The organism is Streptomyces sp. NPDC002577 (assembly GCF_053594815.1).
This window is the reverse complement of record NZ_JBSFWK010000015.1, coordinates 55,990-110,319: the sequence shown is the minus strand read 5'-3', so window position 1 is coordinate 110,319 and position 54,330 is coordinate 55,990. Positions and strand designations below refer to the sequence as shown.

Sequence of the window (54,330 nt, the reverse complement as noted above, 5' to 3'; positions counted from 1 at the left end):
CGGGACCGACGGCTACACCCGCGGCCCCGACATCGACGAGTTCGGCTCCGACGCCGAGCTGAGCGGCCGTCAGGCGACCGCCCTGCGCAAGCAGTCGATCAGCGGGCTGCCCCGCTCCCAGCGGCGTCAGCTGGAGAAGCAGATCGACAAGCAGCGCATCAAGGGGATGGCGATGCGCAGCTACCTCAGCACGGGCAACGCGAGCAACTCCACCCTCTACGCGAACAAGGCCTTCACGATCGACATCGTGCTGTCCCAGATGGAGGACAAGAAGGCCGTGCGCGACATCTCCACGTTCCAGAACGAGTTCCTCGACGCACTGAAGGTCTTCCGCAAGGGGCCGAAGATCAAGGGCCACGAGAACGCCCAGTGCTTCCTGCCGCCCAAGGAGGGGGACGACAAAATCGACATGATGGTCTGCTCCGCGTATCAGGGAGACGTGCTGGTCAGCGCCACCGCGTACGGCGTCAGGCCGCTGAACACCGCCGGTGTCGCGATGTTCCTGCGCGAGCAGCTCGACCGCATCGCCGAGCCGGGGGAGGCGGTATGACCGAGTACACCGAGCACACCGGGCACGCTGGGCACACCGAGTACAGCGAGCACCCCACGCCCGTCGGGGCACAGCCTGTGACGGCCGGGCAGCAGCAGGCGTACGTCCCGCCGATGCCCGGGGCATCGCCGGTGGTCCCGGCGCCGCCCGCGTTCGCGGCACCGGCACCGTCCATGGCCGGCGAACCCCTGTCACCCGCGGCCCCGCCCGCCGGGAAGGACCGCCGCGTCCTGCGTGCCGTCCTCCGCTGGACCGCGGCCGCCGTGGTCTTCGCGGCGGTGGGCACGTCGGCCGCGTACGGCATCACGCAGATGAAGCGCACCGATGTGCCGGGGCTCGCGACGGAGTCGGACGGGCGCTGGGACTACCCGGAGATCACCAGGCCCCCGCTGCCCTCCGGCAGTCCGGGCCCCTTCGCCGAGGCGAACAAGGCCGGCGCCCACTACGCGGACCTGCGTGCCCTGGTGCTGCCCGCCCCCGAGGGCGCGACGGCCGACAAGGCGCTGCGCGGCGAGGACGGCTGGCTGTCCAGGAAGACCTTCCTGGCGGAGTACGAGTCGAAGGACGACCGGGAGACCATCGGCCAGTTGCTGACCGACAACGGCCTGCGGCACATCGCCGCCCGCGGCTGGACCACCGAGGACGGCACGCACACCCGTGTCTACCTGCTGCAGTTCAACACCGCCGCCGTCGTGGACGAGCTTCCGCGCAAGCTCACCGGCTATGACGCCCCGCAGCAGGCGCTGCGCGGCGCTGCCGAAGTGCACGTGGACGAGGAGTTCCCGGACGAGGCACGTGTGGACGACGTCCGCAACTTCGCGTATGTCGAGGCCAAGCCGTACGGTCCCGAGCAGGTCCGCGAGTCGTACCTCACCGCGGGAGACACCTTCGCGCTGATCGTGCAGTCCCGGAAGGGCGGCGCGAGGGCCGTCCCCTTCCAGCAGACGGTCGTCCTGCAGAGCCAGCTCCTCGGCTGAGCCCGGTCCGCAGGGCCTCGCCGTGAGGCCCGCGCCCCACCCGACTAGAGTGGGGCCGGGCCCTGTCCTTCCCCGTGCTCGGCCTCGCCGAGCGGGGGACCGCATCCACCGCTCACCCGAGGAGCACCCCGTGCTTGAGGTTTTCTTCTCAACCCTGCTGGTTCTGGTCTGCGTCGGCGTTCTCGCGTTCGCCGGGCTGACCGTGAAGAAGCTGTACCAGGGTCAGCGCTGAGCCCCGTAACTCTCTCCGGAAACGTCTGAGCACTCATGATCGAGATCCCGTCCGACCTGCACAAGGACCTCGTCCCCCTGGCCTTCCTCCTCGGTGACTGGGCCGGCGCGGGCGTCACCGACTTCCCCGGTGCCGAGAAGGCCAACTTCGGCCAGGAAGTCACGTTCAGCCACGACGGGCGGGACTTCCTCGAGTACCGCTCGCACACCTGGGCGCTGGACACCGACGGCAACAAGGTCAAGCCGCTGGAGTCCGAGCACGGCTTCTGGCGCATCGACAAGGACCGCAAGATCGAGGTCGTGATGGTCCGCCAGGACGGCGTCGTCGAGGTCTGGTACGGCGAGCTGGCCGACAAGAAGCCGCAGATCGACCTCGCCACGGACGCCGTCGCGCGCACCGCCGCATCCGGCCCCTACAGCGGCGGCAAGCGGCTGTACGGCTATGTGAAGGGCGACCTCATGTGGGTCGGCGAGAAGCAGACCCCCGAGGTGCCGCTGCGCCCGTACATGTCGGCGCAGCTGAAGAAGGTCGTCACCCCCGAGGACGTCGAGCGCTGGGCCAAGGCCCTCCCCGACGACATGCCCGACGACGGGATCGCCTTCTTCAAGTAGTTCTAGACTTTCGGTTGTGGTGACCACCGACTGGAAGAGCGATCTGCGGCAGCGCGGCTACCGGCTGACGCCGCAGCGGCAGCTTGTCCTCGAAGCCGTCGACACCCTCGAGCACGCGACCCCCGACGACATCCTCTCCGAAGTGCGGAAGACGGCGTCGGGGGTCAACATTTCCACGGTGTACCGGACCCTGGAGCTCCTGGAGGAGCTCGGCCTGGTCAGCCACGCCCACCTCGGGCACGGAGCGCCGACGTACCACCTCGCCGACCGCCACCACCACATCCATCTGGTGTGCCGGGACTGCACGAACGTCATCGAGGCCGACGTCGCGATCGCGGCCGATTTCACCGCGAAGCTGCGGGACACCTTCGGGTTCGACACCGATATGAAGCATTTCGCGATCTTCGGGCGGTGCAGGGACTGCGGCTCGGCGGCCCGTACGGAGGCGGAGGGCCCGGCCGGGGCAGCCGAGAAATAAAAAAGACGACCACCGGGTCGTAGTGTGAGTGGATATGCAGCAACTATCGAAGCGCAGCCCTCTGCTCTCCCTGCCCGGCGCGGTGCCCGCCGAGGGCGTGGACGAAGGTGTAGCCGCCCACTACGGCGACCTGTTCCGTGAGCAGCGTGCCCTCGCCGACGGCGCCGGCTTTGTCGACCTCTCGCACCGCGGCGTCGTCACGGTCACCGGTGAGGACCGGCTGAGCTGGCTGCACCTGCTGCTCACCCAGCACGTCAGCGAGCTCCCGGTGGGCCGGGCGACCGAGGCCCTGATCCTCTCCGCGCACGGCCACATCGAGCACGCGCTGTACCTCGTCGACGACGGCGAGACGGTGTGGGCGCACGTCGAGCCCGGCACGCAGGACACGCTCATCGCGTACCTGGAGTCCATGAAGTTCTTCTACCGCGTCGAAGTCGCCGACCGGACCGACGAGTTCGCGGTGGTCCATCTGCCGGCCGGCTCGATCGCCGAGGTCCCGGACGGCGTCGTCGTACGCGAGACGGCGCACGGCCGCGACCTGTTCCTGCCACGCGAGGAACTGGAGTCGTACGCCCGGCGCAGCGGCCCGGCCATCGGCATCCTCGCGTACGAGGCCCTGCGCGTCGAGGCGCACCGGCCGCGGCTCGGCTTCGAGACCGATCACCGCACCATCCCGCACGAACTGGGCTGGATCGGCACCGCGGTCCACCTCCAGAAGGGCTGCTACCGCGGGCAGGAGACCGTCGCCCGGGTGCAGAACCTCGGAAAGCCGCCCCGCCGCCTCGTCTTCCTGCACCTGGACGGCAGCGAGGTGCATCTGCCGCCGCACGGCGCCGACATCCGCCTCGCCGACGACGGCCCGGACGGCCGGAAGATCGGCTTCGTCACGACCTCCGTGCGTCACCACGAGCTCGGCCCGATCGCGCTGGCGCTCGTGAAGCGCAATGTGCCGGTGGACGCGCGACTCATCGCCGACACGACGGCCGCGGCTCAGGAGGTCGTCGTCGAGCCCTGACCTCGGGTGGGAGGGCGATCCAGGTCAGATCTCCAGGAGCACCGTGAACGGGCCGTCGTTCGTCAGCGACACGCGCATCTTCGCGCCGAACCGGCCCGTCGCCACCGTCGCGCCCAGCGAGCGCAGCTGCGCCACGACCTCGTCCACGAGCGGCTCGGCGACATCGCCGGGAGCGGCGGCGTTCCAGGTGGGGCGGCGGCCCTTGCGGGCGTCCCCGTAGAGCGTGAACTGGCTGATGACCAGCAGCGGCGCGTCGATGTCGCTGCACGAGCGCTCGTCGGACAGCATGCGGATCGACCAGAGCTTGCGGGCGAGCTGGGCCGCCTTCTCCTTGGTGTCCTCGTGGGTGACTCCTACGAGGACGCACAGGCCCTCGCCGCTGATCTCGCCGACCGTCTCACCGTCCACGACGACGCTCGCGCCGTCCACCCTCTGCACCACTGCACGCATACGGACCATCATGCCGCGCGGCCCGCGGGACCCTCCTTTCGGGTTGTCATCCCCGCCCGGCCTCTGTTTGGCATGCCCCCGAAGCGCCCATCCGGGGCGGATCGGGCGCACTCGCCCCCACGGCGGCCACCTGGGGTGGCACGATGCTCACACGCAGTGAGACGTGTGAGGCCTGTCGAGCACCGCACGCGCTCACCTCGCCGGTCGAGGGGACGGTAGAGACGCATGAGCACACCTAGCACCGGGCAGCCGGCCGCGCCCGTGCCGATGACCCGTACGAGCCCGCCCGCCGACCACGGGGGGTACACGGGGCAGGTCCGCCACGGCGACGACGGGGGGAACAGCGGGGACGCGGGCATCGCCCATGCGCTCGCGGCGCTGGGCGGCGAAGGGGCGTTCCGCCCGCCGATGCAGCGCAGCGGCAGCCCTTCCGCTCCGGCGGCCGGGGGCGGCAGTGGCAGCAGGTGCCCCCAGTCCGAGGCCCCCGGCCCGCACGAGGCCCCACGTGCGCCCGAGCCCGCGGCCCAGGTCTTGCACGATCTGGCCGTGCTGCGGCTGCCCGAGCTGCGCGCGCTGCGCCGTGACGCACAGCGGCACGAGGCCGACCTCAGCTATGTGCGGAGGCTGCTGCAAGGGCGGATCGACATCCTGCGGGCGGAGCTGGCGCGCCGCGGGGGGACCGGTCGTGCGGGGGCCTGGGCCCGGGGCGGTGCTGGTGCCTCGGGTACGGGCAGCGGCCCGCCGGACGGTGCCGCCGATGCCGGACGGCCCGGCCTGGCGGACACCCCCGCGCCCGACTCGGAGGCCTCGCCCTCCGTCGTCGACCGGCTCGCGGAGATCCTCACCGACCAGCCCGCCCGCAACCGCTCCTCCGCCCGCCATGTGACACTCGGCACGCCCTACAGCGAGGAGTACCGGCAGCTGGCCGCCGACATGCTCGCCGAGGTCGCGCTCTCGGACCTGGTAGCCCGCACCGACCTGGAACTGCACAGCGCCATGAGCCGCCTCGTGCAGTACGAGCAGGAGGTGTCCCGGCGACGTCGGCAGTTCCAGCGCTCGACCGACGATTGCAGTGCCGAGATCGCCCGCAGGTACCGTGATGGCGAAGCACAAGTAGACGACCTGCTCGCGTGACATGGGGCCGCCGGTGATCCCGGCGGCCTTTGCCCGGCGGGTCCGCCCAGCCCCGGAAGGCCGTACCCCATGTCCTCCTCGCCCGCCGCCGGCCCGTCGTCCACGCCCGCCATAGCGCCGGTCCTCGCCGAAGTCGTACGGTCCGGCTTCGTCGAGGGCCACCATCGGGGCAACCTGGTACTGCTGGCGGCGGACGGCAGCGTGGAGCTGGCGCTGGGCGATGTGACGGCGCCCGTCTTCCCGCGCTCGTCCAACAAGCCGATGCAGGCCGCGGCCGTGCTGCGGGCCGGGCTCGACCTGTCGGGGGAGCGGCTGGCCCTGGCCGCCGCGAGCCACTCCGGCGAGGACTTCCACCGCGACCTCGTACAGAAGATGCTGGCCGAGCACGGGCTGACGGCCGGGCAGCTGCAGTGCCCCGCCGATCTGCCGCTGGATCCCGCGGAGGCCGAGACGTATCTGGCCGCGGGCCTCGTCCGGGACCCGGTCACGATGAACTGCTCCGGCAAGCACACGGCGATGCTCGCGGCGTGCGGGCTGAACGAGTGGTCCGCGGACACGTATCTGGAGCCTGAGCATCCGCTGCAGCGGCTTGTGCTGTCGGTCGTGGAGGAGGCGGCGGGGGAGCCCGTCGCCGCGGTCGGTACGGACGGGTGCGGGGCGCCGCTGATGGCGATCAGCCTCGTCGGTCTCGCGCGCGCCTTCCGCCACTTCGTGCTGGCGCCCGAAGGGTCCGCGGAGCGGCGGGTGGCGGACGCGATGCGGGCCCACCCCGAGTACGTCGCCGGTACGCGGCGGCCCGACACCTGGCTGATGCGCGAGGTGCCGGGGGTCCTGTCGAAGATGGGCGCCGAGGCCGTCCAGGCCGTCGCCCTGCCCGACGGGCGTGCGCTGGCGTTCAAGGTCGAGGACGGCGCGACGCGGGCGCTGGGGCCGGTGCTGGCCCGTGCGCTGGCCCTGACGGGCGTGGACGCCCCGGTGCTCGAACGCATCGGGCACGCGCCGCTGTGGGGTGGGGGGCGCGAGGTGGGGGCGGTCCGCGCGGCTTTCTGACTCCTGCGGGCAGTCGGCGGTTCGCCCACTGCCCGTGGGTCGGGCCGGGTGCGCGTACGCGGCTTCCGGCGGGTGCCATGGAACGTGGGGGCGCCCAAATTCGGGCGACAGGCACGGGGCCCACCCCTAGCGTGGCTGTATGAGCCGTCCCGTAGACGTCCGCGCCGTCACCGAAGACGACATCCCCGACTGGATCCGCGCCCTCAACACCGGCTTCCTCCGGCCCCCGGCCGTGAGCGACAGGGAGATCGAGGACCGCAGCTCGTACATCATCCCGTCCCGCACCCAGGGCGCCTTCGACGCCGGCCGTTGCGTGGCCACCTTCCGCTCGTTCCCCCAGCAGCTCACCGCCGTGGGCGGCGCCACGGTCCAGGCCGACGCCATATCGAACGTCTCCGTCACCCCCACCCACCGCCGCCGCGGCCTCCTCAGCCGCATGATGGCCGCGGACCTGGCGGCCGCGAAGGAGCGCGGCGACACCGTCGCCACGCTGATCGCCGCCGAGTACCCCATCTACGGCCGGTACGGCTTCGGCCCCGCCACCCGCACCGCCGAGTGGACCGTCGACGTACCGCGCACGGGACTCGACCCGCGCTGGTCGGGCCCGGACGACGGCGGCCGTATCGACCTCGTGGACGGCGAGGACGTACGCAAGCTGGGACCCGACCTCCACGAGCGTTTCCGCCGGGCACAGCCGGGCGCGGTCGACCGTGACGAGCGCTGGTGGAAGGCCAACACGGGGGCCATCGTCCTGGACCGAGTCCCCTGGACGGAGCCGTTCCACGCCGTGTACCGCTCGGCGGCCGGAGAGGTGGAGGGCCTGCTCACGTACCGGTCGGACGACCACTGGGGCGACGGCAAGCAGCCGCTGAACACGGCCAAGGTCCGCGACATGATCGCGGTGTCGCCGGCGGCCGAACGCGCCCTGTGGAGTTACGCCTGCTCGATCGACTGGATCACGAAGGTCAGGACCGGCTACCGCGCCCCGGACGACCTGCTGCCCGACTTCCTGCCCGACCCGCGCGCCGCGGCGATCACCACCCAGGCGGACTGGCTGTGGGTGCGGATCCTCGACGTCGTACGGGCCCTGGAGACGCGTACGTACGCGTCTTCGGCGAGCATCGTGCTGGAGATCGCCGACGGCGACGGGCTTGCGGGCGGGCGGTATCGGCTGGACGCGTCACCCGACGGGGCAGTGTGCGCACCGACCACGCAGAGCGCCGGACTCGCCATGGGAGTGGCCGAGTTGGCTTCGCTCTGGCTGGGGGACGAGTCGGCGGTGCGGCTGGCGGCCCTGGGCCGGGTGATGGAGGTGGCGGCAGGCGCCGCGGCCGCTGCCGACGCCCTGTTCCGTACGTCCAGGCGACCGTGGTGCCCGGACATCTTCTGACCGCTTTTCCTGCTGTTCACGTATGACCCGCACACCGTGGGCGGCGTGGGTGTGGTGGTGTGCGGGGGCTGAGGCGTGACCGGGCTCCCGGCTCCCCTCCGGAAGGAAGCCCGGTCAGCCGTACGGGGGCCCGGTCAGCCGGACTGGGCGAGCAGCATCACGAGGATCACCGCGCCGATGCTGCTGAACAGGGTGTTCTTGGCCTTCAGGCCGATGGTCAGCACGACGAAGGCGATGATGCCCATCGGCCCGTACTTCCACTGGACGAGCTGCTCGAATCCGATGGCGAGGGCGGCGAGGACGACGGCGACGAGTGGCATGACGGTCCCTCCTTGGGGACGGGGAGGCGGACCCCGCTAGGCCGGTTGCCAACCCTGCGAAAGCTTGACCATGTTCCTCAAGTTGGCCACCAACTCACTCGTACTTATCTCCGCGATGGCTAGGCTCATAACCACCTTCTCAATAACTCCCCAAAGATGGCGAGAAGTTGTAGTGTTTGGTTGTGAACCCGGAGCATGCCGCCGTCGACGGGCGGAAGAGGGCAGAGCGGCCGTCACCCAGGTCGTACCGCGAGGTGGCCGACGAACTGCGCGCCCGGATCAGGACCGGGCGGCTGCGGCCGGGGCAGCGCATGCCCACCCAGGCCGAGCTCGCGCTCGAGTTCGGCGTGGAGCGGGGCACCGTACGGCAGGCCCTGCGCATCCTGCAGTCCGAACATCTGCTCACCAATGTGACGAAGGGCAGCCCGGCCACTGTCGCCGAGCACATGGAGCACGCCTTCACCGGCCCGGAAGCGCCGCCGCAGCCGACCATGGTGGGGCTCGCCCCACGCATAGCCGCCGCCTTCTCCGCGCCGCACGTGGAGATCGACGCACTGTGCCTGACGGCCGTGTCGCTCACGCTCGCCATCGGCGAACCGCTCCGCCAGATCCATGAGGGCCACATGAAACCGGCCAAGGTGGATGTGCGGGTGCTGCTGCCGAGCCGGGACATCCGGCTGGCCTTCCCCGCGCCGGTGCACGCGGTCGGCGACAGCCGGCTGCACCGCCAGTGGCTGTCGCAGCGCAACGCCCAGGGCCAGGTGCTGCGGCACAATCTCCAGGCGCTGCGCTCGTCGCACGGCATCGACGTCAGCGTCTCGTTCCGCGCGCTGCCGTTCACCCCGCCGGTGAAGCTGTACCTGCTGAACAACACCGAGGCGCTGTTCGCGTACTACACCCTCACCAAGCGGGGTGTGGAGATCGACCACGAGTATCTGGAGACGTACGACGCGCAGGGGAGCCGGTCCATGCTCTTCCCCTTCGAACAGGGGGCCGGGATGCGGGACACGACCTTCGTGGAGCAGTCCCACGTGTGGTTCAACTCGCTGTGGAACACGATCAGTTCTGATCTGGTGCTGACGGCCTGAGCGGTGCTGCTCAGGGTGCCTGAGCCGTGCTCGTGGTGCCCTGAGCCCGGCTCGGGCAGGTGGGTCTCAGAGGGCGGGACCGGCGACCATCAGGGCCAGGACGACGGCCCCGATGGAGCTGCAGACCGGGTTCCTGGCCTTGACGCCGATGGACAGGAGCAGCAGTCCGACGATGCCCATCGGGCCGTACTTCCACTGGACGAGCTGCTCGAAGCCGATGACGAAGACGGCGGAGAGGAGGGCTATGACGGGCATGGTGGTTCCTCCTTCGGGGTGGGAGGAGCGGGTGGCCGGTGAACTTCCACCAGCTCGGCCAAGTTGGCAGCCAACTTCAATGAAGTTATCCCCAGTTGGTCGTAAGTAATAAACAACTCCCAAACAACTCCCACCAGATGGCATGGAGTTGTAGCTTTTGGTTGTGACCCAGGAGAACGTCGCAGTGAACGGCAGCAGAAAGCTCACGCCCAAGGACATCGCCGACACGCTGCGGGACCGCATCCGCACCGGCACCCTCAAGGCCGGAGACCGCCTGCCCACCCAGGCGGAGCTCGCGCTGGAGTTCGGCGTGGAGCGCGGAACCGTGCGTCAGGCCCTGAAGACCCTGCAGGACGACGGCCTGCTGGCCAACATCAGCAAGGGCAGCCCGCCGCGCATCGCCGCGCCGGCACCGGCGCGCCAGGGACCGCAGCCCACGATGGTGGCGCTCGCCCCGCGCCTGACGGCCGCCTTCGCCGCGCCCAAGGTGCGCATAGACGTCGTCTCCCTCACGGCGGAGACCCTGATGCTGGCGCTGGGCGAGCCGGTCCGCCTCATCCACGAGGGCCGTATCCGCCCGGACTCGATCGACGTCCGCATTCTGCTGCCGAGCCGGGACATCGATCTGGCCTTTCCCGTGTCGGTCGACAGCAGCGGCACCGAGGAGGACCCCGTCCACCAGCGCTGGCTGGCCCAGCGGAACGCCCAGGGCCACGTACTGCGCCACAATCTCCAGGCGCTGCGCTCATCGCACGGGATCGACGTACGCGTCACGTTCCGAGCACTGCCGTTCACGCCGCCGGTGAAGCTCTACGTGCTCAACGGAAGCGAGGCCCTGCTGTCGTACTACATGGTCACCAGGCGTGCAGAGGAGGTCGAGAGCGGAACGCTGGACATGTACGACGCCCTGGGCACCGAGTCGCTCCTCTTCTCCTTCGAGAAACGAGCCGGCAGCCGGGACACGGCGTTTGTGGACGAGTCGCAGAAGTGGTTCGACGCCCTCTGGGAAACCATCACCACGGACCTGACACTCTCCTAGTGACATCTGATACGACGCAGACAGAACTGGTGACACAAGAGACCGAGAACCTGCGTGAACTGATCACGCGAGCTCGCTTCGTGCTGTTCGACTTCGACGGGCCGATCTGCAGGCTGTTCGCCGGACACCGGGCGGAGCTGATCGCGGAAGGCCAGGTGCGGTGGCTCGAGGAACGCGGCCTGCACGGGCTGCTGACCGAGGTCGAGCGCCAGGTACCGGACCCGCACGAGGTGCTGCGCGCGGTCGACCGCAGACATGCGGGCAGTGACCTGGTCGCCGAGCTCGAAGAGAGGCTGACCCAGCAGGAGCTGCGGGCGGTCGGCTCCGCCCGGCCGACACCGTACGCGGACCCGCTCATACGCACCTGGACCGCCGTGGGCGCGCGGCTCGCCATCACGACCAACAACTCCCCTAAGGCAGTACACAGTTATCTCGTGACGCGCGGCCTCGAAGGCTGCTTCCATCCCCACATCTACGGCCGCACCCAGGACCTGCACCTGCTCAAACCCCACCCGCACTGCCTCAACCGGGCCCTGAACGCCCTGGGCGCCGATGCCGAGGCCGCCCTGATGATCGGCGACACACCCTCCGACTGTCAGGCGTCCGAGCGGGCCGGGGTCCCCTTCCTGGGCTACGCGCGCAACGCCCGCAAGGAGAAGCTCCTGCGAGCGTCCGGCGCGGAGCACGTCATCAACTCCCTGGAGCCCATCCTGAAGCTGCTCAGGAATCAGGCCTGAACCATCAGCAGGACGAACACCACGGCCCCGAGCGACACGCAGGACGAGTTACGCATCCGCATGCCCACGGCCAGCAGGCAGAGGCAGACCATGCCCATCGGGCCGTACTCCCACTGGACGAGCTGTTCGAAGCCGAGGACCAGTACGGTCGACAGCAGCTGGAAGAGAACCATGGGCCCCACCCCACTCCGCTTTCCGAGAAGCGATCAACCATCCGGCCAATTGGACTGGTTGACTTGGATTGGATTTCCCCTGCCTGGCTGATCCCTTAACCAACCGGCAAGCCGGACCTCGCATTTGACTGAAATCGGTTTGCTTGTCGGCCGGGAGAGGTACGGTCGCGGTGTGGGTGGCAACGGAGGACGGGCAGGTGACGGCGGCGGCCGGGCGTTCTTCCACGTCTCGGAGACGCTGCGCTCCCGCCTGGCCGACGGCACCTACCGGGTGGGGGGCATGCTGCCGACGCAGCGCGACCTTGCCGCCGAGTTCCGCGTCTCACGGGACACCGTCCAGCGGGTGCTCCGGGAGCTGGCCAGCGAGGGCTGGATCGAGTCCCGGCAGGGCAGCGGGTCCAGGGTGCTCAAGACCCAGCGGATCCACTCCTCCGTGGCGACGGACACGCGGAAAGGGCGTGTCGCACTGGGGCCGCTCATAGGCGAAGCGTTCGAGCGCCCCGAAGTCGACCTGGACGTCTATACCCTGACGTCCGAGTCACTCGACACACACATCCGGGTGCAGTCCGAGCGCATCCGTGCCGGCTCCATCGCCCCGCAGCGCATCAAACTCCGCATGCTGCTGCCCGACGAGTCGCTCACGCTCCCGTATCCGCGAGCGATGGGCGACGCAGAGGAGTCCCTGCTTCTGGCGAAGCGCCTGCAGGCCATCACCCGACGCCACACGGAGTCGCTGAGGAGCGTGTTGCGCGCTCTCCAGGCCGAGCGCTACGTACCGACCGTCGACATCGAGATCCGCCACGCGCCGCTGACCCCGGCCTTCAAGCTGTACCTGTTCAACGGAGTCGAGGCGCTGTACGGACCGTACGAGGTGATCGAGCGCCGGGTCATCCTGGACGACGGGCGTGAGGTCGATGCCCTCGACGTCCTCGGGGTCGGGGCCACGCTCCTGCATCACGTCCGCGACGAGGACGGGGATTCCCAGGGGTCCGTTTTCGTCGAGAGCATGCAGTCCTGGTTCGACTCCGTCTGGGATCAATTGGCTCACCGGTTGGCTCAATGACACGGAATCCGGCCAAACCGTCGAACGTGGCCACACCTCAGGGCGACGTATACCTCATTGAGACCAGGGAGCGCACCGGTCAAGTCGTGCGGAGCGAGCCCCACCGCTAGGGTGTGCAAACACCGTTGGGTGCATTCTCTTGCACCCCCTCGCGCGACTATTCAGGAGCGGCCAGTGGGCGCACCTCCTGTTCCCAGTCCCTCGGTCATCTGGGGATGCGCCACCGACGATGCCTACGACGACTTCGTGCGGCAGGCCAAACAGGCCGGGGCGATGAGTCGTGGGCATCACAACCGGAACTTCGTGCTGCCGCTGACGGAACGTATGGCGCGTCTGGTGGGACGGGAACCGGGCATGTCCGTGACGGTGCGGATCCCGGTGGCGGAGGCCCTGCCGGTGGTGGTCAGGACCTGGCAGCAGGAGTCGGAGATTCTCGGCGCCATCAAGGGCGTCCTTCCCCATGTACCGGAATGCCTCGCGGAACGGCCGGGGTCCGCTGTCCACAGCTATGTGCAGGGAGTGCCGCTCTCGAGCGTCTGCCAGAACGGCAAGCCCGTCGACCACCTGCTGATCAGGGCGCTGGCCGGGCTTCTGGCCCAGATGTCCCAGGTGCGCAGGGAGGCGCTGCCACGGCTGCCCGACTGCTGGCCCCGCAACGACAAGGACAGCCAGGCGTTCCTGCGTAATCTGGCCCTGTTGGTCGACCGTCAAGTCCGGCAGCCCAATTGGACTGCGTTCGGAGGGCTGTTCGCGGCACTGGGGATCCCCGACGACGCCATGACCCGTTTGGCGGAACGGGTGCCGGCCATGTCCCGCCGCCCCTACAGCCTGCTCCACACGGACCTGCACCGGGACAACGTGATCGTGTCCTATGGCGGGGACCCGCCCCTGATCTGCGTCGACTGGGAGCTCGCGACGTACGGCGATCCCCTGCACGACCTCGCGACGCACCTGGTCCGGATGCAGTACCCGGGATTCCAGTGGGGCGAGGTGATCGACGCATGGGCAGTGGCCATGGAAGGCACAAGACCGGCCGCGGTCAACGGGCTCGCCAAGGACCTGCGGCACTACATCGCCTTCGAACGAGCCCAGTCCGTCTATCCGGACATCATGCGCGCCGCGAAGTCCCTGGAGGACTCGTGCGACCAGAAGAACCTGGACGTCGCCTCCGCGGCAGTGCGCCGGGCTCTCGAGGCCGCCGCCGAGCCGCTCGGGCTCAGGCAGCTGCCTGAGGAGACGGAGATCGAGCGGGTCCTGCTCCGCTGGCAGGCGGCGCGGCGGGAACGACGCGATGGTGAACGGTCTGCCACGGGTATCGGCTGGGAGGTGGACAAGCGCGTCCCCGAACACCCGGACTTTCCCCGCACCGCCGTCCTCGACGCGCTCGTCGCCGAGGGCGCGGCTCCCGCGGACCGCGTGTTCAAGGGCACGGCGCACCTCAACTCCGTGGTCAGGGTGCCCGGTGTCGCATTCCCCGTCGTGGTGCGCCGCAAGCTGGCGGCACCCTCCCGCCGGGAGCGCAGTCGCAGCTTCCTCAGCGAGCACGCGGTACTGCGGGCCATCGAGGACTCGGGGGTCGCGGTGCGAGCCCCTCGGGTACTGGCCCTCGGCCTGAGCGAAGACCGGGCCTCCCGGCCGAAGGATCCCTTCGCCATCCACACGTATGTGGGGCCGCTCGGCAGCGACCGGCCGCCCAGCCATCCCGTGCACGGTCTGCTGCCCCACGAAGCGGACGAACTCGTGGACCAGCTCTGCGAGCTGACCAAGGTCGCGTACTCCTCGCTCGATCCCGCGGCGGAACTCCTGGACTTCTTCGGCTGGCTCACCCAGGAACTCGTCCGGCTCGTGCAGGAACTGCCCAAGGAGTCCCAGCAACTGGCCAGGGTTCTGGGACTGCCCGACGGGTTCCGGCTGAGGGAGATCCTGGGCCGCTACCACGTCACTCCACGGACCTCGGCACTCCTGCACGGTGATCTGAACCCGTGGAACCTGGTGCGCGGAGAGGGCCGGTCCGGACTCACCATCATCGACTGGGAGATGGCGGTGATCGGCGACCCCCTGTACGACCTGGTCCGGCACATGCATCTCACCCCGACCCGGCCCGAGATCCGCCAGCGCATGTTCGACCGCTGGCAGCGCGGGCTCCCCGACGAGTACACCAAGGGCTGGCGAGAGAACTGGCCCGTCTACCGGCGGATCGAGATCATCCGCTCCGCGTATGTCGACCTGGACCGGCTCGTCACCGGCGCGAGCCTCGACGCCCCCAACGTCCGCAGGGCCGTGGACTCGTACGGGATGACCTTGGCGGCCGCCACGGCATCGCTGGGGCTGCCGGTCAGATCGACGGCGAACCCCTTCCTCGCCCGTGCCCTCCCGCACGGGGAATCCGGCAGGCCGAGGCCTGCCGGATTCCCTACGGGCGGGTGAGGCGCCGCGGCTGACGCAGCACCGCGAACGCCACCACGAACGCCGCCACCAGGAGCCCCGTGCCGACCGTGAAGGCCAGGTGGTAGCCGCCGGTCAGTGCCTCGGCCTGGGTCCTGCCCTGTGCGAGCAGGCCCTCGCTGCGGGAGGCGGCCAGGGTGGAGAGGACCGCGACCCCCGTGGCCATGCCGATCTGCTGGGTCGTGTTGAACAGCCCGGAGGCGAGGCCGGCGTCGTCTTCGCCGGCGCCGGACATGCCCAGCGTGGTCAGTGCCGGGAGGGCGAGTCCGAAACCGGCGGCGAGCAGCATCACGGGGAGCAGGTCGGTGAGGTAGTGCGCGTGCACGGGCACGCGCACCAGCAGTCCGAGAAGCCCGATCAGCAGCACGAGTCCGGCGAGCAGGACATTGCGTTCCCCGAAACGGGCGTTCAGGCGGGCCGATACCCCGAGCGACACCGCGCCGATGACCGCTGCAGCGGGGAGCATGGCGAGGCCGGTCCTGGCGGCTCCGTACCCGAGCACCTTCTGGAGATAGAGGGCCACCAGGATCTGGAAGGAGAAGAGCGCCGCCACCATGAGGACCTGGACCAGGTTCGCCCCCGAGACGCTGCGGGACCGGAAGATCCGCAGCGGCATGAGCGGGGCCTTGGCGGTCGCCTGGCGTACGACGAAGGCGGCGAGGAGTACGAGGGCGAGGGCGCCGAAGCCGAGTGTGGGTGCGGAAGTCCAGCCGTACTCCTCCACCTTGACGATGGTGTAGATCCCGAGCATCAGCCCGGCGGTGACGAGGAGCGCGCCGACGGCATCGGCACCGGCCGCGAGGCCGAGTCCGCGGTCGGCGGGCAGGACGGGCACGGCGACCGCGAGGGCCGCGAGCCCGATCGGCAGATTGATGAAGAAGATCCAGTGCCAGTCGAGGGCGTCGGTGAGGACACCGCCGAGCACCTGGCCGACCGACGCACCGGCCGCCCCGGTGAAGCTGAAGACGGCGATCGCCCTCGCGCGCTCCTTGGGCTCGGTGAACAACGTGACGAGGATGCCCAGGCTGACGGCGGAGGCCATCGCGCTGCCGATGCCCTGCAGGAACCGTGCGGCGATCAGTACGGCGGGGGACGTCGCCACGCCCGCGAGGAGCGAAGCGCCGGTGAACACCGCCGTCCCGGCCAGGAACATGCGCTTGCGGCCTAACAGATCGCCGAGCCGGCCGGCGAGCAGGAGCAGGCTGCCGAACGCGATCAGGTAGGCGTTGACGACCCAGCTCAGGCCGGCGGGGGAGAAGCCGAGGTCGTGCTGGATGGCGGGCATCGCCACGGTCACGATGCTGCCGTCGAGGACGGTCATCAGCATTCCGGTGGCGATGACGCCGAGGGCGAGCGTCCGTGACCGGGCGGGCGGGGCGGAACTCGTGGACGCCTCCGGCCGGGGCCCCGCGGCGCGAGGAGTGGCGGGAGGGGGAGCGGAGGCGGCAGATGCTGCGGCCATGCGGTCTCTCCTGTTCGGTTGAGCCGACAGGAGAGACCGTAGCAGATAGTTTTGTTGCAGACTATCTACTTCGCATCTATGAGGTTCGGGTGCCCAGGTTCGGCAGTTCGGGTGCCCAGGTTCGGTATTCGGTTGTCGGGCTTCTGGAGGTGCGGGCCCTGCTGGCCGTTATCCGCGCTGGCGCGCCCGCCGGGACGGTCGCGGACTCTCGGCCGGCGTGGCCAGATGCCCGCCGGCCAGCTGCTCCAACGCCCGCAACAGGACCGCCCGGTCGCCTTCGGGGACGGCGTGCAGCGCCTTCTCGTGGACACGGTCCACGATCTTCTGGCTCTGCTCGGCGACTCGTGCCCCCTCCTCGGTGACCGCGATGATCCGCGCCCTCCGGTCCCGGCTGGAGGGTCGCCGCTCGGCGAGGCCGGCCTCCTCCAGCGCGTCCACCGTGACCACCATCGTGGTCTTGTCCATGTCCCCGATCTCAGCGATCTGTGCCTGGGTGCGCTCCTCCTCCAGGGCGTGGACCAGTACGCAGTGCATGCGCGCCGTCAGCCCGATCTCGGCGAGCGCCGCCGACATCTGGGTGCGCAGCACATGGCTCGTGTGGTCCAGCAGGTACGACAGGTCCGGCTCGGTGCGCTTGGGGGCCATGGCGGTCATGTCGGCCAGGGTAGCAATCCGGTCCGTAGCGGATTATTGGGAAGCGGACGTTCGGGTGCGCCGGTGACCCGGTTGCGGGGGTCTGGTGCCCGCTCGGCCGCGCCGGCATCGGTGCAGCGCACTTTTGCAAGCACGTGCTTGCAAAAGTTAGCGAGGTTGGGGCACCATCGAGGCATGGCATCACTCAACGTCGGCAATCTCGGCGAGTACCTGCGCGAGCAGCGGCGCACCGCGCAGCTGTCGTTGCGGCAGCTCGCGGAGGCGGCAGGCGTGTCCAATCCGTATCTGAGCCAGATCGAGCGCGGGCTGCGCAAGCCGAGCGCCGAGGTGCTTCAGCAGGTCGCGAAGGCGCTGCGGATCTCCGCCGAGACGCTGTACGTGCGGGCCGGGATCCTCGACGCCGAGCGGGACCGGGACGAGGTGGAGACGCGTGCGGTGATCCTCGCCGATCCGTCCCTCAACGAACGCCAGAAGCAGGTGCTCCTGCAGATCTACGAGTCCTTCCGCAAGGAGAACGGGACCGGGACCGACGTCGTTACGGATGCCGTCACGGACGTCGTCACAGATGCCATCAAGGACACCGTCGCAGACAGGCGCGGCGGGGCCGGCGAGCCCAGCGCGGCCAGTGGCAGCGATGCCGACCAGCACGACCAGCACGACCACAAACCCTCGAGCTGAAGTGATCCGGGAGGACCACAGTCATGGCCATCACCGACGACCTGCGCAAGACCCTGAAGGACCCGACGCCGCTGTACTTCGCCGCGGGCACCGCCGACCTGGCGTACCAGCAGGCCAAGAAGGTGCCGGCGCTCGTCGAGCAGCTGCGCGCCGAGGCCCCGGCCCGTATCGAGGCCGTGCGCAGCACCGACCCGAAGGCCGTCCAGGACAAGGCCGCCGCCCGCGCCAAGGAGGTGCAGGACAAGGCCGCCGCCCGTGCCAAGGAGGTGCAGGAGACCATTCAGACGAAGGTCACCGAGGTCCTCGGCGGCCTCGACACCGACCTCAAGAAGCTGGGTGAGTCCGCTCAGGACCTGGCCCTGCGCGGCGTCGGCGTGGCCGCCGAGTACGCGGTCAAGGCGCGTGAGACGTACGAGAAGGTCGCCGAGCACGGCGAGCAGGCCGTCAGGACCTGGCGCGGCGAGGCGGCCGAGGAGATCTCGGAGCTTGCCGTGACCGTCGAGCCGGAGCCGAAGTCGTCGGCCTCGTCGCCGAAGGCCGCCGAGACCGCCGCCCCGGCCAAGAAGACCACCGCCACCACGGCGAAGAAGGCCCCGGCCAAGAAGACGACCACCACGGCGAAGAAGACCACCCCGCCCGCCAAGTGACCGCGCTCACGGAAACGTCCGGAGAGTCCGCGGGAACGAGCCGGGCACTTGCCGAGTGTCCGGCTCGTTCCCCGGGTAGCGGGTACGGTGGCCGCATAGACACGAGCCGATAACCGGGTGGTGGACGCAGTGCTGATGCAGGGGTTCGCGGGTTTCATGTGGCTGCTGAGCGTGGCCCTGATCCTCTTCAGCGGCTTCGCTCTGATCGACGCCGCCATCCGGCGCGAGGACGCCTATCGCGCCGCCGACAAGCAGACCAAGCCGTTCTGGCTGATCATCCTGGGGATCGCCTTCGTGGTGAACGTGCTCTTCCCCATCCTGTCGTTCCTGCCGATCATCGGCCTCATCGCGACCATCGTGTACATGGTCGACGTGCGGCCCGCGGTCCGGTCGATCACGGGTGGCGGCGGCCGCCGCGGCTCCAGCAGCGACGGCCCGTACGGTCCCTACAACGGCGGCCGGTAACGGCCGGCAGCACGGCGCCCCGCAGCACGGCGGCCGGCAGCGGCCGGTGCCGATCGCTGCGGGCGCTTGCGGTGTGCCGGCCGGCCACTGCGGCCTAGCGCTCCCGGCCTCGTCCTCGGGCGCGGTCCCGGTCCCGGTTCAGAAGCAGGACCGCCACGTCGTCCGTCAGGTCCCCTCCGTTGAGGTCGCGGACCTCGTTGACGGCAGCCTCCAGCAGCTCCTCGCCCTGCAGGCCCGCGGCGAGCTGGCGGCGGACCATCTCGACCATGCCCTCCTGGCCCAGCCGTTGGTTGCCCTGGCCGATACGTCCCTCTATCAGGCCGTCCGTGTAGAGCATCAGGCTCCAGGCGGCGCCCAGTTCCACCTGCTGGCGCGGCCAGCGGGCGCGTTCGAGCAGGCCGAGCGCAGGGCCGTTGTTCTCGGGTGCCAGCAGTTCTGCGGTGTGGCCGTGCCGGGCGATCAGCGGAGACGGGTGTCCCGCCAGGCACAGTCCGGCGCGCCGCTCGTCGGGGGTGATGTCGACCGTGCACAGGGTCGCGAAGATCTCGTCGTCCGCGCGCTCGTGCTCCAGCACCTGCTGGAGCGTCGACAGCAGCTCGTCGCCGCACATTCCGGCCAGGGTCAGCGCCCGCCAGGCGATGCGCAGTTCGACGCCGAGCGCCGCGGCGTCGGGGCCGTGCCCGCAGACGTCGCCGATCATCGCGTGGACCGTGCCGTCCGGGGTGCGGACCGTGTCGTAGAAGTCGCCGCCGAGCAGGGCGCGCGAACGGCCGGGGCGATAGCTGGCGGCGAACCGCAGCGACGAGCCGTTCAGCAGCGGATTCGGCAGCAGCCCCCGCTCCAGGCGGGCGTTCTCCTGCGCCCGCAGCCGGGACTCGGTCAGCTTGCGCTGGGCCACGTCGGCCCGCTTGCGCTCCACCGCGTACCGGATGGCGCGGGTGAGGAGCTGCCCGTCCAGTTCGTCCCGGAACAGATAGTCCTGGGCGCCCACACGCACGGCTTCCGCGCCGCGTTCGGCGTCGCCGGACGCGGTGAGCGCGAGCACGGCGTGCCGGGGTGCGAGACGCAGTACGTGCCTGAGCGTCGCGAGCTCGTCGGTGTCCGGACCGGGTGCGGGCAGCGCGAGGTCGAGAAGGATGCAGTTGACGTCGTCCGTGAGCAGCCGCTCGGCCTCGGTGAGGTTGCGGGCGGTGCGGACGCGAACGGGTTTGCCTGCGGAGTCGAGCAGCTCGGGAAGGCTCAGCGAACCGGCCGGATCGTCCTCGATGACCAGGAGCATGATCCCCGTACTGCTGCCGGAGCCACCACTGTGGCCGGCGTCGTGACGACCGTCACTGCCGTGATCGCTGTCACCGTCGTCACGACCGTGGCCGTCGCCGGTACGCGGCGTCGCCGGTTCGGTTCGGGGGCGAGGCAGGCCGGGCGTGGGCTCCGCCTGCGCCTGACCACTCTCCACGGCCGGGACGCCTCTCTGCCGCGGTATGGGTACGGGCATGGTTCTGGATTCCTTCCCTCCCCCCGAGGGCACGGTGGAACGAAGACCTTCGCCCCCACCGACCGGGACCATAGCGGTAGCTCCCGCGGTAACGGAATGGCGAGCAGCAAACGGCCACTGTCATATGCCGCATTCACTAGCGCATTTGGACACGCCAAGTCGCACTGTTAATGACGAACATCACGCCGCGGAGGTTGAGCGGGCGTTCGAACGTGCCGCGGGTCACGTGCAGTACGTCACGTGCCGCGTATCACGCAAAGCCTCACTTATCGGGACGTACCACTCCGAGGATCGCCATCGAGCCGGCGCCCGCGATCGTCACCGTACGTCCCGGGCGCGGCGCGTGCACAATCGCGCCGTCGCCTATGTACATCCCGACGTGACTGGCGTCGTCGTGATAGATGATCAGGTCGCCCGGCCGCATGTCCTTGATGTCGATGTGCGGCAGCTGCTTCCACTGCTCCTGCGAGGTGCGCGGAATGCCGCGCCCGGCGGTCGCCCAGGCCTGTGAGGTCAGCCCCGAGCAGTCGTACGACTTCGGGCCCTCGGCACCCCATTCGTACGGCTTGCCTATCTGCGCTGTCGCGTACTGGACGGCCTTCTTGCCCTGGGCCGACGCCCTGCCGTCGATCTCCTTCAGGATTCCCGAGCTCAGCCAGGTGGCCTGGCTCTGATACTCGGCCTCCTGCTCCAGCTCCAGCAGCCGCTCGCGCTCCTTCTTCTCGAGCTTCGCCTCGAGCTTCTCGGCCTCGGCGATCCGGCTCTTGATCTTCTTCTTCGCCGCCGCCTTGGCCTTGCGGTTGGCCTCGAGCTGCTGCCACTGGGCCGATGCGTCCTTCGCGTAGGCCTGCAGGTCCTCCTGGGTCCTGGTCAGCTCGGCGAGCAGCCCCCTGGTCGCCTGCGCGCCCTGGCGCACCCGGCCGGCGCCGTCCAGGAACAGCCCCGGATCGTCGCTGAGCATCAGCTGGGCCCCGGGCGGCAGACCGCCGTTGCGGTACTGCTCCCTCGCGGCGGCGCCCACACGCTCCTTCAACTCGTCGAGCGTCTCCTGGCCCTTGACGATGCGGCGGGCCAGACCGACGATCTCGGCGGACTGCTCTTCGGTCTTCTCCTCGGCCGCGTTGTACTCGTCCGTCGCGACCGCCGCCTCGTGGTAGAGCCGGTCCAGTTCCTCGCGGACCTTTTCAAGGTCCTTGTCGCCGGCGGCAGTCGACGTCGGCACCGGCGTGGGGGTGGGAGACGGCTTCGCCGGATTCGCGTACGAACTCGCGTACGCCGCTCCCGGGGCCGTCAGTACGGTCACCGCGCAGACCAGGGCCACGGCAGCCGTGGTCAAGCCCGCCTTTCCGGTCTTCCCGATCACGTCTCAGCCCCCCAGCTGATTTACCGTCAGTAACCTGCGGACGCCTCCGGGATGGTGCCACGCCCGTGCTCAATACGACAGAGCCGGACGGGAATTCCGATCCGCCCACCGCCTCGTGTGACGAACGGCCCCTGGAGATCGTTCCCGGCCGCCGACGGCAAGGTGTCCTGCGCGCCGGTCAGGACGAGGCACGCGGCGCCAACGCCTCCCAGCGGACCGTCACTTCGCCCTGCCGCCACCGCGAGACCCCGTCCAGCACCGGCCAGTCCGCCGCGAGGTCGCGTACCGCCCTGATCCACCGCTGGCGCGCGCCGTACGACGCGTAGGGCGCCGCGGCCGCCCACGCCCGGTCGAAGTCGCGCAGGAACGCATGCACCGGCTCACCGGGGACGTTCCGGTGGATCAGCGCCTTCGGCAGCCGCTCGGCGAGGTCGGACGGGCGGTCCAGGGAGCCGAGGCGGGTCGCGAAGGTCACCGTGCGCGGCCCCGACGTGCCGAGCGCGACCCACACGTGCCGCCGGCCGATCTCGTCGCACGTGCCCTCGACCAGCAGCCCGCCCGCGAATCCGCTCGCGGGATCCGGGGGCGCGAGCCGCGCGCAGAGCCGCTCCCAGACGGCGGCGACCTGGTCCTCGTCGTACTGGCGCAGCACGTTCGCCGCGCGGATGAGGACGGGGCGCTCCGGCAGCGGGATCTCGAAGCCGCCGTGACGGAAGCGCAGCCCCTCGCGTTCGTACGGCTTCGCGGCCTCCACCCGTGCCGGTTCGATCTCGATGCCGACCACGCGCGCGTGGGGCGCGACAGTGCGCAGTCGCTGCAGCAGCTCGACCGCGGTCCAGGGCGCGGCGCCGTAGCCGAGGTCGACGGCGACGGCGTCGGCCGTCCGCCGCAGCTGACGGCCGTGGGCGGCGGCGATCCAGCGGTCCATGCGGCGCAGCCGGTTCGGATTGGTGGTCCCGCGTGTCACCGTTCCCACGGGCCTCAACCAGGGGGTGGCCCGCACCTCGGTTGAGGGCGGTGGCGGGAGACGGGCGGGCGGCGTGCGGGAAGCCATGCGTACGAGGGTATGGGGCGGAGGCCCTCCCGCCGACACACGATGCCGAAGCCGCTTCCGCCCGCGTGACCTGCGCCGATGGCATTCCACGGCCGCCCGGGCGCAGCACGTGCGTGTGACCCGTCTCACCGGCGCTCGGGCCGCACCCGAGCCCGCGAAGAAGGTCACGTTCGAGCGGCCACGGGGTCGCGTTCGAGCCGCCACGACTCACTTTCGGCAATGAGGAATGGGATGAGGCCCCTCCGGTGTTGCGGCTCTTGGAGGCCGTAGCACGTCCTCCGCATAGTTGTGCCCGCATTTGCCCGTTTGTCGAGCTGCCTCGCCCGCAGCAAGGAGGACCGCCACGTGAGCCAGTACGTGACCAGGTTCGGGCGCCGCTCCCCGGCGGCTCCCTCCCGGCTCCGGCTGCCCGGCACACATCGGCGCCCGCGGCGGGTCGCCATGCTCAGCGTGCACACCTCCCCGCTGCACCAGCCCGGCACGGGCGACGCCGGCGGCATGAACGTCTACATCGTGGAGCTCGCCAGGCGGCTGGCCGCGATCAACATCGAGGTGGAGATCTTCACGCGCGCCACGACGGGCGGGCTCCCGCCCACCGTCGAGCTGGCGCCCGGCGTCCTCGTACGGCACGTGGACGCGGGTCCCTACGAGGGCCTCGCCAAGGAGGAGCTGCCGGCGCAGCTGTGCGCCTTCACCCACGGCGTGATGCAGGCCTGGGCCGGACACCGCCCCGGCTACTACGACCTCGTGCACTCGCACTACTGGCTCAGCGGCCACGTGGGCTGGCTGGCCGCCGAGCGCTGGGGTGTCCCGCTGGTGCACGCCATGCACACCATGGCGAAGGTCAAGAACGCCTCGCTCGCCGAGGGCGACACCCCGGAACCGGCCGCCCGCGTGATCGGCGAGACCCAGGTCGTACGCGCCGCGGACCGCCTGATCGCGAACACGGCGGGGGAGGCCGAGGAGCTCGTACGCCACTACGAAGCGGATCTCGGCAAGGTCGCCGTCGTCCACCCGGGCGTGAACCTCGACGTCTTCCGGCCGGCCGACGGACGCGCCGCCGCCCGTGCGCGCCTCGGCCTGCCGCAGGACGCCCTGATCCCGCTCTTCGCGGGCCGCATACAGCCCCTCAAGGCGCCCGACGTGCTGCTGCGCGCCGTCGCCGTGCTGCTCGACGAGCGGCCCGAACTGCGCTCGCGGATCGTCGTGCCGGTGGTGGGCGGTCCCAGCGGCACCGGGCTCGCCAAGCCCGAGCGGCTGCAGAAGCTCGCCGCGCGGCTGGGCATCGCGGACGTCGTGCGCTTCCGGCCGCCGGTCGTCCAGGACCAGCTCGCGGACTGGTTCCGGGCCGCGTCGCTGCTCGTCATGCCGTCCCACAGCGAATCGTTCGGCCTCGTGGCGATCGAGGCCGAGGCGACCGGCACGCCCGTCCTCGCCGCCGCGGTCGGCGGGCTGCCGGTGGCCGTACGCGACGGGGTGACCGGATACCTCGTGGACGGCCACGAACCGGCCGCCTACGCGCGCGTGCTGCGCGACTTCGCCGACGAACCGGGGCTCTCGGCCCGGATGGGCGCGGCAGCGGCCCGGCACGCCGAGTCCTTCGGCTGGGACGTGGCGGCGTCGGCCACGGCGGACGTCTACACCGCTGCGCTGTACGACCACCGCCGTCGCGTACGCTCGCTCCATGGCTGACGTACGGCAGGCGGCGCAGGTCATCGAGTCCGCGCTCAAGGACGCAGAGCTCGAGTGGGAAAGCCCCGAACCCGGTTCGTACGTGGCCAAACTGCCCGGTACGCGCAAATTGTCGACGACTGTCTCGCTGCTCGTCGGCAGGCACTCGCTCTCGCTGAACGCGTTCGTGATCCGGCATCCCGACGAGAACGAGGCCGGGGTGCACCGCTGGCTCCTCGAGCGCAACCTCAAGCTCTACGGCGTGAGTTACGCCGTCGACCCGCTCGGCGACATCTACCTCACCGGCAAGCTGCCGCTGGCCGCCGTCACGCCCGAGGAGGTGGACCGGCTCCTCGGCTCGGTCCTGGAGGCCGCCGACGGCAGCTTCAACACGCTCCTGGAGCTCGGTTTCGCGTCGGCGATCCGCAAGGAGTACGCGTGGCGGGTGTCGCGCGGCGAGTCGACTCGGAACCTCGACGCGTTCGCGCACCTGACGCAGCGTCCGGCGGACTGAGCCCGCGCCCGGGGGACTGAGCGCGTCTCCGTCCGGTGTTCAGGCGGCGCTGACCTCGGGCTTCTCCTGCGCTCCCGGCGCGTCCACCGCGGTCGGCCGGTCTTCGGCCGGCAGCCCCCGCATCAGCACCCAGTACCCGACCGCCGCCGCCGTGCCGATCACCGCGCAGGAGCCCCACAGCCACTCCGCACCGAACCGGTCGATCACGAAGCCGGACATCAGCGGGGCCACCAGGCCCGCCACCGACCAGGACAGCGTGTACATGCCCTGGTAGCGGCCGCGGCCGTGCACCGGGGACAGCCGGACCACAAGCCCGGTCTGCGTGGGCGCGTTGACGATCTCGGCCAGCGTCCACACGCACACCGTCAGGGCGAAGACGCCGACCGACCCCGCGAACGCGGTGAGCCCGAAGCCGTAGCCCGCGACGAGGGACGAGAGGACCAACAGACGCTGCGGGTCGCGATGTTCGATGAAGCGGGTGACCGGGATCTGCAGGGCGACGATCAGCACGCCGTTGGCCGCGATCGCCATGCCGTAGTCCGCCGGGGTGAACCCCGCCCCGCCCATCGCGACCGGAAGTCCCACCGAACCCTGCTGGAAGATCAGCGCGATGAGGAAGGACAGCCCCACGACGCCCATGAACCGGCCGTCGCGCAGCACCGTGCGGAGCCCCACCTCGGGCTCGTCCGCCTTCTGCGCGGCCGTCCGCTCCGGCCTCGACTCCGGCAGCTTGGCGAAGACGACGATCGCGCACACCAGCGTCATCCCGGCCTCGACCAGGAAGCCGGCGAGGTAGCTGAACTGCGCGATGAATCCGGCGCCCATCGACGAGACGGCGAACCCCAGGTTGATCGCCCAGTAGTTGAGCGAGAAGGCGCGCACCCGGTCCTCGGGCCGCACGATGTCCGCCATCATCGCCTGCACGGCGGGCCGTGAGGCGTTCGACGCCATGCCGACGAGGAAGGCGACGGCCGCGATCGCCACGGGATCGCGCATGAAACCGAGCAGCGCGACGCTGAGGGCCGTCGACGTCTGGGCGATGAGCAGGGTGGGCCGCCGCCCCAGCCGGTCCGTCATCACGCCCGCACCCAGCGAGGAGATCACACCGCCGAGCCCGTGCAGCGAGGCGACGAGCCCCGCGTACGAGGCGGAGTACCCGCGGTCGAGCGTGAGGTAGAGCGCCATGAAGGTGGCGACGAACGCCCCGAGCCGGTTGATCAGCGTGCTGGTCCACAGCCACCAGAAGGCGCGGGGAAGCCCGGCCACGCTGTCCCTCGCGGCCCGTCTCAGTGCGGCGAGTCCGGTGGCGGCTCCGGCGGCTGGCATGGGCGTCCCCCTGATGGTGATGTAAGTAGCAGCGGCGCTTGACGCAACTTACAAAGCAATGGCTCTCGATCGCCATCGAATTGACGGCAGCCGTCAATCGAGACACCGATCGAACAGGACAGCCGTGTCGATTACGCTCAGGGGCATGGCCGACGCACCGTACAAGCTGATCCTCCTCCGCCACGGCGAGAGCGAATGGAACGCGAAGAACCTGTTCACCGGCTGGGTGGACGTCAACCTCAACGAGAAGGGCGAGAAGGAGGCAGTCCGCGGCGGTGAGCTGATCAAGGACGCCGGCCTGCTGCCCGACGTGGTCCACACCTCGCTCCAGAAGCGCGCGATCCGCACCGCGCAGCTGGCGCTCGAGGCCGCCGACCGCCACTGGATCCCCGTCCACCGCAGCTGGCGCCTGAACGAGCGCCACTACGGCGCCCTGCAGGGCAAGGACAAGGCGGCGACCCTCGCCGAGTTCGGCGAGGAGCAGTTCATGCTGTGGCGCCGCTCCTACGACACCCCGCCGCCGCCGCTCGCTGACGACAACGAGTTCTCGCAGGCCGACGACGCGCGCTACGCCTCCATCCCGCCGGAGCTGCGCCCGCGCACCGAGTGCCTCAAGGACGTCGTCATCCGCATGCTGCCGTACTGGTACGACGGCATCGTCCCCGACCTCCTGGCCGGCCGCACGGTCCTGGTCGCCGCCCACGGCAACAGCCTCCGCGCCCTGGTCAAGCACCTCGACGGCATCTCCGACGCGGACATCGCGGGCCTGAACATCCCCACCGGCATCCCGCTCTCCTACGAGCTCGACGCCGACTTCAAGCCGCTCAACCCCGGCGGCACCTACCTCGACCCGGAGGCGGCGGCCGCCGCGATCGAGGCGGTCAAGAACCAGGGCAAGAAGAAGTAGGTTTGGTGATCATGCCCCCGACCTGCGCATACGGCGCGGTGCGGGGGCATTCTCACGGCCTGGGCCCACTGTGGGCCCTCAGTGCCCCGGGTCCTGCGGTCGGAGCGCGCGCCCGATGGCCTTCCGGGCGCGGTCCCGGCTGCTGGGCATGAGGTGCGCGTACACCTTGAGCGTCAGCCCCGGGTCGGAGTGCCCCAGGTACTCGCTGACGGCCTTGATGCTCTCTCACGGGATCGGGCAGAGGGCCATGCCTCCGCGAACTCCTACGCTCGCGCGGGAGCGCCCCGCGGCGCGTGGCTGCGGGGCGCCTTGCGGGGGTTTAGTCGATCTTCTCCCCGTCGTGCGTACCGCCCTTGCAGACGTTGTCCGTCAGATCGGCCGTTCCGCCGCCCTGCTTGCACTCAGAAGGGGTGACGTAGGATGGGGCACCCTGTGCGGTGGCGGCGCCTGTGAGGCCGAGTCCGGCGAGGGCTGCCGTGGCGATGACGGCGGCGAGGATTCGTCGAATGCGCATTCGGTTCCCCTTTCACGGATTGCCTCGATTGGGGCACTAGTCAGCTTGATCTTCACTCGTGTGGGTGGCACGTCATGTTGGGCCATTCGGGTGACAGTGCTGTCGGGTGCGGGGTCGGGTTAGTAGCGGAGGGTGGCCGGACGGCGCGTGTGCTGTGCGCGAGCCCGCGGGGCGCGCCGTTGTGTGCGCGGTGGTGGGTGGGCGCGCGTGTGCGCCGTTGATGCGCCTGCCCCGGTAGGCGTGCAATGGGCTAGGAGGCGACGTCCTGAGGCCGTACGCCCGTACGCACGTGCGCCTTCGAGGAGGGAGCCCCATGGCCGAGTCCCCCAAGACCGACTACACGCCCGAGCCGTCCGCCGAGATGCCCTCGGTGCCCGATCTGCCGAAGCTCGTGCTGATCGGCGCCTGTGGCTGCGGCGCGGGCTGCGGTTGCGGCTGCCAGTCCGGCGCGCCGTGCCGCTGCGGCGGGTGAGACGGCGACCGCGACACGACGGGTCGTACCACGGTCCTGGACCGGGGTGAGCCGACCGGCGTCTCCGGGCGGCCCGGAGACAGGGTGCAGACGCCGGCGCCCCACGGGACGTACTGAACGAGTACGCGTCCCGTGGGGCGCCGCCGTTTGTCCGGAGGGGGTCAGACGCCTTCCACCACACCGGTCTCCACCGGGCCCGTCGCGGCCTGGAGCTCGTCCGCGTGCTCGCCCGTCACCAGGTACACGACCCGCTTCGCGACCGACACGGCGTGGTCAGCGAAGCGCTCGTAGTAGCGGCCGAGCAGCGTCACGTCGACCGCCGTCTCGATGCCGTGCTTCCAGCGCTCGTCCATCAGGTGCTGGAAGAGCGTGCGGTGCAGCAGGTCCATCTCGTCGTCGTCCGTCTCCAGCTGCATCGCCAGGTCGACGTCCTTGGTGATGACGACCTCGGCGGCCTTCGCCATCAGGCGCTGCGCGAGCTGGCCCATCTCCAGGATGGTGGCGTGGATGTCGTTCGGGACCGCACGCTCCGGGAAGCGCAGACGGGCCAGCTTGGCGACGTGCTGGGCCAGGTCGCCCGAGCGCTCCAGGTCCGCGCTCATACGGAGCGAGGTGACGACGATCCGCAGGTCCGTCGCGACCGGCTGCTGACGGGCGAGCAGGGCTATGGCCCGGCCCTCCAGGTCGTGCTGCAGATCGTCGACCTTCTGGTCCGCGGCGATCACGCTCTCCGCCAGCTTCAGGTCGGCGTCGAGAATGGCCGTGGTGGCGCGCCCGATCGCCGACCCGACCAGGCGGGCCATCTCGACCAGGCCCTCGCCGATCGAGTCAAGTTCCTCGTGGTACGCGTCCCGCATGTGGGTGTCCCTCTCTCCGTCTTCGTCGGGGCTCCGGGGCTCCGGGGTCGGGGGCTGGTGAACCCCACGCTGCCACGTTCCGGGCTGTACGCGTCCGTTTCCGGCAGACCAAATGAACCATCCCTGTCTCCTCGGTGAACTCTGGGCGACGAGTGTTCGAGCTGTCGCTCCGATGGCTGTGGGCCGAGGTCGTGGCCCGCATAACCTGGAGACATGGACGTGAACGCGGCGGTTGCCGCAGCGGCAGCGATCGCCGGCGTGTGCACCGGTGTCATCGCCATGCTGGCGTTCCGCTGGAGCGAGCGCGAGCAGAAGCGTCCCACTCGCACCTCCCTGCACACCGATCCCGTACTGCCACCGGGCGTCGACACGGTGCTGTCCGTCCTCCGCTCGTCCGCCGTCGTCCTCGACGAGGCGGACAGCGTGGTCAAGGCCAGCTCCGCCGCGTACGCCCTCGGCCTGGTACGCGGCGGGAAGCTGGCCGTCGAGCCGATGCTGCAGATGGCCCGCGACACCCGGCGCGACGGCGAGATACGGCAGGTCGAGCTCGACCTGCCCCGGCGCGGCACCGGCCGCGGCGAGGCCCTCGCCGTCTCAGCCCGCGTGGCCCCGCTCGGCTCGCGCCTGGTGCTGCTGCTGGTCGAGGACCTCACCGAGGCCCGGCGCATCGAGGCGGTACGCCGTGACTTCGTCGCCAACGTCAGCCACGAGCTCAAGACCCCGACCGGCGCGCTCTCCCTGCTCTCCGAAGCCGTCATGGACGCGTCGGACGACCCGGAGGCGGTGGAACGGTTCGCCGGGCGCATGCAGGTGGAGGCCACCCGGCTGACCAACCTCGTGCAGGAGCTCATCGACCTCTCCCGGGTACAGAACGACGACCCGCTGGAGGACGCCGAACCCGTACGCGTCGACGTGCTCGTCGCCGAGGCCATGGACCGCTGCCGCCACCAGGCGGGCACCAAGCAGATCACCATGGCTTCGGGAGGCACCGCCGACGTATACGTGTGGGGCAACCGCAGTCAGCTCGCCGCGGCGCTCGGCAACCTCGTCGAGAACGCCGTGAACTACAGCCCGGCCCGTACCCGCGTGGGCATCGCCGCCCGCCGGGTGACCGCGCCCGGCGGGGACCTCATCGAGCTCTCCGTCACCGACCAGGGAATCGGCATCTCCGACAAGGACAAGGAGCGCATCTTCGAGCGCTTCTACCGCGTCGACCCGGCCCGCTCCCGTGCCACGGGCGGCACGGGCCTGGGCCTGGCCATCGTCAAGCACGTGGCCGCCTCGCACGGCGGGGAGGTCACGGTGTGGAGCTCCGAGGGACAGGGCTCCACGTTCACCCTGCGGCTTCCGGAGGCGGGCTCCGCCCGTGACCGCTCGAGCCACCGGCCCGGCCTCGACGACGAGGACGAGAACGGGCAGCCCGCCGAGACCGCCATCTCATCCCCGTACGCACACGAACCGCTTTCTGCCCCGGAGGTCCTTCCGTGACCCGAGTGCTCGTCGTCGAGGACGAGGAATCCTTCTCCGACGCCCTGTCGTACATGCTCCGCAAGGAGGGCTTCGAGGTCGCCATCGCGACCACCGGGCCCGATGGACTCGACGAGTTCGAGCGCAACGGCGCCGACCTCGTCCTGCTCGACCTGATGCTGCCGGGCCTGCCCGGCACGGAGGTCTGCCGCCAGCTGCGCGGCCGCTCCAACGTCCCGGTGATCATGGTGACCGCCAAGGACAGCGAGATCGACAAGGTGGTCGGGCTCGAGATAGGAGCCGACGACTACGTCACCAAGCCCTTCTCCTCGCGCGAGCTGGTCGCCCGTATCCGGGCCGTCCTGCGCCGCCGCGGAGAGCCCGAGGAGGTCACCCCGGCCGCCCTGGAGGCGGGCCCGGTCCGCATGGACGTCGACCGCCACGTGGTCACCGTCTCCGGCTCCAAGGTCGACCTCCCGCTCAAGGAGTTCGACCTGCTCGAGATGCTCCTGCGCAACGCGGGCCGCGTCCTTACGCGCATGCAGCTCATCGACCGCGTCTGGGGCGCCGACTACGTGGGCGACACCAAGACCCTTGACGTCCACGTCAAGCGCCTGCGCGCGAAGATCGAGCCGGACCCGGGGGCGCCGCGGTACCTGGTGACGGTGCGCGGTCTCGGCTACAAGTTCGAGCCGTAGGCCCCGGCTTCGTATATGTGACGCAATACGCGAGGGGCGCCCCGGAATCTTCCGGGGCGCCCCTCGCGTCGTACGTCAGTGGCCGGAGGACTGCGAGGCGCTCGACGACGCCTTGTCCGTGGCGCCGGAACCGGCCTCCGCACCCGAGCCCGCCTCGCCCGCGGCGGAGGCGCTCGCACCGGCCGCCGGGGAGGCCGACTTCGTCGCCGAGGCCGAGGGCGTCGGGATGTTGCTCGGGCCCCACCCGGTGAAGTAGTGCTCGGCGGGCACGACGAACGCCCGCAGCTTGACGTCGCCGGTCTCGCTGAAGGTGAAGGTCACCTGCTGTGCGTTGCCGTCCTGGACGGCCTCACGGCTGCTCGGTAGGACGGCGGAGGCGTTGCCCTTGCCGCCGAGGATGACGGAGCCGCCGGCCGGGATGGTGAGCGGCCCCGAGCCCTTGGCGGGCTTGATCTCGGCCTTCTTGCTGGTCCCGACGACCGTGATCGACTCAAGCGTCTGGGCCGTCGTGCCGTTGTTGAAGAGGGTGCCGGTGACCACGGCCGGGCCGGTCGACTGCAGATCCGGCTGCGTGATGATCGTGGCGTTCTGGACCTTGATGTCACCGACGGCGGTCGCGGCGTTGTCCGGCTTGACCCCCAGCGTCTGCGCGTTGTTGCCGGCGGCGCAGGCGGAGAGGGCGCCGATCGACAACACGACGGCAGCGGCGGTGAGGACACCGCGACGAAGGCTGGGGGTACCCCCGGACGGAGTGAGGGGGAGGCTCACGGCGCGGCAACTCCTTGGACGTGGCTGGTACGACGGTGCGGGCGGCCGTAAAGCCGCCCTAAGGGTTGGTCAGCGGGCTCAGATTACCGAGCCCCTCTCGCGCCGCCGCACCCGACCCGCCCTTACACCACCGGCAGGCTTTGCGACACCACAAGCCACGTCTGTCACTCGAGGCCTGTCACTCGACTCGCGTGAGCCACTCTGCCCTTCTCGGCCTCATCGCTCTCATACGGTTCAGCATTCACATAAGCGCAGTCGGTTAGCCCAGTCAGAGCCATCTGTACTGCCTGTACTGCCGACACCCGCTATGCGGATTTCCGGTAAGGAATGCATGGCGGTCCGGAGAATTGATCACCAGGCCGTGTGATCAATTCCGGATTCGAGTCGCACGTGGCCTCAGTCACCGAACGGAGTAGCGGAAGTCAACCTCTGAGAATCCGGCAAAACGGGACGTTCGGCCACTTGGGGAGGGCGCCGGACGCGTGTAACGTGCGCGTTTCACTCCGGCCGAACAGCGCCTCCGACCTGCGAATACCCGCCTCCGGTAGGGCTCCGCAGCACGTTCACGTTGTTGTTGTCAAGCCCCGAGATATGCCCTGACCTGCGAAAACGCCATTCAGAACCGGCGGTTCTCGTGTTACCCTGGATAGCCACGGAAGGGGTACCTGTCACATGACGTTCAAGGTTGGCGACACCGTGGTCTATCCCCATCACGGGGCCGCGCTGATCGAGGCCATCGAAACTCGCCAGATCAAAGGCGTGGACAAGACCTACTTGGTGCTGAAGGTCGCCCAGGGCGACCTGACGGTGCGTGTGCCAGCGGACAATGCGGAGTTCGTCGGCGTGCGTGATGTGGTCGGTCAGGACGGGCTGGACCGGGTCTTCGAGGTGCTGCGCGCGCCGTATGCCGAGGAGCCCACGAACTGGTCCCGTCGCTACAAGGCAAATCTCGAGAAGCTCGCCTCGGGCGATGTCATCAAGGTCGCCGAAGTGGTGCGCGACCTGTGGCGTCGCGAGCGTGAGCGTGGACTCTCCGCCGGTGAGAAGCGCATGCTCGCCAAGGCCCGGCAGATCCTGGTGAGTGAGCTCGCCCTCGCGGAGAACACGAACGAGGACAAGGCTGAGGCTCTGCTCGACGAGGTTCTCGCGTCCTGAGCGTCCTGGCGCACGTTGCTCCGACGCCCTGTCCGGCGCAGTGAAATGCCGCGGTGCCCGCTGACCCTGAAGGTCGCCGGGCGCTGCGGCATGTCTTCTTGGTTCTTCCGAATCCCGAGACCCGACGCGCATCGATTCGGCACTCGAACCGACAGCGGCTCCTACGGCTCGGGATGCGAGCCGTGCCGGGCCCGGGAAGCCGCCTCGACCAGATGTCACGGAAGGGTCCGGTCAAGGCGTCGTGCCCGGCACTCTCCCAGCCTTCGGCCGGGGGCACCCGCAGTGGCCATACCCAAGTCGGCCGAGCACACAAACCTGAACGGAACCGATGTCTGACGTTTCGCGGCCGCCCACGGGCGGTCAGTCCCGCACCCCCGGTCAGTCCCGCACCGCCGCCGTGATTCCCGCCGCCGGCCGCGGAGTGCGCCTCGGGCCCGGTGCCCCCAAGGCGCTGCGCGCCCTGGGCGGCACGCCCATGCTCATCCACGCCGTGCGCGCCATGGCCGCGTCGCGCGCCGTGTCGCTCGTCGTCGTCGTCGCCCCGCCCGACGGCGCCGCCGAGGTCAAGAGCCTGCTCGCCTCGCACGCGCTGCCGGACCGGACGGACTTCCTCGTCGTCACCGGCGGCGACACCCGCCAGGAGTCCGTGAAGCTCGGCCTCGACGCGCTGCCCCCCGGCATCGACATCGTGCTCGTGCACGACGCGGCCCGCCCGCTCGTGCCCGTGGACACGGTCGACGCGGTCATCGAAGCCGTACGAGGCGGAGCCCCCGCCGTCGTCCCCGCGCTGCCCCTCGCCGACACCGTCAAGCAGGTCGAGCCGCGTGAGAAGGGCGAGCCCGAACCTGTCGTGGCCACGCCCGACCGGGCCAGGCTGCGCGCCGTGCAGACCCCGCAGGGCTTCGACCTCGCCACCCTCGTACGCGCCCACGAGACCGTCGCGCTCAGCGGCGAGGGCGCGACCGACGATGCCGGCATGGTGGAACAGCTCGGTGAGCCCGTGGTGGTCGTGCCCGGACACGAGGAGGCCTTCAAGGTCACCCGTCCACTGGACCTGGTCCTCGCCGAGGCGGTCCTGGCGCGCAGGAGGGCCACCGATGGCTTCTGAGACCTCTGTTTACGCCGTTTCCGGGATTCCGCTGCCGCGGGTCGGCATCGGCACCGACGTGCACGCCTTCGAGAAGGGGCGTGAGCTGTGGTGCGCGGGGCTGCTCTGGGAGGAGCCGGACAGCCACGGGTACGGGCTCGCGGGGCACTCCGACGGCGACGTCGCCGCGCACGCCGCCTGCGACGCCCTGTTCTCCGCGGCGGGCGTCGGCGACCTCGGCGCCCACTTCGGTACGTCGCGGCCCGAGTGGGCCGGCGCCTCCGGGGTCACCCTGCTCGCCGAGGCCGCGCGGATCGTACGGGCCGAAGGGTTCGAGATCGGGAACATCGCCGTCCAGGTCATCGGCGTACGGCCGAAGATCGGCAAGCGGCGGGACGAGGCGCAGAAGGCTCTGAGCGAGGCGGCCGGGGCGCCCGTCGCCGTCTCCGGCACGACGACGGACGGGCTCGGGCTGACGGGTCGCGGCGAGGGGCTCGCGGCGATCGCCACGGCGCTGGTCTTCCGGCGGACCTGACGCCCCCCGGCGGTGGGTGGTTCGCCACCTGCCGGTGGGTGGGTCGGCCGCAGGGCGCCTGCGGGCCGGCGGCCGGTACGGCACGCCCTACCGTTGTGGGCAATCGTTCCGCGGGGCTGGGGGCACCTCCCAGCGGTAGCTGGGGGAGGGTGGGCACAACCCACGACGGCGGGTGCCGTTCATCGTGGTCCGGCCTCCCGCAGGGGCGACGCGTACGCCGGAGGGAGCAATGCCGGGCCGCGGCGGTGCGGAGGCGGAGTATCGGGTACTCGTACGAACCCGTACAGCCGTCAACCAACAGAGAGGCCACCATGCCCGTCGAACTGCCCGACAAACTCAAGGCGCTTCTCGACAGCCCGGTCTTCGTCGTCGTGGCCACCGTCCAGCCCGACGGCACTCCGCACGCGTCGCCGGTCTGGGTGAAGCGGGACGGCGACGACGTGCTGTTCTCCACCACCGTCGACCGGCGCAAGCCGAAGAACCTCCGGCACGACCCGCGCGTCAGCGTCGTCGTGGTTCCCCCCGACTCCCCGTACACCTACGCGGAGATCCGCGGCACCGCCGAGATGACCACCGAGGGCGGGCAGGAACTCATCGACGAACTGTCGATGAAGTACACGGGCAAGAAATACGCGGAGTTCAATCCGGCCGCCGCGCAGGACGCCGAGCGTCTCGTCGTACGGATCACCCCTCGCAAGATCGTCGGAAGCATCTGACAGCGCAGGTGGCGCCCGCTGTCGTCGAGAGATGTCACGAATCAGTGCCCCGTGGGGCCCATGTGTCGCGGGGCACTGGCCCGGGCCTACTACTCTGGAGCGGTGACTATTCGCCTGTACGACACCAGCGCCCGGCAGATCCGTGACTTCACCCCGCTCGTGCCGGGTTGTGTCTCGATCTACCTGTGTGGCCCTACCGTGCAGGCCGCCCCGCACATCGGGCATATCCGGTCCGGCCTCAACTTCGACATCCTGCGCCGCTGGTTCGCCTACCGCGGCTATGAGGTGACGTTCATCCGGAACGTCACCGACATCGACGACAAGATCATCCAGAAGGCGGCCGAACAGAACCGCCCCTGGTGGTCCATCGGCTACGACAACGAGCGCGCGTTCAACGACGGCTTCACCGCGCTCGGCTGCCTGCCGCCCACGTACGAGCCCCGCGCCACCGGCCATGTCACGGAGATGGTCGAGATGATGCGCGGCCTCATCGAGCGCGGCCACGCCTACGAGTCCGAGGGCAACGTCTACTTCGACGTGAAGTCCTTCCCGGGCTACCTGGAGCTGTCCAACCAGGAGCTCGAGAACCTCCAGCAGCCGGAGAGCGCGGGCGAGACCGGCAAGCGGGACGCGCGCGACTTCGCGCTGTGGAAGACCGCCAAGCCCGGCGAGCCGAGCTGGGAGACCCCGTGGGGCCGCGGCCGCCCCGGCTGGCACCTCGAGTGCTCCGTCATGGCCCACAAGTACCTGGGCACCGTCTTCGACATCCACGGCGGCGGCATCGACCTGATCTTCCCGCACCACGAGAACGAGATCGCCCAGGCCAAGGCGTACGGCGACGACTTCGCCAAGTACTGGGTGCACAACGCCTGGGTGACGATGAGCGGCGAGAAGATGTCGAAGTCGCTCGGCAACTCCGTGCTCGTCAGCGAGATGGTCAAGCGCTGGCGTCCCATCGTGCTCCGCTACTACCTGGGCACCCCGCACTACCGCTCGATGATCGAGTACAGCGAGGAGGCCCTGCTCGAGGCCGAGTCCGCGTTCGCGCGGATCGAGGGCTTCATGCAGCGCGTGGTGGAGAAGGCCGGAGGCACGGTCGAGCCCGCCGCCGAGGTGCCGCCCGCCTTCGCCCAGGCCATGGACGACGACCTCGGCGTCCCGCAGGCGCTCGCCGTCGTCCACACCACCGTCCGGCAGGGCAACAGCGCGCTGGCCGCCGACGACAAGGAAGGCGCCGTGGCCCGGCTCGCCGAGGTCCGCGCCATGCTCGGCGTCCTCGGCCTCGACCCGCTCGACCCCCACTGGGCCGGCGAGAGCGATCGCAGCGAGGATCTGCACGGCGTCGTCGACACCCTCGTGAGCCTCGTGCTCCAGCAGCGCGAGGCCGCCCGGGTCCGCAAGGACTGGCCCACCGCGGACGCCATCCGCGATCAGCTCAACCAGTCGGGCCTCGTCATCGAGGACAGCCCGCAGGGCCCGCGCTGGTCGCTCGGTCCGCGCTGACCAGGGCGAATGTGCCGTCCGGCCGAACGGGCGGCACACTTCGTAGACGTACACGCTGCGCACGCTCAAGGGCGTACGCACTCACGACACCGACTCAAAAGGCAGACAGGTAGATCATGGCCGCTCACAACCGTCGCATGTCCGGCAAGAAGGGCGCGCAGGTCGGCAGCGGTGGCCAGCGACGCCGCGGGCTCGAGGGCAAGGGCCCGACGCCGCCCGCCGAGATGCGCAAGGGGCACGCCAAGCAGCGTGCCGCGCAGGCGAAGTCCCGGCGCGCGTCAGGCCGCCAGGCGCCGCCGCGCGGCCGGGGCGGCAAGTCCCCGTCCGAGCTCGTCGTCGGCCGCAACCCCGTCGTCGAGGCGCTGCGCGAGGGCGTGCCCGCATCCACGCTCTACGTCCAGCAGTTCATCGACAACGACGAGCGGGTGCGCGAGGCGCTCCAGCTCGCGGCCGAGCGCGGCGGCATCAACCTCATGGAGGCCCCGCGCCCCGAGCTCGACCGCATGACGAACGGCCTCAACCACCAGGGCCTCGTCCTGCAGGTCCCGCCGTACGAGTACGCGCACCCCGAGGACCTCGCGAGCGCCGCGTACGACGAGGGCGAGGACCCGCTGATCGTCGCCCTCGACGGCGTGACCGACCCCCGCAACCTCGGTGCCGTCGTGCGGTCCGTCTCCGCGTTCGGCGGCCACGGCGTCGTCGTACCCGAGCGGCGGGCCGCCGGAATGACCGCCGGCGCCTGGAAGACGTCCGCCGGCACCGCCGCGCGCACGCCGGTCGCGCGCGCCACGAACCTGACGCGCGCCCTGGAGGCGTACAAGAAGGCCGGCATCGTGGTCGTCGGTCTGGCCGCGGACGGCGACGTCGAGATCGGTGAACTGGAGGCCCTCGGGGGCCCGGTCGTCATCGTCGTCGGCAGCGAGGGCAAGGGGCTCTCCCGGCTCGTCGGGGAGACCTGCGACTTCCGGGTGCGCATCCCCATGCCGGGCGGTGCCGAGTCGCTCAACGCCGGTGTCGCGGCGGGCGTGGTGCTGTACGAGGCGGCGCGGCGCCGCGGCTGAGCCACAACCAGGGGGTGCGGGCGTTCGGCGTGCCGTCTCCGGCGCGCCGTCCGCGGCGCCGACTGCGCGCCCGGCGATCTTGACGCGGTCCGGACAGATCGGGGCAGTCAAGGCAGTGTCCTAAGGACACGTCACTCGGTTAGATGAGTGTGGACACCAGAACACCCCGCACTCCCACGGGGGACCGCTCGTCGGGGTTCGACGACGTTCCCGCGCTGAGCATGGTGAAAGTGCCGTGCGACCCTGCGCAGGTCATCGTCAACCACGCGAGCTTCCGCGTGCAGTTCCCCACCACGCGGCCCATCCAGTCCCCACGCATCGGACGCCACCTGAGCGCCCACGCCGAGCCGCGAGGCGTCCCGGGCGCACGCCGCACCCCGCTCGTCTGGACCGGGAAGTCCGAGCCCGGCGACGCCGCCACCGGACTCCTCCAGGCCGTACGCAACGCCGGCGCGGGCACCCTGCCGGACAGCGGCTACGGCACGGACGACGTCGGCGCCACGCAGGTCATCCCCCGCATCGACCTCGGTCAGGGCAACCGCCGCCAGGGCCGCGTCGGCTACAACGACCAGGACCCGTACAGCGGTTACGCCGGATACGGCAGCTCCACGGGCTTCACCGACCAAACGCGCTACGACGACACGGTCGAGACCCCCCTCCCCACCGGGCCCTCCCACCCCGGCACCGGCACCGACGAGATCCGGCTCCTCGCGCAGCTGCGCGGCGCCGGCAGCGCCTATGAAGAACCCCTCTACACCGGCGGGGAGTTCGGCGCCGAGGGCGCTTACGGCAGCGGTGCGTACGGCACCTACGACTCCGAGGCGTACGGCCCCTACGGCTCCGCCGTCTACGGCGACGCATACGACGAGGAGAGCGCGGGCGAGGGCGAGGGGCGCGCAGCCCGGCGGCACGGCGCCACGCTGACATCAGCTGCTGCCGCAGCGGGCGTGCGGCACGCGTACTACCCCGGCCGCCGGATGAACCTGGGCGTCGTACTGCTCCCGCTGCGGATCCTCCTCGGATTCGTGTCCGTCTACGCGGGCATGGGCAAGCTCTGCGACCCCGTCTACTTCGACCGCACCGGCCGCGGTTCCATGGCCGGGTGGCTCCACTCCCTGCACCCCGGGGGAGTCGCCGAGCCGCTGCACGACTTCGCGCTGCAGCACACGGTGGGCGTCGGGCTGTCCGTGGCGTTCCTCCAGGTGATCGCGGGCGTGCTCACGGTCCTCGGTCTCTGGCAGCGGCTCGCCGCCGCGACCGGGGCGCTGCTGGCCGCCGGGCTCCTCCTCGCCGTCAGTTGGAAGACCTCGCCCGTCTACGAGGCCGCCGACATCATCTACCTCGCCGCCTGGTCCCCGCTGGTCATCGCGGGCGCCCCCGTCTACTCGGTCGACGGGCGCCTGGCCTCGGAGGCCTGGCGCAGGCTCGGACCGCGCGCCGGGCTCTGGGAGCTGCGACGCCGCGTACTGCGGCGCGGCGCCCTCATGACGACGCTCGCCGTCGGATTCACGCTCCTCGTGGGCGCACTGCTCGGCAGCGCGGTGCGGGACGCCTCGCGCGTCACCGTGCCCGGCCCCGGCGAACCCCCGCGCAACGAACTGCCCGGCTCACCCCTTCCGCAGAGCCCGGACGACAAGCGCGGCGCCGGCAGCAGGAGCCCGTCCGCCCCGGGATCGCCGACCCAGAGCCAGGGGGCCGCGGCCGGCCCGTCGCAGTCCGCCGGGGCCGGGGCGCCCCGCGCGACGGCGGGCACCAGCGCCGGACAGCCCAGCCAGACCCAGGGCTCCGGACAGGCCTCGCAGGGCGCGACATCGCCGCAGGCGCCCCCGGCCACCACCTCGGGGCCCTCCTCCTCAGGCGGCGCCGCGGGCGGCGGCTCCGGAGGCACCGGCTCCGGGGGCACCGGCTCGGGTGGCAGCGGCAGCGGCGGCGACGACGGAGGGTCGGACGGCGGGTTCGTGGGCGGGATCCTCGGCTGAGGCGGAGCGGGGCGCCGGTGATCCGGCGCCTGTGATTCCGCGTGCACTGACCGCAACAGAATCGGGGCTCGGCGCAGGTGATGTGCCGAGCCCCGCGCGCTGTACGCACGACTGCGTCTTGCCGACCGGCCTCGCGGGCGCGGCTCAACGGCCCAGTGCCGCGAGCTCCTTCGCCGCTTCCGTCAGGTCCTTCGCCGTGTCGATGGCCCGCCAGTACGCGCCCTGCGGAATCGGGAAACCGGCCAGGCGCTTCTCGCGCGCCAGCCTCGGGAACGTGGTGCGCTCGTGGTCGCCGCGCGTCGGCAGCAGCTCGGTGAACTCCGCCGAGAACACGTACACACCGGCGTTGATGAGATACGGCGACGGAGGGGCCTCGACGAAGTCCGTGATGTGCCCGAAGGTGTCCGTCTCGACGGCACCCCAGGGGATGCGCGGGCGGGCCAGCGCGAGCGTCGCCGCAGCGTCGCGCTCGGCGTGGAAGGCCGCCATGTCGCGCAGCGAGAAACGGGTCCAGATGTCGCCGTTCGTCGCGTACCACGGCTGGTCGGCGTGGGGCAGGTGGGCGGCGGCGTACTTGAGGCCGCCGCCGCGGCCGAGTGGTTCGTTCTCCACCACCGTGGTGACCCGGAGCGGAAGATCCGCGGACTCCAGCCATTTCTGGAGCACTTCGGCCAGATGGCCACAGGAGACGACGGCGTCGGTGACGCCCTCGTCGGCGAGCCAGGCCAGTTGGTGGCCGATGATCGGCGTTCCCGTGCCGGGGATCTCGACCATCGGCTTGGGCCGGTCGTCGGTGTAGGGACGCAGCCGAGAGCCTTGGCCACCGGCCAGTACGACGGCTTGAGTGGGGCGGATCAGCCCGTTCGAATCACCTGTCATGTCCGAACTGTACGTGCTGTCCGCCCGCGGGTCCGACGGGCCGCTCCGTCGCTCCGGGCGTCGCTCGGGGCGCCGTCAGCCCTGCTGGGAGGCGACGCCGGACGCGAAGGACGTGTCGCAGACCGGGCGGGCGAACGACTGGGCGCGAGAGGCTCCGTAGCGCTGCACGGCGGCGCGGCCGAGAGCGCGGGCGATGGACATGCAGTGCCGGGCCAGCGACGGCCGGCCGTTGACCGCCTGCTGGAGCTCCGTGAGGGCAACGCCCGGGTCCTTCTCCTGGAGTTCGAACAGGAGCCGGTCGCGCAGGACGTCCTGCGGGGCACGGGACCTGGCCGGCGTCGACACGTCCTCGGCGGAGACGGTGAGCACGGAGTCCGAGGAGCCGCCGCCCGACCAGTTGACGCGGGTGACCGCGAGGGTCCCGGAGAGCACCAGGACGACAGGAAGAACGAGAGCGAGAGAACGGCCGATTCGGCGGGCGGGGCCGCGCCGAGCCGACGGCTTAGAGGAGTGCGTCACGCGAGTGAGAGTAGCGGCCTGTAGTGATTTGGCGACATTTGGTCACTCTGTCGAGCGACGGCGAACCGGGAATTGCTCGGCGGGTGTTGACGTACAGGCTCGAAATGCCCGTTGTGTGACCTATTTGTGTGACCGCTGAAAGCCGGCCGACGAACGACGGGAGTCCCGCACCGGACGGTGCGGGACTCCCGTAGGCGTGGTGGCGCGGAAGCGCGTCAGTCGCTGAGGCGCTCGCCGGTCGAGGTCGAGAACACGTGGGACTCACCCGGACGCGGCACGACGTGCAGCTGGGAGCCCTTCTCGGGCACCTGGCGGCTGTTGACGCGGATGACCAGGTCCTTCGCCTCGCCGCCGACCTCGGCGGTGCCGTAGACGTAGGCGTCGGCGCCGGTCTCCTCGACGACGTTGACGGACACGGCCAGACCGGCCGGGGCGTCCGCGGAGTCCTTCGACAGAGCGTTGGCGGCGCCGCCGTTCAGCTCGACCACGTCGAAGTGCTCGGGGCGGACACCGACCGTCACGGTGCGGTCGCCCTTGTCGGCCGCGGCGGACAGCGCCTCGCGGTTGATCGGGACGACCGAGTTGCCGAACTTCACACCGCCGTCGGTGATCGGCACCTCGACGAGGTTCATGGCGGGAGAGCCGATGAAGCCCGCGACGAAGAGGTTGGCCGGCTTGTCGTACATGTGACGCGGCGACGCGACCTGCTGCAGGATGCCGTCCTTCAGCACGGCCACGCGGTCGCCCATCGTCATGGCCTCGACCTGGTCGTGGGTGACGTAGACGGTGGTGATGCCGAGGCGGCGCTGCAGCGACGCGATCTGCGTACGGGTCGAGACACGGAGCTTGGCGTCGAGGTTCGACAGCGGCTCGTCCATGAGGAACACCTGCGGCTCACGCACGATCGCGCGACCCATCGCGACACGCTGCCGCTGACCACCGGAGAGGGCCTTGGGCTTGCGGCCCAGGTACTCGGTCAGGTCGAGGATCTTGGCGGCCTCCTCGACCTTCTGGCGGATCTCCGCCTTCGGCACACCGGCGATCTTGAGCGCGAAGCCCATGTTGTCGGCGACCGTCATGTGCGGGTAGAGCGCGTAGTTCTGGAACACCATGGCGATGTCCCGGTCCTTCGGCGGCAGGTGCGTGACGTCGCGGTCACCGATGCGGATCGCGCCGCCGTTGACGTCCTCGAGACCCGCGAGCATGCGCAGGGAGGTGGACTTACCGCAACCGGACGGGCCGACGAGGACGAGGAACTCGCCGTCCTCGATCGAGATGTCGAGCGCGTCGACGGCGGGCTTCTCGGAACCCGGGTAGATCCGGGTTGCCTTGTCGAACGTGACAGTGGCCATGGTGATGGGCCCCCTTCACCGGCAGGAACGTGCCGGACGATCCGTTGTAAAGGTGGTGTGCCACTACGGGTGGTCCCGTTGTGGTGTAGTCCACGCGGGTGAACTGCAGCGAGACGGTACCTGGCGTTCACCTGGTCTGTCAGTAGTTCGAGCCATGTGAACTTCGACGAAATTTTCGACGGGGCCGGTCCGTGACCTGGGTACACTGCACGGGCACGCCTCCTTAGCTCAGCTGGCCAGAGCAACGCACTTGTAATGCGTAGGTCGTCGGTTCGAATCCGACAGGGGGCTCCACCGAGGCCCAGGTCGCACAGTGTGTGACCTGGGCCTTTGTCGTCCGTCCGGGAGGTTGGAGGCCCTCAGTGGCGGCCCGAAAGTCGATCCGCGAGGCGGGCCAGGCGGGTTGTCTCGGCGGTCGGGGAGGTGCGCTCGCGGTGGTCCGCGGCGCGGTATGTCGCATACATCCCGTGGACGCCGAGCCAGCGCAGGGGCTCCGGCTCCCATTTGCGGACCTTGTGGTTCACCCAGGGGAGAGTCGTCAGGTCGGTGGGTCCTGACTGGCCGGAGTCCTGTTGGACCAGGTCGCGGAGGGTGCGGGCGGCGAGGTTGGCCGTGGCGACGCCGGAGCCGACGTAGCCGCCGGCCCAGCCCAGGCCGGTGGAGCGGTCGAGGGTGACGGTCGTGCACCAGTCCCGGGGGACGCCGAGGACGCCGGACCAGGCGTGGTCCACACCCACTCCGGCCAGCTGCGGGAAGAGCCGGACGAGGAGCCCGCGCAGGACGTCGATCGTGGCGGGCTGGGTGCGGCCGTCGTTGTCCGTGCGGGAGCCGTAGCGGTACGGGACGCCGCGGCCGCCGAGCGCGATGCGGTTGTCGGCGGTGCGCTGCGCGTACAGGTAGGCGTGGGCCATGTCGCCGAGGGTTTCGCGGCCGTCCCAGCCGATCGCGGACCAGGCGTCGTCGGGCAGGGGCTCGGTCACGATCATGGAGGAGTTCATGGGGAGCCAGGTGCGGCGGTGGCCCTTGAGGGAGGCCGTGAAGCCCTCGGTGCAGCGCAGGACGTAGGGGGCGCGGACGGTGCCGTAGGGCGTGACCGCGTGCTTGGGTTTGATCTCCGTGACGGGCGTGGACTCGTGGATCGTCACGCCCAGCGACTCGACGGCGGCGGCGAGGCCCTTGACGAGCTTGGCGGGCTGCAGGCGGGCGCCGTGCGGGGTCCAGGTGGAGCCGGCGGCTCCGGTGACCCGGATGCGTTCGGCGGTGTCGCGGGCGCCGTAGAGCTCGCGGTCCTTTTCCCCGTACGAGATCTCCGTGGCGTGGAAGGCCTTGAGGCGGGCCAACTGGGCCGGGGTGCAGGCGACTTCGAGGACGCCGCCCTGGTGGATGTCGGCGTCGATGTCCTCCTCGGCCGCGATGCGGATGACCTCGGCGACCGTGTCGTTCATGGCCTGTTGGAGGCGTACGGCGGCGTCGTGGCCGTGGAGTTTCGCGTACCGGTCGCGGCCCGCGACGCCGTTGTAGAGCCAGCCGCCGTTGCGGCCGGAGGCGCCGTAGCCGCAGAACTTCTGTTCAAGGATGGTGATGCGCAGGAAAGGGGCCGCTTTTTTGAGGTAGTAGGCGGTCCACAGTCCGGTGTAGCCGCCGCCCACGATGACGACGTCGGCGGTTGCGTCGCCGGGCAGGGGCTCACGTGGGGTGGGGAGGCCTTCACTGGCGTACCAGAACGATATGCCGCCGTTGACGGTGTTCATGCGAGCGGACGGTAGCGCCTGCGGGGTCGAGCAGGGCAAGTGGGTGGGGGATATGCCGTGGCCGGTGATGGTGTGCGTCCCTAGGATCGGGGTGTGATCGAGGTACCGGACGAGCTCGTGGCCACGCAGACCAGGTTCAACGGTGCGGACGGGCAGGCGTTCGTCGACGTGCTGCCCGGGCGGGCGGCGGAGTTCCTGGAGCGGTGGGGGCTCAGGACCGACGGTCCCGTGATGTACGGGATGTGCGCGCTGGTGCTTCCGGTGGTGTGTGGCGCGGACGGTGCGCAGGCGGTGCTCAAGCTGCAGTACCTGGACGAGGAGACCGTGGGGGAGCCGGTCGCGCTGCGGGTGTGGGGCGGCGACGGGGCCGTGCGGCTGCTGGAGTACGACGATGTCACGGGCACCCTGCTGCTCGAACGGCTCGACTCGGCCCGGATGTTGACGGCGGTGCCGGATTCCCGTGCGGCGGTGCTGGTCATCGCGGAGTTGCTGGCGCGGCTGACCGCGGCCTCGGCGCCGGAGGGGATGAGGCGGCTCGGGGACATCGCGGAGCGGATGCTCGCACGGGTGGGCGGGGCCGTACGAGAGGTGACCGACCCGGACGACCGGCGGCTCCTCGAGGACTGTGCGGCGGCGGTGCGCGAGGTGGCCGGCGAGCCCGGTGACCGGCTGCTGCACTGGGATCTGCACTACGACAACGTGCTCGCCGCCGACCGGGAGCCGTGGCTCGCCATCGACCCGAAGCCGCTGGCGGGCGATCCGGGGTTCGAGCTGTTCCCCGCGCTGGACAACCGGTTCGACGCCGACGAGGTGCGGTGGCGGTTCGACGCGATGACGGACGTGCTGGGGCTCGACCGGGCGCGGGCGCGGGCCTGGACGCTGGGACGGGTGCTGCAGAACGCGCTGTGGGACATCGAGGCCGGGCGCTCGCCGGCGCCGGACCACCTGGAAATCGGGCGGCGGCTGCGCGGCGGGCACGGTTAGCCTGCGGTCATGATTCGTACCGCCGTACCCGCCGACGTCCCCGTCATCCACGCCATGATCCGCGAGCTCGCCGCCTACGAGAAGGCGCTGGACGAGGCGCGGGCCACCGAGGAGCAGCTGCACGAGGCGCTGTTCGGCGAGCGCCCGGCGGCGTTCGCACACATCGCGGAGGACGACGCGACCGGGGAGCCGGCCGGTTTCGCGCTGTGGTTCCTGAACTTCTCGACGTGGCGGGGGGTGCACGGGATCTACCTGGAGGACCTGTACGTACGTCCGGACCGGCGCGGTGGCGGGCACGGCAAGGCGCTGCTGACGGAGCTGGCGCGGATCTGCGTGGAGCGCGGGTACGAGCGGCTGGAGTGGTCGGTGCTGAACTGGAACGAGCCGTCGATCGGCTTCTACCGGGCGTTGGGGGCGCTGCCGCAGGACGAGTGGACGGTGTACCGGCTGACGGACGACGCGCTGGCGCGACTCGGGGCGGCGGAGAAGCTCTGAGCAGCTGAGGGGCCCGGGGCCGCCCTCGGCTGACGGGCCCGGCTCAGGCCACCGACTGGGGTATCGGTGAGTCCGTGGGCGCCCGGCGTCGCGGTGCCTTCGCCGTGACCATCAGGGCCGCGGTCAGGCCGGCGAGCAGCATGAGGCCGGCGGACCACCACAGGGCGACGGTGTAGCCGTGGACGATGCCCTCGCGGGTGATGTGCGCCTGCTGCGTGGGGCTGTGCAGGTGGGCGGCGAGGTAGGCGGTGCTGCTCGTGGTGGCGATCGTGTTGAGCAGTGCGGTGCCTATGGAGCCGCCGACCTGCTGTGCGGTGTTGACGGTCGCCGAGGTGACGCCGGCGTCCTGCTGGGCGACCCCGGCGGTGGCGGTGGCGAACACGGGCGTGAAGGTGAGGCCCATGCCGAGGCCCATCAGCACCATGGCGGGCAGGACGCGGGTGGCGTACTGCGCCTCGACGGTGAGCGAGGTGAGCAGGAGCGTGCCGGAGGCGGCCAGCACCATGCCCGGGACCATGAGCGCGCGGGGCGGCGTGCGCTGCAGCAGCCGGGCCGATATCTGGGTCGAGCCGGTGATGATCGCGGCGGTCAGGGGGAGGAAGGCCAGGCCCGTCCTGACGGGCGAGTAGCCGAGGACGACCTGCAGGTAGTAGCTCATGAAGAGGAAGATCCCGAACAGCCCGGCGACGGCGAGGGCCATGGTCAGGAAGCAGCCGGCCCGGGTGCGGTCCTTGATGACGTGGGGCGGCAGAAGGGGGCTGGGGGCCCTGGTCTGCCACCAGGCGAAGGCGGCGAGCAGCGCGCCTCCGCCGGTGAGGAGCCCCAGCACGAGGGGGTCGGTCCAGCCGTGCGACTCGGCCTCGCCGACGCCGTAGACGATGGAGACGAGGCCGCCGCAGCCCATCACGGCGCCGGGGACGTCGAGGTGCACGCCCCGGTGGCCCGGCCGGTCGCCGAGCAGGGCGCAGGCCCCGATGACGGCGATGACGGCGATGGGGACGTTGACGTAGAGGCACCATCGCCAGTTCAGGTACTCGGTGAGCAGTCCGCCGAGGAGCAGTCCGATCGCGGAGCCGCTGCCGGCCAGGGCGCCGTAGATCCCGAAGGCTCTTCCGCGTTCCTTGGGGGCGGTGAAGGAGGTGGCGACCAGGGAGAGGGCGGACGGGGCGAGTACGGCGGCGAAGCAGCCCTGGAGGGCGCGGGCGCCGAAGAGCATGCCGGAGCTGACGGCGGCGCCCCCGAGCGCGGAGGCGGCCGCGAAGCCGATCAGGCCGATGACGAAGGTGCGTTTGCGGCCGACCCGGTCGGCGATGCGGCCGCCGAGCAGCAGCAGTCCGCCGAAGGCGACGGTGTACGCGGTGACGACCCACTGGCGGTTGCCGTCCGACATCCCCAGGTCGCGCTGGGCGGAGGGGAGCGCGATGTTCACGATCGTCGCGTCGAGGACGACCATCAGCTGCGCGAGTGCGATGACGACCAGGCCCCACCAGCGGTGGGGGTCCGGTGGGGTGACAGGTTCACCTGTTCGGGTGCCGGCCACAGGAACAGAAGACCATGAATCTGGATCGGACGCATTTTTCGGGCGGCGACCGGAGGCCGGCGATGCGCGGCGGGTGCCGCCGCCTCACGGCTCCAGTACGACCTTGCCGATCGTGCCGCGGGACTCCAGTGCCCGGTGTGCGGCCGCCGCTGCCGCGAGCGGGAAGCGCGTGACGGCAGGGGTGAGGCGGCCCGCCGCGGCCTCGGCGAGGGCGCGCAGCTCCAGGGTGCGTACGGGGTTGTCGCCGCCCGCCTTCTGCAGCATCACCGGTCCCAGCACCCCCTCCGATGTGATCCGGCGCTCGGCCAGCTCCTCGGCGGTGAAGGTCAGCGGCGACCCGTCGCGCAGGCCCTGCCCCGACCAGCCGAAGACGACGTGCTTGCCGCCGGGGCCGAGCAGGCCGACGGCCGCGCGGGCCGCTTCGCCGCCGACGCCGTCGAAGACGACCGTCGCGGTGCGGCCGCCGAGGTACGCGCGGACCTGCTGTGGCCAGCCGGGGTCCGTGTAGTCGACGGCGAGGTCGGCGCCCGCCGCACGGACCCGGGCGACCTTCTCGGGCCCGCCCGCGAGGCCGATCACGGTGGCGCCCGCGTGCCGCGCGTACTGCACGAGCAGCGTGCCGATGCCGCCCGCCGCGGCCGGGACGATCGCGACCGAGGCGGGGCCGAGCTCGGCGAACTGCAGGATGCCCATCGTCGTACGACCCGTGCCGATCATGGCGACGGCCTGGGCGAAGTCGAGGTTCTCCGGGATCTCGTGCAGCCGGGCGGCGTCGGTGACGGCCAGCTCCGCGTAGCCTCCGGGGGCGAAGCCGAGGTGGGCGACGACGTGCTTGCCGAGCCAGGCATCGGACACGCCGTCGCCGAGCGCGTCGACCGTGCCGGCGACCTCGCGGCCGGGGATCGTGGGCAGCGCGGGCAGCTCGGGCTGGGGGCCCTGGAGGCCCTCGCGGATCGCGGTGTCGAGCAGGTGTACGCCGGCCGCCGCGACGGCGATGCGCACCTGGCCGGGGCCCGGCTCGGGGTCCTCGGTCTTCTCGTACGCGAGGTTCTCGGCCGGGCCGAAGGTGTGCAGGCGGACGGCGTGCATGACGGGCTCCTCGATCGCTGCCGCGGAGTGTTCCCTCCGGTGCCGGGTGCCGGCACGCGCCAACTCTTCAACGTCAAGCGCGGTTGAGGTCAATGGGTGGGGTTCAGGTCGATGGGCGTGACGCGGGTGTGTTGCCGTGCGGAAGGCATGGCCCGGCGCCCTGCCGTGAGGGCCAGCGTGGCGGCCGTGATCGCGCTGTTGAACGAGACCTCGGAGAGCACGCCGGGTGCGGCGACCTGGTCACCGGCGAGGTAGACGCCGTCGCCGCGGTCGACGGCGGGCCGGTCGCGCCAGGTGGTGCCGGGCCGGTCGACCGCTCCCGTACGGCCGTGTGCGACGGACTCGCGGCGCCAGACGGCACGTTCGCGCCAGCCGGGGAAGCCCAGGTCGAGCAGGTGCTCGGCGCGGGCGACCCCGTCGGCCTTGGACTCGGCCGGTGAGATGGGGATCTGGCCCTGGAGGAGTTGCTGTCCGCGCGGGGCGAGGGTGCGGTCCTGGGCCGTGAACCGTTCGATCCAGCCCGGCGCGTCGAGATCGGAGACGGCGAAGGCGTCGCCGCGGCGGGTGCGTACCGCCAGGTCGATGAGGGCCGTGCGGCCGCTGTCCCAGGTGAGTGAGGAGTCGCCGAGGAGCCGGCGGGCGGCGTCGAGGGAGGTCGCGACGATGACGGGGGTGTCGGTCGGGAGCGTGTCGACGCGCGCCAGCGTCTCCATCCGTACGCCCAGGTTCCAGGCGCGGGCCGCCATCCGGTCGATGACGGACGCCCAGCCGCCGCGCGGATAGTGCGCCTCGGGCGGCAGCTTGGCGGCACGGCGCAGCCGCTCGTGGACGAAGGCGGCGGAGAGCGAGCCCGGGTCGTGGTGGAAGAGCGCGACGGCGGTGTAGTTGGCGGCCGCACGGGCGCCGGCCTCACCGGCCTGCGCCGTGGCCCAGGTGAGGAAGTCGGCGTCCACGGGCGTGTGTTCGGGCCTGCGGCGGGCCAGCCTGAGCAGCGCCAGGGGTGGTACGCGGCGGAGGGCGCCGTCGAGGTGCAGGCGCAGGCGGGAGCCTTCGAGGAGCGGGACGGGAGCGAGCGGGCCGATGAGGTCGCGTTGTTTCAGCCAGGTCCAGTGGGGGCCGCCGCTGTAGAGGGCGTGTGGTCCCGCGTTCGTCCGGTACGGGCCCTCGGCTGTGCGGGCGCGGCCGCCGAGGGTGTGGTGCGACTCGTACAGGGTCACCTTGGCGCCTGCCTCGGCGGCGGTGATGGCCGCGGTGAGTCCGGCGAAGCCGCCGCCGACGACGGTGATGCGGTGCATGGCTGGGGATCTCCCTCTGCTCCGGTGGGCGTTGCCGTTTCCCTCTAGGACGGGTCGAGGGGCCGCGAATGTGACATCCGGTCCGTCAGCGGACGTCGCATCCGGGTCCGGGGCCGGGCTGTGGTCGCGGCGGCGGCCGTTGTCAGTGGCGGGGGGCAGCATGGGGACATGGCGAGGAAAGCGGTGGCGAAGGCAGGGGTGGGCCCGGTGGTGAAGCCGGTGGTGAAGAGCGCCCGGCGACCTGAGGTGCGGCTGCCGCCGCTCGTCCCGTACGCGGGCGGCGAGCTGGAGCCGGACGGGGACTACGACGGCATGGAGTTCCGTGAGCTGGACCTCGCGGGCCAGGACGGCGGGGGCGCCCGGTTCCTGGACTGCGCGCTGACCGGTTGCGGCCTGGACGAGACGCGGCTGCACCGTGCGCGCTTCATCGACGCGGTCCTGTCGGGCATACGGGGCGTGGGCACCGATCTCGCGGAGGCGACGCTGCGGGACGTGGAGGTGACGGACGCGCGGCTGGGCGGTGTGCAGCTGCACGGAAGCGTGCTGGAGCGGGTGCTCGTCCGGGGCGGGAAGATCGACTATCTGAATCTGCGGAAGGCGCGGCTGAGGGACGTCGTCTTCGAGGGGTGTGTGCTGGTCGAGCCGGACTTCGGTGGTGCCCGGCTGGAGCGGGTCGAGTTCAGGGGCTGTGCGCTGAAGGGAGCGGACTTCAGCGCGGCGACGATGACCGACGTCGATCTGCGGTCGGCAGCGGAGCTGGGCATCGCGCGGGGGGTCGACCGCTTGGCCGGGGCGGTCATCAGCCCGGCCCAACTGCTCGATCTGGCACCGGCGTTCGCGGCACAGATCGGAGTGCGGGTGGTGGTTCCCGGCGAGGAATAACCGAATAACGGGACGACGAATAAGCGAACAACGGGACAGCGGACGGGGGAGCGAGTTGCCGCACGCGGGGGAGTGAGCAGCTCACACGCGGGGGAAGCGGGCCTGGAGCGTCCAGATCGCCGGGTTCTCCGCGAGGTCCTCGTGCATGTCCGTCAGATCGGCGATCAGGTCGTGCAGGAAGTCGCGGGCCTCGCGGCGCAGTTCGGAGTGGGAGAACGTCAGGGGCGGCTCGTCGCCCGGCTGCCAGTCGGCCTCGATGTCGACCCAGCCGAAGCGGCGCTCGAAGAGCATGCGGTCGGTCGATTCGGTGAAGTCGAGCTCGGCGTACTGCGGCCTGGCGGCGCGGCTGCCCGCCGGATCGCGGTCGAGCTGCTCGATGATGTCGCACAGCGCCCAGGCGAAGTCGAGCACCGGCACCCATCCCCAGGCTGTGGACAGCTCCTGGTCCGTCTTCGTGTCGGCGAGATAGACGTCGCCGCAGAAGAGGTCGTGGCGCAGGGCGTGGACGTCCGCGCGGCGGTAGTCCGTCTGCGGCGGGTCGGGGAAACGGTTGGAGAGGGCGTAGCCGATGTCGAGCACGTAGGCGATGGTGTCACGGGTGGCGGGGGCGAATGCCGTGGGAGTCCTGAGCTGCGGAGATCTCATCGCTCACGCGTCCGCGCATGCCGTCGTCGTGGCGCCGGGCCCGCCGCAAGGACAAATGCCGTCCGACGCCCAAAAGTCCCATAGGATCGCCAGGTGGAATGTCGTCGTACGGCCCGCATGACGACCGCGGCCGGGCCCGTGCTCGCGGCCGCCCTCGCCCTCGTCCTGAGCGCCTGCGGCCCGGGCGCCGCGCGCACCGCGGGCGCCGCCGGCCTGCACGACCCGTACTTCCCGAAAATGGGCAACGGCGGCTACGACGTCTCCCACTACGACCTGAAGATCGACTACGACCCCGGGTCCCGCCGGCTCACGGGCGAGACGGAGATCACCGCACGCGCCACACAGGTTCTCAGTGCGTTCAACCTCGACCTGAAGGGGCTGAGGGTGGAGTCCGTCAGCGTGGACGGCACCGGTGCCCGCTTCCAGCGCGCCGGCCAGGAGCTGACCGTCCGGCCGGCAGACACGCTCACCGAAGGCGAAACGTTCCGCGCCGTCGTCCGCTACTCCGGTACCCCGGTGACCATCACCGACCCGGACGGCTCCCGCGAAGGCTGGCTGAACACCGCGGACGGCGCACTGGCGCTGGGCGAGCCGACCGGGTCCATGGCGTGGTTCCCCGGCAACCACCACCCGTCCGACAAGGCGACGTACGACGTTCAGGTCACCGTCCCCAAGGGTCTGCAGGCCGTGTCCAACGGCGAGTTGAGGCGCGAGCGGACCCAGAACGGCCGGACCACCTTCACCTGGCACACCCCTGAGCCGATGGCGAGCTATGTCGCGACGCTGGCCATCGGCACGTTCGACGTGAGCCGGTACGAGACGAAGGCCGACGGCAGCGGCGGGAACGGCAAGAGCGCCAAGGAACTGCCCGTCCTCACCGCCGTCGACCCGACCCAGGCCGACAAGAGCAAGAAGCCCCTGGCCGAGCTCCCCGGCGTCCTGGAGTGGGAGGAGCGGAACTTCGGCCCTTATCCCTTCTCCGCGTCCGGAGTGATCATCGAGCGGCCCGATGACGCGGACTACGCCCTGGAGACCCAGACCCGTCCCGTCTTCCCCGGCGCCCCGGGCACCGATCTCCTCGTCCACGAGCTGGCCCACATGTGGTACGGGAACTCGGTGACGCCGAAGTCCTGGCGGGACATGTGGCTGAACGAGGGCTTCGCGACCTACGCCGAGTGGCTGTGGGAGGAGGACCACGGCGGCGAGAGCGCGCAGAAGAGGTTCGACGCCCTCTACCGGGGCGACCCCGGCGTGGACCATGCCGACGCCATCTGGTCCTTCTCCCCCGCCGATCCGCCGACTGCCGCGGACGTCTTCGACGACACGGTCTATCTGCGTGGCGCCATGGTCCTCCACAAGATCCGGCAGACGGTGGGCGACGACGCTTTCCGCGACATCCTCAAGGGCTGGGCGGCCGAGCACCGCCACGGCAACGCGGACACCGCCGACTTCACGGCGTATGTGGAGAAGAAGGCGCCCGGCAAGGACTTCACCGAGATCTGGGACGACTGGCTGTACGGAAAGGGAAAACCGGACCACGCCTGAGCAGCACGCCCTCCGTCACAGCGTCTTGCGCAGCACGGCGCAGGGGCGGCCCAGTTGCAGGTCCTTGCGGTGGTCGATGGCGTCGTATCCGAGTGCCGTCCAGAAGCGGAGTCCGCCTGGATTGTTGTCGAGGACGGCGAGGCGTACGGCCGTGCGGCCCGACTGCCGGAAGCGTTCTTCCACGAGCGCCGCGAGCCGGCGTCCGTAACCCCCGCGGTGCCGGGCGGAGTCCACCATCAGCAGGCCGATCCAGGGATCCGGGTCGGCGGGGTCGGGATGGTGCGCGAGCGTGATCGCGATCCCGACGAGCCGCCCCTCGCTGCGGGCGAGCAGCACCTCGGCATCGGGGTGGGCCAGCTCCTCGGCCAGCGCGGCCGCCACCTGCTCGGGCCGGATGTCGTCCGGATCGGGGAAGTCGCCGCTCAGCGCGAAGAACTCCCGGTTGGACGCGTAGAGCCCGGCGAGCTCGGTGAGGAGCTCGCCGGGCATGTCGCGGCCGGCCGGCGCGAGTGGTTCGAGGATCATGCGGCGCAGGCTATCCGCCGACGCCTTTCGGACCTCTCACCGGACCGTTCGCCTCGAACAGGAGGCCGGCAATGCATCGGCCGGAAGGCCGGTGCCAGACGTCGAAGCCGGATGTCAGACGTTGACGCCGAAGTCCTGGGCGATGCCCACGAGGCCCGAGGCATAGCCCTGGCCGACCGCGCGGAACTTCCACTCGGCGCCGTTGCGGTACAGCTCGCCGAAGACCATCGCCGTCTCCGTGGCCGCGTCCTCGCTGAGGTCGTAGCGGGCGATCTCGCTGCCGCCGGCCTGGTTGATGATGCGGATGTACGCGTTGCGGACCTGGCCGAAGTTCTGGCTGCGGGACTCGGCGTCGTAGATGGAGACCGGGAAGACGATCTTGTCGATGTCGGCCGGGAGGCCTGCCAGGTTGACGTTGATCGCCTCGTCGTCGCCCGCGCCCTCGCCCGTGCGGTTGTCGCCGGTGTGGACGATGGTCTGGTCCGGCGTCTGCTTGTTGTTGAAGAAGACGAAGTGGGAGTCCGAGTAGACCTTGCCCTGCTGGTTCACCGCGATCGCCGACGCGTCGAGGTCGAAGTCGGTGCCGGTGGTGGTCCGGACGTCCCAGCCGAGGCCCACCGTGACGGCGGTCAGGCCCGGTGCCTCCTTGGTCAGCGAGACGTTGCCGCCCTTGGACAGGCTTACAGCCATGGGAAGTCCCTTCCTGGTTCTGTTCGTTCCTCAATGCGGGCTTCGTACTGGGGACGAAGCTACCGTCACCCGTATGAACGTCGC

56 protein-coding genes, 1 tRNA gene and 1 pseudogene (1 of these 58 only partly in view) are annotated in these 54,330 nt (G+C 70.6%); 34 read left to right on the top strand and 24 right to left on the bottom strand.

The window, feature by feature from the left end:
* From ACWD4J_RS21165 to ygfZ, 5 genes are all read left to right on the top strand, one after another.
* On the top strand, positions 1 to 550 hold the 3' portion of the coding sequence (locus ACWD4J_RS21165) for a hypothetical protein (protein WP_451396935.1). Its footprint begins 359 nt before the window's first position; only the last 550 of its 909 coding nucleotides appear in the window; its start codon lies beyond the left edge, outside the window; the stop codon is at positions 548 to 550.
* On the top strand, positions 547 to 1,527 hold the full coding sequence (locus ACWD4J_RS21160) for a hypothetical protein (protein WP_451396934.1): 981 nt from the start codon (positions 547 to 549) through the stop codon (positions 1,525 to 1,527). Before ACWD4J_RS21165 ends, ACWD4J_RS21160 begins: the two co-directional genes overlap by 4 nt.
* A gap of 267 nt (positions 1,528 to 1,794) precedes the next feature.
* On the top strand, positions 1,795 to 2,370 hold the full coding sequence (locus tag ACWD4J_RS21155; protein WP_451396933.1) for an FABP family protein: 576 nt from the start codon (positions 1,795 to 1,797) through the stop codon (positions 2,368 to 2,370).
* Positions 2,371 to 2,386: 16 nt separating this feature from the next.
* A complete protein-coding gene (locus ACWD4J_RS21150) occupies positions 2,387 to 2,848 on the top strand; it encodes a Fur family transcriptional regulator (RefSeq protein WP_451396932.1) in 462 nt (153 codons plus the stop codon).
* A gap of 34 nt (positions 2,849 to 2,882) precedes the next feature.
* Positions 2,883 to 3,863, top strand: a complete 981-nt coding sequence (ygfZ, locus tag ACWD4J_RS21145; RefSeq protein ID WP_451396931.1) for a CAF17-like 4Fe-4S cluster assembly/insertion protein YgfZ — start codon at positions 2,883 to 2,885, stop codon at positions 3,861 to 3,863.
* 24 nt (positions 3,864 to 3,887) lie between these two features.
* On the opposite strand, the gene dtd is transcribed toward ygfZ, so the two are convergent.
* A complete protein-coding gene (dtd, locus tag ACWD4J_RS21140) occupies positions 3,888 to 4,313 on the bottom strand; it encodes a D-aminoacyl-tRNA deacylase (protein WP_181658238.1) in 426 nt (141 codons plus the stop codon).
* Between the two features lie 408 nt (positions 4,314 to 4,721).
* On the opposite strand from dtd, the gene ACWD4J_RS21135 reads away from it, so the two are divergent.
* The 3 genes from ACWD4J_RS21135 to ACWD4J_RS21125 all read left to right on the top strand — a co-directional run bounded on the left by ACWD4J_RS21135 (position 4,722) and on the right by ACWD4J_RS21125 (position 7,887).
* On the top strand, positions 4,722 to 5,447 hold the full coding sequence (locus ACWD4J_RS21135; RefSeq protein WP_451396995.1) for an RsiG family protein: 726 nt from the start codon (positions 4,722 to 4,724) through the stop codon (positions 5,445 to 5,447).
* Between the two features lie 69 nt (positions 5,448 to 5,516).
* On the top strand, positions 5,517 to 6,497 hold the full coding sequence (locus ACWD4J_RS21130) for an asparaginase (RefSeq protein ID WP_451396930.1): 981 nt from the start codon (positions 5,517 to 5,519) through the stop codon (positions 6,495 to 6,497).
* A gap of 139 nt (positions 6,498 to 6,636) precedes the next feature.
* Positions 6,637 to 7,887, top strand: a complete 1,251-nt coding sequence (locus tag ACWD4J_RS21125; RefSeq protein WP_451396929.1) for a GNAT family N-acetyltransferase — start codon at positions 6,637 to 6,639, stop codon at positions 7,885 to 7,887.
* Positions 7,888 to 8,021: 134 nt separating this feature from the next.
* On the opposite strand, the gene ACWD4J_RS21120 is transcribed toward ACWD4J_RS21125, so the two are convergent.
* Complete coding sequence (locus ACWD4J_RS21120; RefSeq protein ID WP_451396928.1) at positions 8,022 to 8,207, bottom strand: hypothetical protein; 186 nt, start codon at positions 8,205 to 8,207, stop codon at positions 8,022 to 8,024.
* Between the two features lie 176 nt (positions 8,208 to 8,383).
* Between ACWD4J_RS21120 and ACWD4J_RS21115 the strand changes: the two genes are divergently transcribed.
* The gene (locus tag ACWD4J_RS21115; protein ID WP_451396927.1) at positions 8,384 to 9,295 is read left to right on the top strand and encodes a winged helix-turn-helix domain-containing protein; all 912 of its coding nucleotides are present in this window, start codon (positions 8,384 to 8,386) and stop codon (positions 9,293 to 9,295) included.
* 66 nt (positions 9,296 to 9,361) lie between these two features.
* Here the strand turns inward: ACWD4J_RS21115 and ACWD4J_RS21110 are convergent, their stop codons facing one another.
* The gene (locus ACWD4J_RS21110) at positions 9,362 to 9,550 is read right to left on the bottom strand and encodes a hypothetical protein (protein WP_451396926.1); all 189 of its coding nucleotides are present in this window, start codon (positions 9,548 to 9,550) and stop codon (positions 9,362 to 9,364) included.
* Between the two features lie 157 nt (positions 9,551 to 9,707).
* On the opposite strand from ACWD4J_RS21110, the gene ACWD4J_RS21105 reads away from it, so the two are divergent.
* The gene (locus tag ACWD4J_RS21105) at positions 9,708 to 10,589 is read left to right on the top strand and encodes a winged helix-turn-helix domain-containing protein (protein WP_451396925.1); all 882 of its coding nucleotides are present in this window, start codon (positions 9,708 to 9,710) and stop codon (positions 10,587 to 10,589) included.
* The gene (locus ACWD4J_RS21100) at positions 10,589 to 11,326 is read left to right on the top strand and encodes an HAD family hydrolase (RefSeq protein ID WP_451396924.1); all 738 of its coding nucleotides are present in this window, start codon (positions 10,589 to 10,591) and stop codon (positions 11,324 to 11,326) included. Before ACWD4J_RS21105 ends, ACWD4J_RS21100 begins: the two co-directional genes overlap by 1 nt.
* Here ACWD4J_RS21100 and ACWD4J_RS21095 read toward each other — a convergent pair.
* A complete protein-coding gene (locus ACWD4J_RS21095) occupies positions 11,317 to 11,499 on the bottom strand; it encodes a hypothetical protein (protein WP_451396923.1) in 183 nt (60 codons plus the stop codon). The two genes, ACWD4J_RS21100 and ACWD4J_RS21095, sit on opposite strands and share 10 nt — an antisense overlap.
* 172 nt (positions 11,500 to 11,671) lie before the next feature.
* Between ACWD4J_RS21095 and ACWD4J_RS21090 the strand changes: the two genes are divergently transcribed.
* Positions 11,672 to 12,562: a winged helix-turn-helix domain-containing protein gene (locus tag ACWD4J_RS21090; protein WP_451396922.1), complete on the top strand. Its 891-nt coding sequence runs from the start codon at positions 11,672 to 11,674 to the stop codon at positions 12,560 to 12,562.
* A gap of 174 nt (positions 12,563 to 12,736) precedes the next feature.
* Entirely contained in the window at positions 12,737 to 14,989 is a 2,253-nt protein-coding gene (locus ACWD4J_RS21085) for a phosphotransferase (protein ID WP_451396921.1), read from the top strand.
* Here ACWD4J_RS21085 and ACWD4J_RS21080 read toward each other — a convergent pair.
* Together ACWD4J_RS21080 and ACWD4J_RS21075 are read right to left on the bottom strand one after the other, a co-directional pair.
* Entirely contained in the window at positions 14,976 to 16,469 is a 1,494-nt protein-coding gene (locus tag ACWD4J_RS21080) for an MFS transporter (protein ID WP_451396920.1), read from the bottom strand. The genes ACWD4J_RS21085 and ACWD4J_RS21080 overlap by 14 nt on opposite strands.
* A 168-nt stretch (positions 16,470 to 16,637) precedes the next feature.
* Complete coding sequence (locus tag ACWD4J_RS21075; RefSeq protein ID WP_451396919.1) at positions 16,638 to 17,123, bottom strand: MarR family winged helix-turn-helix transcriptional regulator; 486 nt, start codon at positions 17,121 to 17,123, stop codon at positions 16,638 to 16,640.
* A 174-nt stretch (positions 17,124 to 17,297) separates the two neighbouring features.
* On the opposite strand from ACWD4J_RS21075, the gene ACWD4J_RS21070 reads away from it, so the two are divergent.
* The 3 genes from ACWD4J_RS21070 to ACWD4J_RS21060 all read left to right on the top strand — a co-directional run bounded on the left by ACWD4J_RS21070 (position 17,298) and on the right by ACWD4J_RS21060 (position 18,913).
* Positions 17,298 to 17,801 (top strand): helix-turn-helix domain-containing protein, encoded by a 504-nt coding sequence (locus tag ACWD4J_RS21070; RefSeq protein ID WP_451396918.1) that lies wholly within the window; start codon positions 17,298 to 17,300, stop codon positions 17,799 to 17,801.
* Positions 17,802 to 17,824: 23 nt separating this feature from the next.
* A complete protein-coding gene (locus ACWD4J_RS21065; RefSeq protein WP_451396917.1) occupies positions 17,825 to 18,448 on the top strand; it encodes a hypothetical protein in 624 nt (207 codons plus the stop codon).
* A 135-nt stretch (positions 18,449 to 18,583) separates the two neighbouring features.
* Positions 18,584 to 18,913 carry a DUF2516 family protein gene (locus ACWD4J_RS21060; protein WP_451396994.1) on the top strand — a complete coding sequence of 110 codons (330 nt, stop codon included), beginning with the start codon at positions 18,584 to 18,586 and terminating at the stop codon, positions 18,911 to 18,913.
* Positions 18,914 to 19,007: 94 nt separating this feature from the next.
* Here ACWD4J_RS21060 and ACWD4J_RS21055 read toward each other — a convergent pair whose 3' ends face one another.
* The 3 genes from ACWD4J_RS21055 to ACWD4J_RS21045 all read right to left on the bottom strand — a co-directional run bounded on the left by ACWD4J_RS21055 (position 19,008) and on the right by ACWD4J_RS21045 (position 22,747).
* The gene (locus tag ACWD4J_RS21055) at positions 19,008 to 20,408 is read right to left on the bottom strand and encodes a PP2C family protein-serine/threonine phosphatase (protein WP_451396916.1); all 1,401 of its coding nucleotides are present in this window, start codon (positions 20,406 to 20,408) and stop codon (positions 19,008 to 19,010) included.
* A 262-nt stretch (positions 20,409 to 20,670) separates the two neighbouring features.
* A complete protein-coding gene (locus ACWD4J_RS21050) occupies positions 20,671 to 21,744 on the bottom strand; it encodes an NlpC/P60 family protein (protein WP_451396915.1) in 1,074 nt (357 codons plus the stop codon).
* 205 nt (positions 21,745 to 21,949) lie between these two features.
* Complete coding sequence (locus ACWD4J_RS21045) at positions 21,950 to 22,747, bottom strand: class I SAM-dependent methyltransferase (RefSeq protein ID WP_451396993.1); 798 nt, start codon at positions 22,745 to 22,747, stop codon at positions 21,950 to 21,952.
* Between the two features lie 423 nt (positions 22,748 to 23,170).
* Here ACWD4J_RS21045 and mshA point away from each other — a divergent pair, with 423 nt between their 5' ends.
* Both mshA and ACWD4J_RS21035 read left to right on the top strand, forming a co-directional pair.
* A complete protein-coding gene (gene mshA, locus ACWD4J_RS21040; protein ID WP_451396914.1) occupies positions 23,171 to 24,517 on the top strand; it encodes a D-inositol-3-phosphate glycosyltransferase in 1,347 nt (448 codons plus the stop codon).
* Positions 24,510 to 25,010, top strand: a complete 501-nt coding sequence (locus tag ACWD4J_RS21035) for a YbjN domain-containing protein (RefSeq protein WP_451396913.1) — start codon at positions 24,510 to 24,512, stop codon at positions 25,008 to 25,010. Before mshA ends, ACWD4J_RS21035 begins: the two co-directional genes overlap by 8 nt.
* 39 nt (positions 25,011 to 25,049) lie before the next feature.
* Here ACWD4J_RS21035 and ACWD4J_RS21030 read toward each other — a convergent pair whose 3' ends face one another.
* Positions 25,050 to 26,336 (bottom strand): MDR family MFS transporter, encoded by a 1,287-nt coding sequence (locus tag ACWD4J_RS21030; protein WP_451396912.1) that lies wholly within the window; start codon positions 26,334 to 26,336, stop codon positions 25,050 to 25,052.
* A gap of 145 nt (positions 26,337 to 26,481) precedes the next feature.
* On the opposite strand from ACWD4J_RS21030, the gene ACWD4J_RS21025 reads away from it, so the two are divergent.
* Entirely contained in the window at positions 26,482 to 27,243 is a 762-nt protein-coding gene (locus tag ACWD4J_RS21025; protein ID WP_451396911.1) for a phosphoglyceromutase, read from the top strand.
* A gap of 78 nt (positions 27,244 to 27,321) precedes the next feature.
* Here the strand turns inward: ACWD4J_RS21025 and ACWD4J_RS21020 are convergent.
* Positions 27,322 to 27,468: pseudogene (locus ACWD4J_RS21020) on the bottom strand (site-specific integrase); the annotation flags it as partial.
* A gap of 94 nt (positions 27,469 to 27,562) precedes the next feature.
* Positions 27,563 to 27,757 (bottom strand): hypothetical protein, encoded by a 195-nt coding sequence (locus ACWD4J_RS21015; protein ID WP_451396910.1) that lies wholly within the window; start codon positions 27,755 to 27,757, stop codon positions 27,563 to 27,565.
* 313 nt (positions 27,758 to 28,070) lie between these two features.
* On the opposite strand from ACWD4J_RS21015, the gene ACWD4J_RS21010 reads away from it, so the two are divergent.
* A complete protein-coding gene (locus ACWD4J_RS21010; RefSeq protein WP_451396909.1) occupies positions 28,071 to 28,229 on the top strand; it encodes a hypothetical protein in 159 nt (52 codons plus the stop codon).
* 161 nt (positions 28,230 to 28,390) lie between these two features.
* Here the strand turns inward: ACWD4J_RS21010 and phoU are convergent, their stop codons facing one another.
* Positions 28,391 to 29,086, bottom strand: a complete 696-nt coding sequence (gene phoU, locus ACWD4J_RS21005) for a phosphate signaling complex protein PhoU (protein ID WP_451396908.1) — start codon at positions 29,084 to 29,086, stop codon at positions 28,391 to 28,393.
* Positions 29,087 to 29,299: 213 nt separating this feature from the next.
* On the opposite strand from phoU, the gene ACWD4J_RS21000 reads away from it, so the two are divergent.
* Together ACWD4J_RS21000 and ACWD4J_RS20995 are read left to right on the top strand one after the other, a co-directional pair.
* Positions 29,300 to 30,574 carry a sensor histidine kinase gene (locus tag ACWD4J_RS21000; protein ID WP_451396907.1) on the top strand — a complete coding sequence of 425 codons (1,275 nt, stop codon included), beginning with the start codon at positions 29,300 to 29,302 and terminating at the stop codon, positions 30,572 to 30,574.
* A complete protein-coding gene (locus tag ACWD4J_RS20995; RefSeq protein WP_009340348.1) occupies positions 30,571 to 31,251 on the top strand; it encodes a response regulator transcription factor in 681 nt (226 codons plus the stop codon). Before ACWD4J_RS21000 ends, ACWD4J_RS20995 begins: the two co-directional genes overlap by 4 nt.
* A gap of 75 nt (positions 31,252 to 31,326) precedes the next feature.
* Here ACWD4J_RS20995 and ACWD4J_RS20990 read toward each other — a convergent pair whose 3' ends face one another.
* Positions 31,327 to 32,019 (bottom strand): DUF461 domain-containing protein, encoded by a 693-nt coding sequence (locus tag ACWD4J_RS20990; RefSeq protein ID WP_451396906.1) that lies wholly within the window; start codon positions 32,017 to 32,019, stop codon positions 31,327 to 31,329.
* Positions 32,020 to 32,691: 672 nt separating this feature from the next.
* Here ACWD4J_RS20990 and ACWD4J_RS20985 point away from each other — a divergent pair.
* From ACWD4J_RS20985 to ACWD4J_RS20955, 7 genes are all read left to right on the top strand, one after another.
* Positions 32,692 to 33,174, top strand: a complete 483-nt coding sequence (locus ACWD4J_RS20985; RefSeq protein WP_003953493.1) for a CarD family transcriptional regulator — start codon at positions 32,692 to 32,694, stop codon at positions 33,172 to 33,174.
* 328 nt (positions 33,175 to 33,502) lie between these two features.
* A complete protein-coding gene (gene ispD / locus ACWD4J_RS20980) occupies positions 33,503 to 34,282 on the top strand; it encodes a 2-C-methyl-D-erythritol 4-phosphate cytidylyltransferase (protein ID WP_451396905.1) in 780 nt (259 codons plus the stop codon).
* Positions 34,272 to 34,796, top strand: coding sequence for a 2-C-methyl-D-erythritol 2,4-cyclodiphosphate synthase (gene ispF, locus ACWD4J_RS20975; RefSeq protein ID WP_451396904.1), 525 nt, complete (start codon positions 34,272 to 34,274; stop codon positions 34,794 to 34,796). Before ispD ends, ispF begins: the two co-directional genes overlap by 11 nt.
* Positions 34,797 to 35,107: 311 nt before the next feature.
* Positions 35,108 to 35,512: a PPOX class F420-dependent oxidoreductase gene (locus ACWD4J_RS20970; protein WP_451396903.1), complete on the top strand. Its 405-nt coding sequence runs from the start codon at positions 35,108 to 35,110 to the stop codon at positions 35,510 to 35,512.
* A gap of 102 nt (positions 35,513 to 35,614) precedes the next feature.
* A complete protein-coding gene (cysS, locus tag ACWD4J_RS20965; RefSeq protein ID WP_451396902.1) occupies positions 35,615 to 37,015 on the top strand; it encodes a cysteine--tRNA ligase in 1,401 nt (466 codons plus the stop codon).
* Between the two features lie 116 nt (positions 37,016 to 37,131).
* The gene (gene rlmB, locus ACWD4J_RS20960) at positions 37,132 to 38,076 is read left to right on the top strand and encodes a 23S rRNA (guanosine(2251)-2'-O)-methyltransferase RlmB (protein WP_451396901.1); all 945 of its coding nucleotides are present in this window, start codon (positions 37,132 to 37,134) and stop codon (positions 38,074 to 38,076) included.
* Between the two features lie 143 nt (positions 38,077 to 38,219).
* Positions 38,220 to 40,055 carry a TQO small subunit DoxD gene (locus tag ACWD4J_RS20955; protein WP_451396900.1) on the top strand — a complete coding sequence of 612 codons (1,836 nt, stop codon included), beginning with the start codon at positions 38,220 to 38,222 and terminating at the stop codon, positions 40,053 to 40,055.
* Between the two features lie 144 nt (positions 40,056 to 40,199).
* On the opposite strand, the gene ACWD4J_RS20950 is transcribed toward ACWD4J_RS20955, so the two are convergent.
* The 3 genes from ACWD4J_RS20950 to ACWD4J_RS20940 all read right to left on the bottom strand — a co-directional run bounded on the left by ACWD4J_RS20950 (position 40,200) and on the right by ACWD4J_RS20940 (position 42,805).
* The gene (locus ACWD4J_RS20950) at positions 40,200 to 40,934 is read right to left on the bottom strand and encodes a nucleotidyltransferase family protein (protein ID WP_451396899.1); all 735 of its coding nucleotides are present in this window, start codon (positions 40,932 to 40,934) and stop codon (positions 40,200 to 40,202) included.
* 75 nt (positions 40,935 to 41,009) lie between these two features.
* On the bottom strand, positions 41,010 to 41,453 hold the full coding sequence (locus tag ACWD4J_RS20945; RefSeq protein ID WP_451396898.1) for a hypothetical protein: 444 nt from the start codon (positions 41,451 to 41,453) through the stop codon (positions 41,010 to 41,012).
* Between the two features lie 215 nt (positions 41,454 to 41,668).
* Positions 41,669 to 42,805, bottom strand: coding sequence for an ABC transporter ATP-binding protein (locus ACWD4J_RS20940; RefSeq protein ID WP_451396897.1), 1,137 nt, complete (start codon positions 42,803 to 42,805; stop codon positions 41,669 to 41,671).
* A gap of 217 nt (positions 42,806 to 43,022) precedes the next feature.
* Here ACWD4J_RS20940 and ACWD4J_RS20935 point away from each other — a divergent pair.
* Positions 43,023 to 43,099, top strand: a tRNA-Thr gene (locus ACWD4J_RS20935).
* 65 nt (positions 43,100 to 43,164) lie between these two features.
* On the opposite strand, the gene ACWD4J_RS20930 is transcribed toward ACWD4J_RS20935, so the two are convergent.
* Positions 43,165 to 44,556: an NAD(P)/FAD-dependent oxidoreductase gene (locus tag ACWD4J_RS20930; protein ID WP_451396896.1), complete on the bottom strand. Its 1,392-nt coding sequence runs from the start codon at positions 44,554 to 44,556 to the stop codon at positions 43,165 to 43,167.
* Between the two features lie 93 nt (positions 44,557 to 44,649).
* On the opposite strand from ACWD4J_RS20930, the gene ACWD4J_RS20925 reads away from it, so the two are divergent.
* Positions 44,650 to 45,540, top strand: a complete 891-nt coding sequence (locus ACWD4J_RS20925) for an aminoglycoside phosphotransferase family protein (protein ID WP_451396895.1) — start codon at positions 44,650 to 44,652, stop codon at positions 45,538 to 45,540.
* A 9-nt stretch (positions 45,541 to 45,549) separates the two neighbouring features.
* Entirely contained in the window at positions 45,550 to 46,035 is a 486-nt protein-coding gene (locus ACWD4J_RS20920) for an N-acetyltransferase family protein (RefSeq protein WP_451396894.1), read from the top strand.
* 43 nt (positions 46,036 to 46,078) lie between these two features.
* Here ACWD4J_RS20920 and ACWD4J_RS20915 read toward each other — a convergent pair whose 3' ends face one another.
* The 3 genes from ACWD4J_RS20915 to ACWD4J_RS20905 form a co-directional block, all read right to left on the bottom strand.
* Entirely contained in the window at positions 46,079 to 47,575 is a 1,497-nt protein-coding gene (locus ACWD4J_RS20915; protein ID WP_451396893.1) for an MFS transporter, read from the bottom strand.
* Positions 47,576 to 47,659: 84 nt separating this feature from the next.
* The gene (locus tag ACWD4J_RS20910) at positions 47,660 to 48,664 is read right to left on the bottom strand and encodes a zinc-binding dehydrogenase (RefSeq protein WP_451396892.1); all 1,005 of its coding nucleotides are present in this window, start codon (positions 48,662 to 48,664) and stop codon (positions 47,660 to 47,662) included.
* An 89-nt stretch (positions 48,665 to 48,753) separates the two neighbouring features.
* Complete coding sequence (locus tag ACWD4J_RS20905; RefSeq protein WP_451396891.1) at positions 48,754 to 49,959, bottom strand: NAD(P)-binding protein; 1,206 nt, start codon at positions 49,957 to 49,959, stop codon at positions 48,754 to 48,756.
* A 168-nt stretch (positions 49,960 to 50,127) separates the two neighbouring features.
* Here ACWD4J_RS20905 and ACWD4J_RS20900 point away from each other — a divergent pair, with 168 nt between their 5' ends.
* Entirely contained in the window at positions 50,128 to 50,841 is a 714-nt protein-coding gene (locus tag ACWD4J_RS20900; protein ID WP_451396890.1) for a pentapeptide repeat-containing protein, read from the top strand.
* Between the two features lie 81 nt (positions 50,842 to 50,922).
* Here the strand turns inward: ACWD4J_RS20900 and ACWD4J_RS20895 are convergent, their stop codons facing one another.
* A complete protein-coding gene (locus tag ACWD4J_RS20895; RefSeq protein ID WP_451396992.1) occupies positions 50,923 to 51,420 on the bottom strand; it encodes a hypothetical protein in 498 nt (165 codons plus the stop codon).
* 183 nt (positions 51,421 to 51,603) lie between these two features.
* On the opposite strand from ACWD4J_RS20895, the gene ACWD4J_RS20890 reads away from it, so the two are divergent.
* Positions 51,604 to 53,031 (top strand): M1 family metallopeptidase, encoded by a 1,428-nt coding sequence (locus ACWD4J_RS20890; RefSeq protein ID WP_451396991.1) that lies wholly within the window; start codon positions 51,604 to 51,606, stop codon positions 53,029 to 53,031.
* 15 nt (positions 53,032 to 53,046) lie between these two features.
* Here the strand turns inward: ACWD4J_RS20890 and ACWD4J_RS20885 are convergent, their stop codons facing one another.
* Both ACWD4J_RS20885 and ACWD4J_RS20880 read right to left on the bottom strand, forming a co-directional pair.
* Positions 53,047 to 53,556 carry a GNAT family N-acetyltransferase gene (locus tag ACWD4J_RS20885; protein WP_451396889.1) on the bottom strand — a complete coding sequence of 170 codons (510 nt, stop codon included), beginning with the start codon at positions 53,554 to 53,556 and terminating at the stop codon, positions 53,047 to 53,049.
* Positions 53,557 to 53,670: 114 nt separating this feature from the next.
* Positions 53,671 to 54,246 (bottom strand): TerD family protein, encoded by a 576-nt coding sequence (locus ACWD4J_RS20880; RefSeq protein ID WP_451396888.1) that lies wholly within the window; start codon positions 54,244 to 54,246, stop codon positions 53,671 to 53,673.
* Positions 54,247 to 54,330 lie beyond the last annotated feature (84 nt).

Bases quoted from the DNA above. Each gene is read 5' to 3' on its own strand.
- ACWD4J_RS21160 (WP_451396934.1), top strand. From the start codon at position 547: ATGACCGAGTACACCGAGCACACCGGGCACGCTGGGCACACCGAGTAC.
- ACWD4J_RS21155 (WP_451396933.1), top strand. From the start codon at position 1,795: ATGATCGAGATCCCGTCCGACCTGCACAAGGACCTCGTCCCCCTGGCC.
- ygfZ (WP_451396931.1), top strand. From the start codon at position 2,883: ATGCAGCAACTATCGAAGCGCAGCCCTCTGCTCTCCCTGCCCGGCGCG.
- dtd (WP_181658238.1), bottom strand. From the start codon at position 4,313: ATGCGTGCAGTGGTGCAGAGGGTGGACGGCGCGAGCGTCGTCGTGGAC.
- ACWD4J_RS21135 (WP_451396995.1), top strand. From the start codon at position 4,722: ATGCAGCGCAGCGGCAGCCCTTCCGCTCCGGCGGCCGGGGGCGGCAGT.
- ACWD4J_RS21130 (WP_451396930.1), top strand. From the start codon at position 5,517: ATGTCCTCCTCGCCCGCCGCCGGCCCGTCGTCCACGCCCGCCATAGCG.
- ACWD4J_RS21125 (WP_451396929.1), top strand. From the start codon at position 6,637: ATGAGCCGTCCCGTAGACGTCCGCGCCGTCACCGAAGACGACATCCCC.
- ACWD4J_RS21120 (WP_451396928.1), bottom strand. From the start codon at position 8,207: ATGCCACTCGTCGCCGTCGTCCTCGCCGCCCTCGCCATCGGATTCGAG.
- ACWD4J_RS21110 (WP_451396926.1), bottom strand. From the start codon at position 9,550: ATGCCCGTCATAGCCCTCCTCTCCGCCGTCTTCGTCATCGGCTTCGAG.
- ACWD4J_RS21095 (WP_451396923.1), bottom strand. From the start codon at position 11,499: ATGGTTCTCTTCCAGCTGCTGTCGACCGTACTGGTCCTCGGCTTCGAA.
- ACWD4J_RS21080 (WP_451396920.1), bottom strand. From the start codon at position 16,469: ATGGCCGCAGCATCTGCCGCCTCCGCTCCCCCTCCCGCCACTCCTCGC.
- ACWD4J_RS21075 (WP_451396919.1), bottom strand. From the start codon at position 17,123: ATGACCGCCATGGCCCCCAAGCGCACCGAGCCGGACCTGTCGTACCTG.
- ACWD4J_RS21070 (WP_451396918.1), top strand. From the start codon at position 17,298: ATGGCATCACTCAACGTCGGCAATCTCGGCGAGTACCTGCGCGAGCAG.
- ACWD4J_RS21065 (WP_451396917.1), top strand. From the start codon at position 17,825: ATGGCCATCACCGACGACCTGCGCAAGACCCTGAAGGACCCGACGCCG.
- ACWD4J_RS21060 (WP_451396994.1), top strand. From the start codon at position 18,584: ATGCAGGGGTTCGCGGGTTTCATGTGGCTGCTGAGCGTGGCCCTGATC.
- ACWD4J_RS21055 (WP_451396916.1), bottom strand. From the start codon at position 20,408: ATGCCCGTACCCATACCGCGGCAGAGAGGCGTCCCGGCCGTGGAGAGT.
- ACWD4J_RS21035 (WP_451396913.1), top strand. From the start codon at position 24,510: ATGGCTGACGTACGGCAGGCGGCGCAGGTCATCGAGTCCGCGCTCAAG.
- ACWD4J_RS21030 (WP_451396912.1), bottom strand. From the start codon at position 26,336: ATGCCAGCCGCCGGAGCCGCCACCGGACTCGCCGCACTGAGACGGGCC.
- ACWD4J_RS21025 (WP_451396911.1), top strand. From the start codon at position 26,482: ATGGCCGACGCACCGTACAAGCTGATCCTCCTCCGCCACGGCGAGAGC.
- ACWD4J_RS21015 (WP_451396910.1), bottom strand. From the start codon at position 27,757: ATGCGCATTCGACGAATCCTCGCCGCCGTCATCGCCACGGCAGCCCTC.
- ACWD4J_RS21010 (WP_451396909.1), top strand. From the start codon at position 28,071: ATGGCCGAGTCCCCCAAGACCGACTACACGCCCGAGCCGTCCGCCGAG.
- phoU (WP_451396908.1), bottom strand. From the start codon at position 29,086: ATGCGGGACGCGTACCACGAGGAACTTGACTCGATCGGCGAGGGCCTG.
- ACWD4J_RS21000 (WP_451396907.1), top strand. From the start codon at position 29,300: ATGGACGTGAACGCGGCGGTTGCCGCAGCGGCAGCGATCGCCGGCGTG.
- ACWD4J_RS20985 (WP_003953493.1), top strand. From the start codon at position 32,692: ATGACGTTCAAGGTTGGCGACACCGTGGTCTATCCCCATCACGGGGCC.
- ispD (WP_451396905.1), top strand. From the start codon at position 33,503: ATGTCTGACGTTTCGCGGCCGCCCACGGGCGGTCAGTCCCGCACCCCC.
- ispF (WP_451396904.1), top strand. From the start codon at position 34,272: ATGGCTTCTGAGACCTCTGTTTACGCCGTTTCCGGGATTCCGCTGCCG.
- ACWD4J_RS20970 (WP_451396903.1), top strand. From the start codon at position 35,108: ATGCCCGTCGAACTGCCCGACAAACTCAAGGCGCTTCTCGACAGCCCG.
- rlmB (WP_451396901.1), top strand. From the start codon at position 37,132: ATGGCCGCTCACAACCGTCGCATGTCCGGCAAGAAGGGCGCGCAGGTC.
- ACWD4J_RS20955 (WP_451396900.1), top strand. From the start codon at position 38,220: ATGAGTGTGGACACCAGAACACCCCGCACTCCCACGGGGGACCGCTCG.
- ACWD4J_RS20950 (WP_451396899.1), bottom strand. From the start codon at position 40,934: ATGACAGGTGATTCGAACGGGCTGATCCGCCCCACTCAAGCCGTCGTA.
- ACWD4J_RS20940 (WP_451396897.1), bottom strand. From the start codon at position 42,805: ATGGCCACTGTCACGTTCGACAAGGCAACCCGGATCTACCCGGGTTCC.
- ACWD4J_RS20930 (WP_451396896.1), bottom strand. From the start codon at position 44,556: ATGAACACCGTCAACGGCGGCATATCGTTCTGGTACGCCAGTGAAGGC.
- ACWD4J_RS20920 (WP_451396894.1), top strand. From the start codon at position 45,550: ATGATTCGTACCGCCGTACCCGCCGACGTCCCCGTCATCCACGCCATG.
- ACWD4J_RS20910 (WP_451396892.1), bottom strand. From the start codon at position 48,664: ATGCACGCCGTCCGCCTGCACACCTTCGGCCCGGCCGAGAACCTCGCG.
- ACWD4J_RS20905 (WP_451396891.1), bottom strand. From the start codon at position 49,959: ATGCACCGCATCACCGTCGTCGGCGGCGGCTTCGCCGGACTCACCGCG.
- ACWD4J_RS20900 (WP_451396890.1), top strand. From the start codon at position 50,128: ATGGCGAGGAAAGCGGTGGCGAAGGCAGGGGTGGGCCCGGTGGTGAAG.
- ACWD4J_RS20890 (WP_451396991.1), top strand. From the start codon at position 51,604: ATGACGACCGCGGCCGGGCCCGTGCTCGCGGCCGCCCTCGCCCTCGTC.
- ACWD4J_RS20885 (WP_451396889.1), bottom strand. From the start codon at position 53,556: ATGATCCTCGAACCACTCGCGCCGGCCGGCCGCGACATGCCCGGCGAG.
- ACWD4J_RS20880 (WP_451396888.1), bottom strand. From the start codon at position 54,246: ATGGCTGTAAGCCTGTCCAAGGGCGGCAACGTCTCGCTGACCAAGGAG.